A 57,671-nucleotide genomic window follows, 5' to 3' on the forward strand; every position below is an offset into this window, starting at 1 on the left:
GGGATCAAGCTCGGCTGTCATTATTGGCGCGATTAGCGCGGCTTACATGCTTGCAGGAATACCACTTGATAAAAACAAGATTTTAGAAAATGCACTTGTGTATGAGCATCACCCTGATAATATCACGCCTGCGATTTTTGGTGGCTTTAATATCGCGGTTTTGGATACATATCAAAACCAAAAAAAAGTCTATCATTCTACTCACAAAATGCCTTCATTTTTGCGCGCGGTTATGGTTATACCCGGGCGATCTATTTCTACCAAATACTCTCGTCAAACCCTTCCAAAAAAATACACAACAACAGAAGCTGTATTTAATCTCTCTCGCGCTAGCCTTCTTTCAGCAGCATTTATCAAGGGCGAATGGGAGCTTTTGCGTGTGGCGAGCAAGGATAGATTCCATCAAGAGCGACGAATGAGGAATTTTCCTATTTTGTTTTCTGTGCAAAAATGCGCGCTTGAAAATGGTGCATTGATGAGCACGCTTTCAGGAAGTGGGTCGAGTTTTTTTAATTTGTGCTATGAAGATGATGTCAATCGCCTCAAAGACGCGCTCCAAAAGCGGTTTTATAATTTTCGCATTGTGGATATGAAGCTTGATAACGAGGGATTGCAGATTCTGCCAAATCAGGAGTGAGAATCTAATTTTAAAGTATTCTTGGAAGTGTAATGTTTGTCTGTCCTTGATATTTGCCATTTTTGTCTTTATAGCTTATTTCGCAGGGCTCATCTCCTTGCAAAAACAGCACTTGCGCGATTCCTTCATTAGCATAAATTTTTGCTGGAATTGGCGTTGTGTTTGAGATTTCAATCGTGATATGCCCTTCAAATTCTGGCTCAAATGGGGTTACATTGACAATGATTCCACATCGCGCATAAGTGCTTTTGCCTACGCAAATTGCAAGCACATCACGAGGCATTTTGAAATACTCAACCGTGCGAGCAAGCGCAAAAGAATTTGGCGGAATAATGCAGAATCCATTTTGAGCGATTTTGGTTACTACATTTTTTTGATCGAAATCTTTAGGATCGACAACCACAGAATCTACATTGCTAAAAATCATAAACTCATCACTCACCCGAATATCATAACCATAGCTTGACAGACCAAAAGAGATCACATCTTTGTCGATTTGTTTTTCGCAAAATGGCTCGATCATTTTGTGCTTAAGGCTCATGTGTTTGATCCATTTGTCTGATTTGAGTCCCATAGTTATTCCTTTTTGATTTTTTAAGCTATCTTTACTTTTAAAATATGCTATTATACTCAATTCAAATTTGTTTTAAAGGATTTTTGATGAATTTGGTTGAAATTAAAAAACTCATTGAAATTTTTAACAACAATAGTGAGATTGCGAAATTAAGCCTTAAGCAAGATAATTTTGAGCTTAAGCTTGATAAAAATGCAACAATTACTCCTATTCAGACACTTTCTTCTGCGCCTATGCAGCCTGCACCACAAGCTATGCCTCTGCAAGCAACTACACAAACTGCCCCTTTACCATCGCCTTCTTTGGAATCTAAAGTAGATTCTGAGAGTAGTGAGTATATCACTTCACCAATGGTTGGGACTTTTTATCATAAGCCAAGCCCTGATGCTTCGCCGTATGTAGCCATTGGCGATACGATCAAAAAAGGTCAGACAATAGGGATCATTGAAGCGATGAAGATTATGAATGAAATTGAGGCCGAGTTTGATTGTAAGGTGATAGCCATAGAGACTGCAGATGGGCAGCCTGTCGAATATGGAAGCAAGCTTATTAGGGTGGAAAAAATATAGATGAAAAAACAAGTGACACAAACTAAAATCAATCGTATTTTGATCGCTAATCGTGGTGAAATAGCATTAAGAGCCATTCGGACGATCCAAGAAATGGGTAAGCAAGCGATTGCTATATATTCAAGCGCAGATAAAGATACACATTATCTTGATGTGGCTGATGCAAAAGTATGTATCGGCGGGGCAAAAAGTAGTGAAAGCTATCTAAATATTCCTGCGATTATGAGCGCGGCGACTTTGTTTGATGCTGATGCGGTTTTTCCGGGTTATGGATTTTTGAGTGAAAATCAGCATTTTGTCGAGATTTGCGATCATCATGGGATTGAATTTATAGGACCAAATAGCAATGTCATGGTGGTGATGAGCGATAAATCAAAAGCAAAAGATATGATGAAAAGTGCTGGAGTGCCTGTGATTATGGGAAGTGATGGCGCATTAAAAAACTACAAAGAAGCCGAGGAAGTAGCAAAGCAAATTGGGTATCCCATTATCCTCAAAGCAGCAGCTGGCGGTGGCGGAAGAGGAATGAGAATCGTAGAAGATGAATCAATGCTAAAAAATCTTTATCTCGCCGCAGAATCTGAGGCATTGAGCGCATTTGGCGATGGCACAATTTATATGGAAAAATTCATCAACAAACCAAAACACATCGAAGTTCAGATTCTAGCTGACAAGCATGGAAATGTTTTGCATATCGGTGAGCGCGATTGCTCTGCACAGCGCAGACAGCAAAAGCTCATCGAGGAGACGCCAGCAGTTGTTTTGAGCCAAGAAGTTAGAAAAAAGCTATTAGACACAGCCATAAAAGCTGCGAAGCACATAGGATATGTGGGTGCAGGGACATTTGAATTTTTGCTAGATTCTAATAATAAAGATTTTTACTTTTTGGAGATGAATACTCGCCTGCAAGTTGAGCATACCGTAAGCGAAATGGTGAGCGGGCTAGACTTGGTAGAATGGATGATCCGCATAGCTGAGGGAGAGGAATTGCCAAAGCAAGAAGAGATTACATTCAAAGGGCATAGCATTGAGTGCAGAATCACAGCTGAAGATCCGATAAAGTTTTATCCAAGCGTTGGGAAAATCACACAATGGATAGTTCCAGGTGGCGCAAATGTGAGGCTTGATAGCCATGTGTATGCGGGCTATAATGTTCCTATGTTTTATGATTCTATGATTGGAAAGTTGATTGTTTGGGGTGAGAATCGACAAAGAGCTATCGCAAAAATGAAGCGTGCGTTGAGAGAATTTAAAGTAGAAGGGATTAAAACAACCATTCCATTTCATCTCAAAATGATGGATAATGTGGATTTTTTGCATTCCAAAATCCACACCAAATACCTCGAGCAAAATATGGAATAACATTTGCTCGATTTTACTTGATTGTAGAATCTAACTTATCAAAGGCATTGGCGGAGGTTATATGAAAATTTCAAATATAGAATCTAGAGATTCTAGTGCCAAAAACGCACTTCAAGCCAAAACACAAAACTCCACAACGTCCGCAAAAACATCGCCACAGATAAAAACATCTCAAAAAGAAATCTCCAAAGTAGAATCTCTATCAAAAAAAAATGACACATTTGAACCGCTAGCAATTTCTGTAAAAAACGCAAATTTGACTATCGGCTCTCTTGATGTGATGATTGATACAATCAAAACATTGCAAATCCAAAATAAAGATTTTTCAAAGCTTGCTACAAAGTTTCAAAAAGTAGCCACTCAAGATAAAGCCCAGCATATCATCAAGCAAGCAGATGTGATTAAAGGCGAGATGAAGCAGACTTTTGATTCTGCGATGTTTGAGAATGAAAATGTATTTAGCAAAAATTATGAATCCTTAATCCCAGAATCAAAACTCAATACCAATAAAATTACGTCACCCAAAACGCTTGATGTCAAACAAATCGAGAATCTCAAACAATATGCAAATGACTTAGATACGCAAAAAAAGTATGCCAAAGAAGCAAAAAAGATATTGCAGCATAAAGTCGAGGAGACTTTAGCCAAAACAACGCAAAGCACGGATTCTTCGTTTGAAAAAGTCGATCTATCAAAGCTTAATACGCAAGAATTCAAAGCTGCTCAATCCGGAAGGGGCATTACTCTTGATAGGGTGATGAGTTTATTGCATTAATGGATATTATTCCTTACAGCTCACAATGCATTGATAATGACGATATACAAAGTGTGCTTAAAGCGTTGCAATCGCCACTCCTTACGCAAGGAAACATAAATGAGTGTTTTGAAGAAGAGCTTGCTCGTTTTTTGAATGTCAAATATGTGCTGACTTTTAATTCCGCTACTTCCGCGCTTTATGCAGCATATAAGTCTTGCTTCAAGCCAAAGGATAAAATCATCACAACGCCAATTAGCTTTGTAGCGACAGCAAATATGCTACTTGAGTGTGGGTGTGAGCCATTTTTTGTTGATGTTTTGTATGATGGCAATATCAATCCCAAAAAAATAGAAAATGCGATTTGTGTGAATTGTCCTGATGTAGCTGGCATTGTGAGTGTGGATTTTGGGGGTAATAGTGTCGCGATAGATTCTATCCAAAAAATTGCCTCAAAGCACAATCTGAAATTTATCTCTGATAGCTCGCATGCTTTTGGTGGTAGTGTCAATGGCATAAAAATCGGTAGCTTTGCTGATGTGAGTATTTTTAGCTTTCATGCCATTAAGCCAATCACCACAGCAGAAGGAGGGGCATTAGCGACAAATGATGAAGAGATCTATACGCATGCCAAACTCATTCGTTCGCATGGGCTGATAAAAAAGTCATTATGGGATAGCGAAGTCAAAGAGAGTGGGTTTAATTTTCGAATGAATGAAATACAAGCAGCACTTGGGCTTTCTCAGCTCCAAAAAATCGATACTTTTTTATCAAAAAGAGAAGAGATAGCAAGCTATTATGATACATTTTTTGATAAAAATCCTTATTTTGTTACTTTGCACTCTCAAAAGCCTGCCTCGCATTTTTCTACAAATCATCTCTATCCTATTCTTATAGATAAACATTTGTATTGCCAAAAACAAGATATTTTTCAAGCATTGCTTGATTGTCATTTGGGCGTGCAGGTGCATTATAAGCCAATCTGCGAATACGAGCTGTATAAGCACTACAACAATGATGGCATATATAATGCCAAAGATTTTTACGCAGCTGAAATCTCAATTCCTTGTCATCAAGCTATGACAAAAGAGCAGGTTGTGTATTGTGCAGAATCTATTTTGAGGGTTTTTGAAAAATTTGACTTACGTTATTGCTGATTTGTCGTTCAATCAATGCTTATAATGCTTATGAATGCTTAAGCTTAAAGGCTATAATGCTTGCTAGGCAGATAAAAACACCAACAATATAGCCAATAACCCTAAAAAGATCGCTATTGATAAGTATGATGATACCAAGTGCCAAAATCGTGTAAGATAGGATTCTGTATAGTCCAAATGATAATTGCACACCTAGAGCAAATTTGTGGGATTTTTTGGCTTCTTGATAGTGCAGAAGCTCATCTTTAGTGTGTGATTCTTGCTTGTATTTGAGGTTGTTTTTGAGCGCGATATATGAAGCTATGATAACCAAAAAAGTCGAAAAATACGCCACTTCAAAATTTAGCACATCAAACAAGCCTAATACATACCACAAAATGCAAGCAACAAGTATATTAAATGCGCCCAATACAATAAAACATTTATAGCAATTTTTCATCATTATTCCTTATCATTCCTTGTTTTGCTTTAATGTAAATTTTTAAAAAGAAATTGTAGAATTATTGCAAAAAAGGGGAAAGATTATGTTTAAAAAAGCTATTTGTGGCTTGTTTTTTGTGGGGTTGTTGTATGCGACAGATTCTAATATCGTTGAGATTATGCAAGATCTTCAATACGATTCAAATATGATTGATAATGGCTTTGCGTCAAATAAGTTTGATTTGGTCAAAAAAGGTATCCAAAAGCACAAAAATGACTTCGATCAATTCAGGAAATTTAATATTAATATTTTTCTCACTCAGCAAAAGCTAAATTACGCGCCTATCGTGGATTCGTTTATAAGCAATATCGTTGAGCAAAGAATTTTGCTTGAAGAATTTTTGGCAAAAGATGACAAAATCCGCGCTTTTGAAGCGTATCAGCAAATGAGGCTTAATTGTATGAAATGTCATAGTTTGATTCGTGGTTGGTGATTGGGTATTGGTGGAGTCGTGGGGAATTGAACCCCAGTCCAAAATCTATCTCTACATATAAGAATCTACATGCTTTGTAAGGATTTTAGATTCTTGCTTGATATAAATCCTCAAACTTTCAAACAAAAAGCCATGGATCTTTCTTTGGATATTTGGCGCAATCCAAAGGCAGCTAAGAAAATGACGATTTTGCAATCTATTAGCATCAATTTGCAAAATCGGCTCCTAAAAGCGAATTAAACTCACGCTACTTTTGCGTAAGCTGGAGCGTAATTTGTATTGTTTGCGTTTATTTTTTTGGTAGTTTAACGGCGTGCCAGCCGACATGCACTTATACGAAATAAATCCTGTCGAAGCCAAATCGACCCCAAAGGCTGTGATTCTAACAAACAGAATCTAATAGAAAACTTAAACATAAATTGATTACAGAATCTAAATGTAGATTTTAGTTTGAGTTCCAACTATTATTGACAAAATATCCTGTCATTATTTAAGCGCAAGCGAAGAATCCAGTAAATCGAGAATCTAACCCAGAATCTAACTCAGAATCCACCTCGTCATTACTTAAGCGACAGCCAAAAGCAAATCGTCATTCTGACCCTGAGTCAAACCCACTCCGTCATTCTGAGGCTTTGCAAAAGCCGAAGAATCCAGTAAAAATCTAATACAAAATCTAAAATAGATTCTAGTTTGGATTTGGATTCTTCGTTCGTTTCACTCACTCAAGTAATGACGACAAAAACAACATAGATTCTACTAGAATTTATGCAAACACAAGCAAGCATTAAGAAATTCTAGACTTTTTTAATTTTTAGATTTTAGAATTTATGCAAACACAAAAAGAGCGTAAAAGAGATTTTAAGATGAGTTTGCAAGAGCTTGATAGATTGTGCGGTTTTGAGCAAGGAGATAAGGCTAGTCGCCTATCGACGAAGCGAAAAACAAACTCGCAGCTCAAATCGCTTAAAAGCTAGGATTTAGATCCTATGGAAATATGTAAATTAGAATCTAGATTCTATGCAAAAATATTAGGATCTAAATCCTAAAACTTTTTCTTTTTTGCATCATCTAAGATAGCCTTAGCAATCAATGAGACTTCATTGCTAATCTCTGCGCTAGTATTAGCAATAGTTACATTATTTTGTGTAACAGATTCTAGATTTGAAATGGCTTCATTGATTTGGGTAATACCTGCTGTTTGTTCTTTGATAGATTCTGCCATATCATTGATTGATTGCACAAGTAGATTTGTATTTGCCTCTATTTCTCCTAGACTTTTTCCTGTGCGCTCTGCTAGCTTTCTGACTTCATCAGCAACAACTGCAAATCCTCTTCCATGCTCTCCTGCTCTTGCTGCTTCAATCGCAGCATTAAGTGCTAAGAGATTTGTTTGATCAGCTATATCTCGTATGATACCAATGACATTGCGTATATCTTCTGTTTGTTGGATTACTTCATTAGTCCTGCCTGAGACATTTTGCATAGAAGAAGTGATCTCTTCTACTGCTGTGGCTGTTTGCTCTAATGAGCTTGCTTGAGAGTGAGAGGATTGGGTAAGATTATTGACTGCTTCTTCAAGTTTATTGCTTTGGGTATTGAGTGTATTTGCAAAGTCAGATGAAGCAGAGAGCATTTTTCGTATTTCTTCACCTAAAGTATTTGTAATCACTTCTACTCTTCCTTGTGCATTTTTAACTTGCGTTGAAAAATCAAGTTTTGCAAATGAATCAAATACACGATTAAGCTCTGGTAAATCATTTCCAATAGCACTTGAGAGAAGATCTAGAAGTTTATTGACAGAATCTTTGAGTGTATTTAGCTCTGAATTACTTCCTGTGAGTGTTATTCTTTGATCTACATGTCCTTCTCTTGTGTGTTCTATAACAGCTAGAGATTGTTGGACAAGTTCTTGATCTTTTTGGAGGGATTGTTTGGTGTGTTGTATATTTGCATTAATAGCTTGAGCAATTTGTTCAAATTCATCGCCACTTTTGATTTGAAGTGTTGTTGCATCTTTGGCTTCGTGATTGATATATTTAAAGAATTCTGATAAGCCTGTTGCTATGGTTTTGAGGGGGGAGATAAGAAACTTGATAAAGAAATAAAACAAAATAGTTCCAATCACAAGAAGCACAAGTGCGACAATGCAGCCTTTTAATAATACTTGATTGGTAGCATTGCTAAAGTTTTCCATATTTGCAGAAACTAGCATCGTCCAGCCAAAATCAAATCGCTTAAACAACGCAATACGCATACCACCATTGTATTCGTAGGTAATCACCCCTTCTTTAGCGTTGGCATGCTCTAGTAATGCGTTTTTGATTCTTATTTCTAGTGGGTTAAGTTCCGTAGTTATTTGTATGACTTGAGGGTCTTCATGTGAAAAAATACTATCATGAGAATCAAGTAAAAAAACCGATAGTGTCGGAAGCTCTGGAGTTTTGAAAGTAGCAAATCGCGCTTGAAAATCCTCAAATAAAATATTCATGCCGATAACTCCGATTATCTTGCCATTTTTGATAAGTGGCATCGCCGCGGTGCCAAGCATTAAGCCATTTGTTGAGGCATTTTTGGAGATATATGGATCGGTCAAGATAAAGCCCTTTTCTTGCACAGCTTTGGCATACCAATCCCTTGTGCGCACATCATCTTGAGTGTTATCAAAGGTATTTTTTGTGAAACTATTTGGATTAGATTCTGAGACAACTAAGAAACTTCCATCTGCATAAGCGACAAATACATTTGGATAGCCAATTGTTTTTGCCATATCTTTGAGTGTTTGTCGCTGCTCTAAGATACTCAAATCGCTTTCTGCTAATGTTTTGGATAAATAGTTCAAATGTTTTTTTGCTTCGATACCAATTGTGGTATTAATCATATTAAATGAGCCATTCATCACTTCTTGTTGGATTGAAGTATATAATGTTGTGATTGTGTTTGAGCTTTGGCGATAATTAATCAAACTCACGACAAACAAAATCACTATAAAAACAAATAAAATACTTATCAAAAGCTTTGTATTTAGAGACATTTTGATTCTCATTTTTGCTCCTTTGGCTTATAGATTTCATTCTATAAAAATAAAATAGTTTGCATTGTATTTTTTTTTTTTAGTTTTAACTTAAAAAATAGTAATTGAGTTGTGAAGCTCATAAAGATACTAGAATCTAGAATCTAATTTACATATTTACATAGAATCCAAATCCTCTCTTTTTTGCTTCTTTTTGCAGATTGCTTCGTTTAGGGCTTATCTTGTATTATTTTGGCGACGCACGAAAAGTGCGACTCACTGCTAAACTTGCAAAGCTACAAAAATAAGCTAAAAATAGAGGATTTCTTTACGCGCCATTGTGTTTGCATAAATTCTAAAATCTAAAAATTAAAAAAGTCTAGAATTTCTTAATGTGCTATTGTGTTTGCATAAATTCTAGTAGAATCTATGTTGTTTTTGTTGTCATTACTTGAGTGAGTGAGACGAACGAAGCATCCAAATCCAAACTAGAATCTATTTTAGATTTTGTATTAGATTTTTACTGGATTCTTCGCTAACGCTTAAGATATGACGGGTAAGAGTGCGTCAAAACAATATAGATTCTAGAATCTAAATCGTCATTGCGAGACTTCCACTAGGAAGTCGTGCAATCCAGAAAAACTAAAATCCAAACCAGAATCTAAAACCTTAAGGCTTGCAAGCCCCACCCCAAAGGCGTTTTTAAAGCTTTTTTGATATGATGTGCCATTATAAACTCCTTTAGCAAATCTCTAAAAATTACACATTACTGCTTAATCCATTGCATACGCAATGCTTGAAGCAAACATTATGCCTTATGTCAAGTCTAAATCCCCATTTATGATTTGACATTTTAATTATAGAGATTTTGTTAATTTTTTTTAAATTTAGAATTTTAAAAAATCGCATTATATACTCAATCTCAATAAATATTGCTTCAGTTAAAATTCGTTTTTTGTTTTATGGTTTGTAGCATTTTTGGAGTTGCTTTGTTTCTAGATTCTTTGCTTGCGCTTAAGTAATGACAGATTGGTTTTTAGATTTTGTGGTTATTTATTGTTATTTCTTGTTTATTTGTTTGGATTCTGTGGATTGCCACGCAGTTTGACAACTGCTCGCAATGACGATTACATATAGATTTTGGATTTTCTTAATTTTAAAGGCTCGCAATAATGAGGTAGATTCTGTGTTTTTTATTTCTTTAATTTTTTTAATTATTTTCTGGATTCTTTGCTTGCGCTTAAGTAATGACGACAAAACTAGACTTCGTATTTTTTTATTTTATTGATTTTTGCTAGATCACCACGATTTCTTGCGAAGTTTTGTAATGACGAAATACTTAGAGTTTATGTCCGGGTTTTTTCCATATACCTTTGGAATAAGCGAAGTAAAAAATCCCTGCTCGAATGTAAGTCTCTACAAAAATCATCACAAAAATCCACATAATCCCGCCGCCAAGACTTATAGCAATCCACATCGGCAGAATCCTAAAGCACCAAATGCTTGTCGCATTTATAATAAGGCTTACCTTTGTAACGCCCGCTCCGCGCAAAACCCCGTCCAAAACAAAAACCCAAATCAGCGGCACTTGCGAGAATCCAACAGCGATGAGATACATCGCAGAGATACGCACCACTTCATCATCATCAAGAAAAATCCGCGAGAGTGGAACACAAAAAATAGCCATAATCACGCCCAAAATCCCCATAATCACGCTTGAGATTTGCAAAATGGTTTTGTTAAAATCTTGCGCGAGGGTGATTTTGTTTGCGCCTAGATTCTGCCCTGTGAGAGCCATAGCAGCGACCATAAAGCCAAAACCGGGCATAAAAGAAAACGCCTCTATCCTTGAGCCTATCTGGCTTCCGGCAATCGCGATGTCCCCGAAATTTGCGAGAAATTTTGTCGTCAAAACCAAAGACCCCAAAGTAAGTGCGCGCTCGATCCCTGATGGAATGCCAATTTGCATGGCTTTTTTGAGGTATTGCCAAGCGATTGTGAAAGTCTGTGTAAAAAACCGCCCTCTTTTATACACAAGCCATAGCAAAATAATAAGCTCCAAAAATGTTGTCAGCACATTTGCAAGCCCCGCACCGATGATGTCAAGCCCCATACCAAAATACACATTCCACCCAAAGATTTCAAATGGAATCTGAAAAATCAAAAAAAAGTTGATAAAAATACAAAAGCAAGTCGTAAAAATCCGCACCAAAAATATGCTTAAAGTATCGCCTATGGCGGCAAATGCAGAAGTGATGATGTTTTTTAAAATCATAATAGGCAATGTCAAAACACTAAAATACAAAAAATCACGGCATAAAGCAGCCGCACGGGCGGTTATGTCCATCCATTGTATGAAATTATCGATAAATATATAACCGACAACAATAAGAGGCAGGGCGCATATACAGCAAAACACAAACAAAGTGATAAATACTTTTGAAGCATTGACAGAATCTTTGACCCCAAAAAATCGCGAGATCTGGACATTTGTGCCGACATAAAATATTGTATTGATTGTAAAAAACATCATAATGTATTGCATTCCGATTGAAACGCCGATGATATGCTCTTTTGAAAGCATACCCATAAACAAAAGTGAGAGTGTGAGGACAATAATATCAAGCAGAGAATTTGCGCCAGAAGGCAGGGCGATACGCAGTATTTTTTTTACTTTTTGCCGATATGAATACTCCATAAAAAACCTTTTGTTTAAACTCTATGCGACTGATTGTTTGAGATTGTTTTGGTAGAATCATACTCTAAACTCAAATAAAGCGTGGTAAAATTTTGCAAAAACATTGATTTATGAAGTGTTATTTAAGATAAATCCTAATGCGAGAATGAAAATGCAAGGCTTAGAATCTCTTTTGGCTCACAAAAATATTTTGTTATGTGTCAGTGCTTCGATAGCGTCTTTTAGAGCCATAGAGCTTGCTAATACGCTTAAAAAAATGGGCGCAAATGTCTGTGTGGTGATGAGTGAGGAGAGCAAAAAATTTATAGCTCCGCTAAGTTTTGAGGGGATTTTGCATACAAAAGTGCTTCACAATGGCTCAGAGAGCTGGGAAAATCAAAACACAAAATATCATACTAATGACGCCAATGACGCTAACAACACGCATCACACTAGCGACATTGATAATAAAATTTGCGCTCATGCTACGAATGCCTCTAAGATTCCGCACTCTTGCAATCATATCGCTTATGCCAAATGGGCTGATATTTGCGTGGTTGTGCCAGCTACGGCAAACATCATCGCAAAAATCGCCTATGGAATCGCAGATAATCTCATAGTCCAAACACTTCTTGCAAGCCCTGCGCCAAAAATCATCGCGCCAGCTATGAATACACAAATGTTTGAATCACCCCAAATTCAAAGTGCTTTGGCGATCCTTAAAAGTTATGGCTTTGAGATTGTATCACCTCGAGAATCCACTCTTGCGTGCGATACGATCGGCAATGGCGCATTAGCACAAATCTATGAGATTGTGTTTGGGATCGCAAAAATTGCGTGCTGTGATGTGTTTTGGCAGAATCAAAAAGTCATCATCACAGGTGGCGGAAGTAGCGAGCAGATAGATTCTGTGCGCTGTATCACAAATCTTTCGAGCGGATTGCAGGCAAGCTATTTGGCGATTTGCTTGTATGTGCTTGGTGCAGAAGTAGTGCTGATAAGCTCAAAGCTACCACTCACACTGCCAGAATCTATACATATAATCCAAGTCAAATCGCACGCGGATTATCAAAACGCCTTGCATACGCAAATCAAGCAAGCGACAAAAGCGATAAAAAACGCGCAGAACACGCAAAAAACCGCGCAAAAAAAGAATCCAGATTCTTATATTTTTTTGCTTATGGCAGCGGCTATTGCGGATTTTAAGCCCAAAGCTACGCATAGCTCAAAAATCAAAAAAAGCGCGATGCCAGAATCTATGCGCCTTGAGCTGATACAAACGCAAGATCTTTTGACGCATATCAATGCGGACAATCTCATAAAGGTCGGGTTTAAGGCTGAAGATATGAGTATATCAGAATCTATCAGCAACGCAAAAACAATGCTTTTGCCACAAGAGCAAGGCGGAAAGGGCTGTGATGTCGTGTGCTTAAATATCATCTCCTCGCACAATCCATTTGGTAGCCAGCACAACGCATTTGAGATTCTGGATTCTGAAGGCTCTTTGACATTAGAGCATAATTCTAAATTGCAACTATCATTTGAAATCGCGCAATTTCTCAAGCAAAAATATCAGCACAAGCGCGCACCACACAAACATGCGCCATAAGAGCCACAATGCTAGAAAAACTTAGCGCAATCAATAAAATCGCCAAACTTCAATCCCAAAGCAATAATACAAAAACATTTAACGCGAATTTGCCTATTTTGCTCAAAGTACTTGCTAAAAATAAAGGCGATGAATACCTCTTAAAGCTCGGTAATGCCACGATCCAAACCAAATCGCCAATCGCGCTTGAGGTAGGCAAAACATATTGGGCAAATATGCATAAAAATAGCGCGGGGCAGATTGTTTTGCATAATCTCACTTTGCAGCCACTTTTTGTCTCTCATCTCAAAGATATGCCATTGAAGCTAAGCTTTGAGGATTTGGCATTATTGCAGCATGATCCAAAGGCGTTTGTCGCGGAATTGAAAGATTTTTTATTGACACAACTCTCGTGCGCGCAGAGCAGAGATGAATTTAGTCAGCTCTCTTCGCTGATTTTTTCATTGCAGCAGGGAGTGATTTCGCTTGTGATAAGCGATGAGGGCAAGGAGCATTTGATACAGATCGCGCCAAAATCTCAATATATAGATTTTTATGCGGTTTTTCCGCATTTAGGACCTATTGATGGCAGAATCTACACACAAGATAATGCCAAAAATAAGGGCATTGTCGCGCAATTTGGTGTGATGAATGAAAAAATCCAAAAGATATTGCAAGATCATGCCGAGTTATTGGGGTTTGAAAATGTAACGATACAATGCCAAAAGCCCCCAAAAGTGCTGTTTGACTTTGGGCGTTCATTGCTTGATATTAAAGGATAAATCGCGACTAAAGGTGAGTTTTTGGTGGGATAGAAGCGAATTGTCTGTGTATTTTGCCCAAAAAATCGCAAGCGCATATACTTCGCCCTCACCAAGCTTAGCAAATGGGAATCTTTGGTAATAGATTCTCTCTTGAGCGGGCGAGGCTTTTGAAAAATACGCTTTGGCTTGCACGCCTTGAATGTGTCGTATGATTTTTGTATCTGAAGCGATTGCGACTGCTATTATTGGGGCTTTTGCTGCTAGGGTGATGTGTTTGCTATTTGCTTGGCTTTTGAAAATGCAGGCAAGATTTTTTTTATCAAATGCATAAAAACAACTCGCGCAATAGATTTCTGCTGGTTGTGTTATGGGCTGATTTGCAGAGTGAATTGTGGGCTGAAGTTGGGGCTGAATTGCGGGGTGATTTGTAGATAAAGGCTCGGATTGAATGGTAGGCTTCGTGGGTTGGAGTGTGGTTTTGTTTGTGGGTGGTTTTGATTGAGAATCTAGATTCTGCGTTGGTGTTTGGGGTGTTGCGATTTTGTTTGGGCTAGAATCTATGGTGCTAGATTCTGTGATGTGAGATTCTGTGATGTGAGATTCTGCAATGTGGTATTCTGCGGTGCTAGATTCTAAAGTATGGAGCGTATGAGATTCTAGGACGCTTAAAGTCAATATATGCGAGGCGTGGAGGAATTTTTTGATATGTGAATCCATAGGTTTTAAGCTTCCTTTTTGTGATTTATATTAATTTCTCATTTTTGTTAAATTTTAGTAAAAAATTAAGGTTAATATTATCTTTATTTTCTTATAATTCCTTGCATTTTAAGAAAAAACAAGGAGTAATCAATGTTATCAAAAGAAGTTATTCAAAAACTAAATGATCAAGTTGCAAAAGAAATGTATGCTGCAAATTTATATTTGAGTATGAGTTCTTGGTGCTATACACATAGATTTGATGGGGCTGGAGAGTTTTTGTTTGAGCATGCAAGTCAAGAAAGCGATCATGCAAAAAAACTCATCACCTATCTAAATGAGACAGATTCTAAGGTCGAGCTTAGCGTGATTGACAAGCCACAAGCAGATTTTAAATCATTGCTTGATGTGTTTGAAAAAACCTATAATCACGAATTAAGTATCACAAAATCTATTAATGAATTAGTGGAATTTATGTTGCAGTCTAAGGATTATTCGACTTTCAATTTTTTGCAATGGTATGTCGCCGAACAGCACGAAGAAGAAGCACTTTTTAGAGGCATCGTCGATAAAATCAAACTCGTAGGCGATAGCGGAAATAGCTTGTATCTTGTCGATCAATACATCAAAGGCTTGAGTGGCAAATAATACAAGTCATACATTAAACAGCCTTAGTCAAAAAGGCTATAAGCTTAAATGGCTTAAGAAGGCTTGAGGGTACAAGAGCTAGAATCTAGATTCTAAAATAGATTCTGGTTTGATTCTTTGGATTCTTCGCTAATGCTTAAGACATGACAGGTAAGAGTGCGTCAAAACAATATAGAATCTAGAATCTAAAAAGTAGATTCTATGGATTGCCACGCAAGGATAAACCTTGCTCGCAATGACAAGCCTGCTCTGTCATTGCGAGGACGATAGGACGAAGCAATCCAGTCAAAATAGATTGCCACAGCCCTAAAGAGCTCCGCAATGACGACAAAAACAACTATGGATTTTAGATTCTATGGAAAATAGATTCTAGATTCTGCTTTTGTTATGGCTTCTCTTTTGCTAGTTTTGATTTTTTGGTTTTAGCTCTTGGCTTTTGCTACTGCATTCTGGGCACAGACCGATAAAAACCGCTGAAACATCAAAAAGTTTATAACCTGTTTTATGCATACATTCAGTAGAGATATTTTGCACATTCACATACACATCTTGCAATTTACCGCATTTCTCGCAGCTTACATGGATATGTCTATCGCACGAGAGTTCGTATTTTTGTTTTTGTGATGGAGCTTTGACTTCTCTTAAAATATTTGCATCATTAAGCGCGGTGATATTTTTATACACAGTGGCAAGGGAGATTGATGGGCAATCCTTTTTGATGATATTTTCATAAATTTCCTCAATTCCAATGTGTCCATTTGCTTTGATTTCTCTCAAAATAGCAAGTCTTTGAGGAGTGATTTTAAGATTTTTTTCACGCAAAGATGTTTCAAATTCCATAAAGCACCTCCGAAATTGATTTAGATTTTGGTTTATAATGATTAAATTTAGATTCTGTAAATGAAACAGCATAAAATAGCTTATATAAATTAATACAAATTTAACTCAATGGATAATTTATATGATTTTAGATTTTTTATTATATGTAATGATTTCTATAATGCAAAGGATTTCTGCTGTGGTTTGGGATATGGCAGTTGTGAGTTTTAAGTTCAAAATAAGCAAAAATTTAAAAAAGCTTTGCGTGATATATTATAAAAGTTATTTGATATAATGGCTTTTTATATTTTTTAAGGAGATTTAGAGTGTTTGATACATTAAGTAGTTCGTTTCGTTCTATCGCTTCAAAAATTCGCTTTAATGATGACCAAAAATCGCTTGATAGGGCTTTGGAAGAGCTTAAGAAAACATTGCTGAAAAATGATGTGTATCACAAAGTCGTCAAAGAAATCATCAATCAAATCGCTATCAAAACAAAGCAAGCAGGCATTGGACGGCAGAATTTTTTAAAAGCTATGCAAGAGAGTTTTGAAGAGATTTTGACAACGCAGGGGAATTATGGATTTGTCTATGCGAGCAAACCGCCAACAATCGTGCTGATGACGGGATTACAAGGGAGTGGAAAAACAACAACAAGTGCAAAGCTTGCAAATTATCTCAAAACCAAAAACAAAAAAGTTTTGCTTGTGGCTTGCGATATGCAAAGACTTGCGGCAGTAAGCCAGCTTGAGACATTGGGGAGACAAATTGAAGTTGAAGTTTTTGCCCTGCCTGATAAAAGTGCTTTGGAAGTTGCTAGGGCTGCAAAAGAGCGGGCTATTCAAGGGCAATTTGATGTGATGATTATCGATAGTGCGGGGAGATTGGCGATAGATTCTGCGTTGATGAATGAGCTAAAGTCAATCAAGCAAGAGATTAAGCCCGATGAGACATTGTATGTGGTGGATTCTCTAAGCGGGCAAGATGGCATTAGGAGTGCAGAGAGCTTTCATAAAGAAATTGGGCTTAGCGGCGTGATTTTGAGTAAGTTTGATAGTGATTCAAAAGGCGGAATCGCACTAAATATTGCTTATCAGATTCAAGTGCCATTGCGGTTTTTGGGAAATGGAGAGAAGATTCCGGATTTGGATATTTTCATTCCTGATAGAATCGTATCAAGGCTTATGGGCGCGGGAGATATTATCAGTCTTGCGGAAAAAACAGCAGGGGTGATTGATGAAAAAGAGGCAAAAAACATTACCAAAAAGCTTAAAAAAGGGCAGTTTGGGTTTGAGGATTTTTTGGCACAGATTGAAAACATAAAAAAACTTGGCTCTATGGGTTCGATTATGTCGATGATTCCGGGATTATCACAAATGGCAGGACAGCTTAAAAATATCGATTTGGATAATTCCAAAGAGATAAAAGATATAAAAGCAATGGTAAATTCTATGACGCCCAAAGAGCGTCAGAATCCAGAGATTCTCAATGGCTCAAGACGCAAAAGAATCGCGCTTGGTGCGGGGTTGGAAGTTGCTGATATTAATCGCATTATCAAGCAATTTGATAATGCTGCAAAAATAGCAAAAAAAATGAGTCAAAAAGGTGGTATGCAAGATATTTTAGGATTGATGGGTCAAATGCGACAAAAATCTTAAATAATAAAAAAATTAGTGTATAATACGCATTTATTTTAATCTAACAAGGAGCTAATGATATGGCAACAGTAATCCGATTGACGCGAATGGGAAGAAAGAAAAAACCTTTTTATCGTGTGGTAGTTACAGATTCTCGCAAAAGAAGAGATGGTGGCTGGATAGAATCTATTGGGTATTATAATCCATTGACACAGCCTGCAACAATCAAAATTGACGCAGAGCGATTGGCGTATTGGAAAGGTGTGGGAGCAAAAATGAGTGAGCGAGTAGCCGCACTCTCTAGCGCAAAATAACTTCAAATCATACATCAATACATAATAAATAAAGGCGCACGGAGTGGTTGAAAAATTCTTAGAATCTTATATAAAAAAGATTGTCGCTATACCTGAAAAAACATACATACAAAGGCATAGCATTGAAGATGGAATGTGCTGTTTGGATATTTTTGTCAGCGCAGAAGATATGGGCAAGGTGATTGGCAAAGATGGCAGAATGATTTCAGCACTTAAAACTTTTGTCTCTGGGTGCAAAGCAAAAGATGGTGTAACATATCGGATTACTGTACATTCAAATGATAAGTAATCGCACCACAAACCATCATACCGAACTCATCGAAATAGGAAAACTAGGAAAAACAAGAGGATTTAATGGGGAATTTACATTTTTTCCATTGAGTGATTTTTTGTCTTTCTTTCAGCCACAGCTAAAGGTATTTACCGCAAACAAAGAGCAAACACTCACTATTGCTTACTTTAAATCCATATCGACAAAATATTATATCAAGTTTGATGAGATTAGCTCAAAAGAGCAGGCTCAATGCTATGTAAATGCCATTATTCATAGCACCAAAGAAGAGACAAAAGCATTATGCAATCTCCAACAAGATGAGTTTTTTTATTTTGACATTGTAGGCTGTGAGATCATCGAAGATTCTGCGATTTTAGGTGTGGTGGTGGATATTGAGCGGATAGGAAATATTGATTATTTTATTATCCAAGCCCAAAAAAGATCACAAAAAAGTCCCCAAAAAAACCCCCATATGAATCACGCAAAACAAAAAACTTTTTTGATTCCATACATTAATCAATACATTCAAAAAGTAGATATTGAGAATAAACAAATTCTTAGTCAAAATGCAAAATATATCTTGGAGCAGAGCTGATGACTTTTAGTTTTTTGACTTTATTTCCAAGTCTGATTGAGGGCTACTTTCAAGAATCCATACTCAAAAACGCACGCAATAACAATCTCATCTCAATCCAAACAATACATATAAGGGATTTTGCTTTAAATCAATACAAAAGCGTAGATTCGCCACAGATTGGCGGTGGTGCGGGGCAGGTTTTGTGCGCGCAGATTCTAGGAGAAGCCATTGAGAGTGTTAAATCAAATCAAATCAAAAATAAACATATAAATACCATAGCAGATGAAAAACAAAAAAACACATCAAAAGATTCAAAAAAGCAGGATTTTTTATCGCCACCGCATATTATTTTTGCGACTCCAAATGGCAAACCTTTTAGTCATAGCGATTCTATCCGCCTGTCTCAAAAACGGCATATTATGTTTGTGTGTGGTCGTTATGAAGGCTTTGATGAAAGGGCGATTGAAATTTGGGCTGATGAGGTTTTTTGCGTGGGCGATTTTATTATGACTGGAGGAGAATTGCCCGCACTTTGTATGTGTGATAGTATCGCAAGGCAGATTCCGGGCGTATTGGGAAATAGTGATTCATTACATGGCGAGAGTTTTGATAAATTTTTGCTAGAAGCACCGGTGTTTGCGCGAGATACAGCCAAAAATTCAAAAATTCAAAAAATAAAAAATTTTCCTCCTCCTTCAGAGTATTCAAAGGGAAATCATACTATAATCGCAGATTTAAAAAACAATTTGGCGTTGTGTAAGACACAATATTTCAGACCAGATTTGTTCCAAAAATGGAAATTCACACAAAGGTTAGAGAAATGAAAAATAGATATATTGAAAATTTTGAAAAAGCACAAATTCAAAATAAACAAGTTCCAAGCTTTAAGGCAGGCGATACGATCAAACTTGGTATCAGAATCGTTGAGGGAGACAAAAGTCGTATTCAAAATTTTGAAGGCATTTGTATTTCTATCCGCGGTAATGGTGTAGATAGAACCTTTACAATCCGCAAAATCGGTGCAAACAATATCGGTGTAGAAAAAACTTTTCCGCTTTATAGTGAGAGTTTAGAAAGTATTGAAGTTTTGCGTATAGGACGCGTCCGCAGAGCCAAACTTTTCTATCTACGCGACAGAAAAGGTAAGGCAGCTAGAATCAAAGAGGATCGCTCTTAATTTTTGGTTTTCTTAAAGAAAAGTATGTGATATAGCCTGAATTTTGGTATTATAGATTCTGCAAATCTATGAGACAAAGAGTTTTTTATGGACATTAAGGATATTAAAAAGATTCAGAAATCTGTCGAACAAACTGAATTTCGAAACGAACGCATAAAAATTGGAATAGTTGTTGTGTTTATGGTAGCAACTGCCTTGATTGCTTTGCAATCAGGAGTTGTCGAGCAGTCGTTACTTTTGGCTTTTGCGGCACTTGTTGGTGGCTATATGGCGATGAATATCGGTGCAAATGATGTCGCTAACAATGTCGGACCAGCAGTTGGATCGCATGCGATTACTTTGACAGGTGCGATTATTATTGCTGGTATTTGTGAGGCAAGCGGGGCTATTTTGGCTGGCGGTGATGTTGTCAATACCATAAAGTCAAATATTATTGATGCAAATAAAATCGGAGATAGTCAGACATTTTTATTTGTGATGTTAGCTGCACTTATTTCAGGAGCTATATGGGTTCATTTAGCTACGATAATCCGCGCACCAGTTTCTACTACGCATTCTATTGTTGGTGGAGTTTTGGGTTCAGGGATCGCAGCGGGTGGATTTTGGGTAGCAAATTGGTGGGTTTTAGGAGAGATTGCTTTTAGTTGGGTGTTATCACCCGTTCTTGGTGGTATTATTGCTATTATTTTTTTATTATTCATTAAGCGCACCATTACATACAAACAAGACAAGAAAGAAGCAGCAAAAAAAGTCGTGCCATTGCTTGTTTTTATTATGATTTTGGCTTTTAGTTTGTATCTGCTTCTCAAAGGCTTCTCAAAGCTTTATTCTTTTAGTTTTATGCAGGCTTTTCTTATTTCTGTGGTTATTGCTATTGTGAGTTATTTTGTCATCACGCCTTTTATAAGAAAAAAAGCAAGCCAGCTTGAAAACACAAAAGAATCAATTAATACCTTATTTACGCTTCCGCTTATTTTTTCGGCAGCACTTTTGAGCTTTGCTCATGGTGCAAATGATGTTGCTAATGCGATTGGTCCATTAGCCGCGATTAATCAAGTTTTAACACAGCACACAGGGAGCACCACACAAGCAAATGTTCCATTTTGGATATTGTTTATTGGTGGAATCGGCATTGCCATAGGATTGGCTCTTTATGGTCCTCGATTGATAAAAACCGTTGGAAGTGAAATTACAGAGCTTGATAGAATGCGCGCGTTTTGTATTGCGATGTCAGCAGCGATCACTGTGCTTTTTGCAAGTGCGCTTGGGCTACCTGTGAGCTCTACGCATATTGCCATAGGGGCTGTGATTGGTGTTGGATTTTTGAGAGAATACATCAAAGGCAGGTATTTTGAGATGTGCGAGCAAATCGTCAAAGCACACAAAGGCAGAGATCAAAAAACAATCGAGAGTTTTTTGCGCACCTTTGCTAAGGCAAATGTCAAACGCAAAAGTGAGATTCTAGCAAACCTCAAAAAACAAACCAAAGAAGTGGATTTTGTATTGAGTAAAAAAGAAAAAAAAGAGCTTAAAAGGTTTTATAAATATGAGCTTGTGAAACGAAGTGAAATCAATAGAATCATTGCCTCTTGGCTTATCACGGTTCCAGCTTCAGGCGTGCTTGGAGCGGTTTCTTTCTTTATATTGAGAAGTATTTTTAATTAATGAAAACATATTATAATGCCTAAAACTTTAAGGAATTAAATTGGATCCATATCACTCGGTTTTAATGTTAGCATTAGCTTTATTTTTTGTGTTATTAAATGCTTTTTTTGTGGTCGCAGAATTTGCGATTGTCAAAGTTCGTAAAACGCGCTTAGAAGAGCTTTCAAAAAACAATCAAGTTGCAAAATTGACGCTAGAGATAACCAAAAAGCTTGATTCATATTTGAGTGCGACACAGCTTGGTATCACGCTTTCTTCTTTGGCACTTGGTTGGCTTGGTGAGCCGGCTTTAGCACGTATAATCGCCATTCCTTTTTATGGTATTTTAGAAGAAGATTCTCTTATTGTGCATACGATTAGCTTTGTGCTAGCTTTTACAATTATTACGCTTTTTCATGTCGTGCTTGGTGAAATCGTCCCAAAATCCATAGCCATTGCCAAAACAGAAAAATCAGCTTTGGTTATCTCATATCCTTTGTATTATTTTTCTATCATTTTTTATCCGATTATCAAGCTTTTTGATTTGCTCGCTCAATTTGTTTTGCGTAGGATTGGTATCCAGCCGACCAAAGAAGAAGAAAATGCACACTCTGAAGAGGAGATAAAAATCATTGTCGGTGAGAGTTTGAGGGGTGGATTTATAGATTCATTTGAGAGTGAGATTATCAAAAATGCTGTGGATTTTTCTGAAACTATGGCAAAAGAGATTATGACACCCAGAAAAGATATGGTCTGCTTAAATGCAGAATCTAGCTATCAAGAAAATCTCTCAATCGTAACACAAACAAATTATACGCGCTATCCGTATTGTCGAGGCAATAAAGATAATATCATCGGAATGATTCATATCAGAGATTTACTGATAAGCAGAATCAACCAAAGCGAAGAAGTTAATCTCGAAAAAATTATTCGCAAGATGATTATCGTTCCAGAAACAGCACTTATTTCAGACATTCTCAAAAGAATGAATAAAGAGCAAATCCATACCGCGCTAATTATCGATGAATACGGCGGGACAGCGGGATTGCTGACAATGGAGGATATTATCGAGGAAATTATGGGCGATATTAATGATGAGCATGATCCAAACAATCAAAATGTGTTTCAAATCGATGAGGATACCTATGAGCTTGATGGTATTTTGGATTTAGAGAGTGTAGAAAAGCTTATGAATGTTACATTTGATGAGGAATGCGAGCAAGTAACTATTGGTGGCTATGCGTTTAATATGCTTGGAAGATTGCCTGTGGTTGGTGATGTCGTGCAAGACAAGCAGCTTGAATTTACCATACTTGAGATGGATGGAGCGAGAATCAAACGACTCAAAGTCAAAAAACTTCAGCCCAAAGTAGAATCTATGGAGAGCTGATTTTGGAGATTCAGGCTGTATCCGCCCAAAGCAAACAAGATTTTCGCCATTTTGTCAGAAATGATCTAGCCAAAAAACAAAAATCGTGCGTATCATATCGCCATATTGTTTTTGTGCGATACCTCAAATATGTAATCCAATCTAAGCAATTTAAAAATATCCTTTTGTTCTATCCTATGGCGTTTGAGCCAAATATTTTGCCACTTCTTTCTTGTTTTAAAAAATCAAAAAACAAAAGAATTTTTCTTCCAAGCATAGAGGGGCTTAACTTTAAAATGTTACCATATCGTTTGCCGTTACAACAAAATCAATATAAAATTTGGGAACCAAAGCCCTCTCATTTTTATTTTCAGAAAATTGACCTAGCAATTATTCCTTGTTTGGGGATTGATCTTGCATTTAGACGTATAGGAATGGGAAAGGGCATGTATGATCGAACATTTGGTATGATGACACATAAGATAAGGCATAAAATGTATAAAATTTTTGTCAATCAAGACATATATCTTGCCTCTTGCGTGATGACGCAAGATTTTGACATCAATGCCAATGAATATATAAGTTATAAATTTCGGGTAAAAAAGGGTTTTAAAAATGATTCCACTTATAATAGCTTGTCTTCTTTCTGGGTTGGTAGCAGGCTTAAGCGTTTATCTTGTCTGCAAAAAAATAGTAAATCTTGATGCACGTCATTTATTAAATCAAGCCAAAGCCAAAGCAAAAGCCATTGAATTTGAAGCGCAGACCCTTTTAAACACCGAGCAGCTCAAAGCCAAAGAATTAAAAATCGAGCTTGAACATAATTTTAAAGAAAAAACCCATGCCCTCAATGAAGAATATAGACAAAAAGCCTATGAGCTAGAATCTAAACAAAAACAGCTTAAAGAAAAAACCGAGCACGAACTCAATCTTATCAAAGAGCAAAAAAATAAGCTCACACAAGAGCTCAATGATATGTTGCTCCAAAAAGATCAGCAATTCAAAATGCAAAAGCAATACCGCTCACTCATCGAAGAATTAAATAATACACTAAGCCATTACACAGGCTTGACAAAGCAAGAAGCAAAAGAGATTCTATTGAAAAATTTAGAAAATGAACTACTTGATGAAAAGGCGCATTTAATTCGTCGCTATGAAAAAGAAGCCAAAGATGAAGCCACAAAAATGGCGTATTTTATCCTTGCACAAGCCACGACACGATATGCTGGAGAATTTGCAGCCGAGCGGTTAATCAATGTCATAACCTTGCCAAATGATGAAATGAAAGGAAAAATCATCGGTAAAGAAGGTCGCAATATCAAGGCTTTGGAGATGATTAGCGGGGTAGATGTGATTATTGATGATACACCTTCAACAATCATTTTGAGTAGCTTTAATCTCTATCGTCGCGCGATTGCTGCTAGAACATTAGAGATTCTGATAGAAGATGGCAGAATCCACCCCGCAAGGATTGAGGAAGTGTATGAGCGCGTGAAAGACAATATCGATAAAGAAATCGAGCAAGAAGGAAAAGATGTTATTTTGGATTTGGGGCTTGATTATATGCACCCAGAGCTTATCAAGCTTATTGGTAAATTGCGCTATCGTGCTAGCTTTGGGCAAAACGCACTTCAGCATTCTATGCAGACAGCACAGCTTGCAGGGATTATTACCGCACAATTAGGAGGCGATGAGAAATTAGCCAAACGTGCGGGGTTATTGCATGATATTGGTAAGGCATTAACTGCTGAGAGTGGCAATGGTAATCATGTGGTTTTGGGAGCTGAAGTGTGCAGACGTTACAGAGAGCACCCAGTGGTGATTAATGCGATTATGTCTCATCATGGTGATGAGGAGTTTGAAAGTGTCGAAGCAGCGGCTGTTTGCGCGGCTGATACGCTTTCAGCAGCAAGACCCGGAGCGAGACGAGAAGTGCTAGAAAATTTCTTAACTCGTATGCAGGATTTGGAGCAAATCGCTACGCAAAAACTTGGTGTCAAGCAAGCGTATGCTATAAACGCAGGACGAGAGCTTCGAGTGATTGTCAATGCGGATTTGATAAGTGATTCTCATAGTATTGTGCTAGCAAAAGAGATCGCAAATGAAATCCAGTCAAAATTGAGCTATCCTGGGGAAATTAAAGTTAGCATTATTAGAGAGACGCGAGCGGTTGATTTTGCGCATTGATGATAAATAATAAATAATATGAGATAAGGAGTAAAAATGCGTTTTTTGTTTATGATTTTTGTCGGATTATTTGTGGTGGCGTGTAAGGATTCTCAAGTGCCAAGCCAAAAATATTCATACAATGCTCCATCAAAGCAGTATGTGTTTGAGGTTGGCAAAAGTTTTTTGCATATCAAGTTAGATTCTAAGCCAATCCAAAAGGGCGTTTTGCTTATGTTTGTAGGTGAAGAGTGCGCAAATTGTCAAATGTATTATGAGCATTTTAATAATCTCGCAAAGTCATATCAAGAAGTGCAGATTCTAGGTGTATTACAAAGCCCAACAAGCAACGAAGATATAGAACATTTTATCACAAAGCATCATATTGAATTTGAAGTCATCGCCCCGCAGAATCCAATAAATATGCCTCAAATCATCGTGCAATCAAAACAAAATCTCAATAACCAGAATCTAAATGATGAAAATGCCTCACTATCTCAAGAGTCTCAAGATTATCAGAAGCTAGAGCTTCCTTATTTTGTGCTGTATGATACCAAAGGGGATTTTTATCAGGATTATTGGGGCATTATTCCAGAGGAAATTTTTGCAAGCGATATAACACAAATGCTTGATTAATGCTTCATAAAGGATATGTAAATGTTTGATTTTTGGACCAAAACAACCTCTCATCTCTCTAAGATTCTAGGCGCGCCTCAGCAAAAAATCACGCAAGAAGAGCTAGAAAATACATTGATAGAATCTGATATGGATTATGATTTAGTGCAAAAAGTATTATCGCGCACTTCAAAGTCGCCCTCTCGCGCAGAAGTTGATGTCGCATTGCATAATCTCTTTCGCGGTGAGACGCAAAATGAAAAACTCCAACTCCAGCATATCACTACTAAACCGCTTGTAGAGCTTATCATCGGGGTAAATGGCGCGGGCAAAACAACCACCATTGCTAAGCTTACCAAAATATATCTCACACAACATCAAAGCGTGCTGCTTGGAGCAGGCGATACATTTCGTGCAGCCGCAAGCGAGCAGCTTATGTTATGGGCGCAAAAGCTTGGCGTAAATCTCATCGCTACCACGCAAGGCTCTGATCCTTCGGCAGTGGCTTATGATACGATAAAAGCTGCCATTGCGCGCAAAATTGATCGAGTAATCATCGATACAGCAGGTAGATTGCATAATCAAGTCAATCTCAAAAAAGAGCTTGAAAAAATTGACAGAATCTGTGCTAAAGCACTTGATAATCAGCCATTTCGAAAGATTCTCGTGCTTGATGGGACGCAAGGCTCAGCAGCTATCAATCAAGCCAAAATCTTTAGCCAAACAATCCACATTGATGGCGTTATCGTAACAAAGCTTGATGGCACGAGCAAAGGTGGCGCGATTTTTAGCATTATCAATGAGCTTAAGATTCCGATACTTTTTCTTGGTATCGGTGAGGGGGAGAATGATTTAGTGCCTTTTGATGAGCAGATGTATATCAATGGGCTTTTAGATTGCATTTTTGGTCAAAACAATGGCAAAGAAAAATAGTCTTTTTGAGTGTCAGTTTTGCGGTTGGCAAACTACAAAGTGGCTTGGGAAATGCCCAGAATGTGGAAGTTGGGAAAGTCTTATTGAGCTTAATGACTCTCAAAAGCAGATTCTCAAAGCCCTTACACCAAATGCAAAAACAAATACCCCAACTGCAATCACAGAAGTCAAAAGCGAGAAAAATATTTTTTTTACTTCATATCAAGAAGAATTTGATGTGGTGCTTGGCGGTGGCATTGTTCCGGGCGGGTTGTATTTGATTGGTGGAAGTCCGGGAGTTGGCAAATCAACGCTTTTGCTTAAAGTTGCTGGATTGCTTGCTAAGCACAATCACAATGTCTTATATGTCAGTGGTGAAGAGAGTGCAGGGCAGATTTGCCTCCGCGCCCAAAGGCTTGATTGCATACACCCAAAGCTTTTTTTGCTCAATGAAATCAATCTTGATAGCATTAAAAATGCCCTCTTAAATGAGCCATATGAGCTGTGCGTGATTGATTCTATCCAGACACTTTATGCACCCTCGATCACTTCAGCCCCGGGATCTATCTCGCAAGTTAGAGAGATCACTTTTGAGCTTATGCGTTTGGCAAAAGAGCACAATATCGCGATTTTTATCATCGGGCATATCACAAAAGAAGGCTCGATTGCAGGACCAAAGATTTTGGAGCATATGGTTGATTGTGTGTTGTATTTTGAGGGTGATTCAAGCAGGGAGTTTCGGATTCTTAGGGGGTTTAAAAATCGCTTTGGCACGACAAGTGAGATTGGGATTTTTGAGATGAATGCAAATGGACTCAATAGCGTAAAAGACATTCAAAAAGTCTTTTTTCAAAAGCGAAAGCCTGTAGCAGGAAGTGCGATCACTGTGCTTTTAGAGGGCTCTCGGGCATTGGTGATTGAGATTCAGGCATTAGTGAGTGAAAGCTATGGCAATGCGCGTCGTCAAAGCACAGGCTTTGATGTAAATCGCTTAAATATGCTGCTTGCATTGCTAGAGCGCAAGCTTGAGATTCCGCTTAATCGCTATGATGTGTTTATCAATGTCGCGGGCGGGATTAAAATCACTGAACCAAGTGCTGATTTATGCGTTGTCGCGGCGATTATTTCAAGCTTTCGGAATCGCCCATTATCAGTTGAGAGTGTATTTATCGGTGAGGTGAGCCTCACAGGCGATGTGCGCGATGTGAGTAATCTTGACATCAGAATCAAAGAAATCCAAAACTATGGACTCAATAAAGCCATAGTGCCTAAAAAGCCAAGCTTTAAGACTGATGTGAAGTGTTTTGAGGTTGGGGAGGTGAGTAAGGTTTTGGAATGGATGTAGATTCTAGATTCTATGCAAACGCAAAAATAAAACTACCACAAAGGAGCACCAATGGCTTTTATCTCGCAGTTAGATTCTGCACATATCATCTTTACAACGCTTAAAAAAAGTGCAGCACATACGCTTTATGCCTATCTCAAAGAAGCCCTAACGCCACAAAGTGAGATTTATACGCGCATTCTTGGAACTTATGGCGAGTGTAAATTTGAGATTGGAGAGGGAATGATAGCAATCGAGCAATCCTACACACTCAAAGCAGAATCTAGCGCGTTTTTTGAATCACATCAGCGATATATTGATTTTCAGCTTCTTGTGCAGGGTGAGGAATTGTTTTATATTGCGCATTCTCAATGCGCTACTATACACACCTCGTATAATCCACAAAAAGATTTGAGTGTTTGGGATTATCCGAGTGCGTATTCTATTTTGCATTTTATGCCACGCACATTGGGCGTATTTATGCCTTATGATATACATGCTGGCGGGCTTGGGGCAGAGACTTTGCAGATAGAGCGCGTCTATAAAAGCGTTGTGAAAGTTCCGATTGAAATATTAATAAGGCATTAATAAGTTATTAAAATGTGATTTGAGAGGATAATGATGAAAAAAGTTTTATTTTTGATGATCGCCACTTTGAGTCTGCGGGCAGTTGATGTTGATGGATTCTACAAAGTGCCAAACTTTTTGATGTATAAGGGAGCGTATGTGTATGCTTTTAATTATCATGGACAAATGCTTGCTTATGGGGTCGCAAATCTCAATAACACACCTGCCAAAAAAGATACATGCAATCCAAATAAAAAATTACGCACTAGAAGTGATAAGGGCGTGATATTTCTTAAAGACTTGAGGATTAGCAACACAAAACTAGAAGGTGGCATATCATATAATTTTCAAGATTGCTTTCAGTATTACACCAAAGGTGAAATCTTGCAAAATGGAGATTTGAAGCTAACTTTTTCTTTGGATTCTACATTTGTGTTTGCAAAAAGTGTGATTTGGCATAGATTAAGCGAATCAGAAATAAAAGAGCTTCATTTGGAGCCATTTTCTTTTGATGAGGTTATAAAAACATTGCAAGATAAGTAGCATAAAGATAAAAATTTCAAATCAAGTAAGATAAAAATCAAATATCACACCATCAATGCCATCAAGTGCGGCAGTAGCGATACTTTCTTCTTTGGCTATAATGAGTAAAATCTTAGAATCTAATAAATAATTATCTGCTAGATTCTGGTAGGTTTTGGCATTGTCTTTGATGAGGATATATTTGGGCTGAAAGCTTGCATAAAGCATACAATCAGTGATATTTTCTACCAATACCCCAAATTGACATTGCATACTAGCAAGCATTTTTGCCAAGCCAAAATTATAATCATTGCAAGCCTTAAACCACAGCACACAATCTGATTGTTGCGTATATTGAGTTGTTTTGGTTGTTTGAATCTCTTGGATTGTCTGCACTTCCAAAAACTTTTCACACACAATGTGCTGATGTCCGATAATAAGCATTTTTTCTCCTTTGCTCTTTGCTTATATTTTTTTGGCTTATCTCTTATTTATTATCTTTTCTCTTTTTTGTAAGCCTATAAGCATTCTTTGGAGCAAAAATATTTGCCGCTATATTTGATTGCTTCATTTTTCAGCACATAAGTGCCACATTTTTCGCATTGGATCATCTCTTCTTCTTTTTTTGGGGGTTGAGATGGAAGTCTCAATGCCCTACTAATACAATACACCAGCACAATAAGCAAAACCGCAATAATAAGAATTTTCATATCTCTCCTTTGATATACAGATAGATTCTCTCATCTCTTTTGAATATTTGAGATTTGAGATTGTTTGGCAGGGTCGCTGATAGCTCACCTTTATATAGCAGATAATACCCATTATGTGTTAAGTTTTTGCTACAAAGATGCAGGAGTTTTGATGTAGGCATTACTGCTCTTGAAGTGATGAGATCAGCTTTTGTGTGTATTTCTTGGATGGATTTTTTTTCGATGTGGATATTGTGGAGTTTGAGTTTTTGCTTGACAAATAGCAAAAACGCTGCTCTTTTGGCGCGTGGCTCGCTAAGGATAAATTCTTGCTTTGGTTTAGCGATAGCAAGCGCAATCGCAGGAAATCCAGCCCCACTTCCGACATCAAGGCATAGCTCAAAATCTCGCAAAAAACAAAGCGGATAGAGTGAATCGATGATGTTTTTTTGTATGTCTTGTGCGCTTTGTGCGCCTGTGAGATTGTGCGTTTGATTCCATTCAAGCAAAATAGTAGTGTAGAGATTAAGATTTTGCTTTATGGTTTGCAAATCAAGATTTTTGTCTATGTATGGTGCAAGCGTGGAGAGATTCATAAAATAAGCATTCCATCGCCATAGCTAAAAAATCGATATGAGTTTTTGAGGGCTTCTTGATAGACTCTTTGGCATTCTTTGATTCCGATCATAGATGCGACAAGCATAATGAGTGTTGATTTGGGAAGATGAAAATTTGTCAGCAAATAATCAGTTTTTATTGGTTTATTGCCCGGGTGCAAAAATAAATTACATTGCGCGCTAAAATCCTGCGATGGATTGTGATTTGCACGCGCTAGGCATTCCACGCTACGCATAGCAGTTGTGCCTATGCATAAAATTTTTTTGGCATTGTAGATGAGATTTGCATTTTGCTTAGAGATAAAAAGGGATTCTGAATGGATATGGTGATTGCGAATGTCGCTAGATTCTACCCCAAAAAATGTCCCTGCACCGATATGAAGCGTAACATAAGAAAGCGTAAAATGGGCTTTGAGGGACGCAAGCATCGATTTAGAAAAGTGCAAGGAGGCTGTCGGAGCGGCGATTGAGCCATTATGCTTGGCAAACACACTTTGGTATTGCGCGCTATCTTGCGCTTCTACATGACGTTTGATGTATGGTGGAAGCGGAATCTGCCCTATGGATTCTAGCATTTCAAACACTTGAGCTTGATGCATGGGCACATCATGATGATAGAAAATAATTTGCTTATAACTTTGCCTAAAAGTATCGATAACTTTTGCGACATAGCCATTTGAGAGAGAAATGATTGTGCCATTTGGTGCGGAATTGCGCACTTGGCAAATCGCTATGGTATGCGTGGCAGACATCGCAGTATCAGCAAGATCAAGAAAATAATGAAACAAAATCTCGCTTTTTCCACCGCTTTGCTTTGTGCCATAGATTCTGGCTTTGATGACACGCGTATCATTGAGGATAATTGTAGAATCCTTTGGGATAAAATCAAACAAATGATAAAAATCACTATGAATAATACTTTTGTCAAGGCGATTGTAAATTAGCAGTTTTGCGGATTCTTTGGGGTTGGCAGGATAGGAGGCGATACAATGGCTAGGCAGAGTGTAGTCATAATTTGCAAGCGCAAAATCACTCACATCATTAGTATTCAAATCATAGCTATTCAAATGTTTTGGAGCGTTATGTGAGGATTTTGCATACATAGATTCTACTTTTTGGGGCTTAGCGGAGCTGTGGTATCTGTGGTATCAGAATCTTTAGATGCGGGATTGACAAAATGCGCAATCACAATCGCAAAGCCATAAAGCCCAACAAGCGGGATAGCCATTAGAAGTTGTGAGAATGGATCAGGGGGCGTGATGATAGCTGCGATGATAAAGATAATCACCACTGCGTATTTAAAAAATCCTTTTAGTGTCTTATCAGTAATCAGCCCAACCTTTGCCAAAAAATATGCCAAAACGGGCAATTCAAATGAGATTCCAAATCCTAAAATCACGCGTATAAAAAAGCTCACATAACTTTCTATGGAGATATTTGCCTCAAACATATCATTTCCAAACATCAAAATGTATTTAATCATAAAAGGAAAAATAATGTAATACGCAAAGAGCGCACCTAATGCAAACATCGTGCTTCCAAAAAACACAAATGGCAGAATGATTTTTTTCTCGTTTTTGTAAAGTCCGGGCGCGACAAAAAGCCAAATCTGCCAAAACAAAATCGGCGTGGTTATTGTAATAGCTGCAAGAAGAGCGACACTCATCGCAGAAAAAATACCCTCAAGTGGCGTAAGCTGCATAAGTGTGCCTTGCACTTGACTATTAAATGCCATTTTTATGGGTGCTTCGATGAATACAAAAATAGGCTTCCAAAAAGCAAAACAAACAATAAAAGATGCAATCACAGCACTACAAGAAATCATCAGTCGTTTTCTTAAATCTTGTAAATGAGGCTTGAGATCTTCAAACATCTTTGCTCCTAATTATTGATGACTTTTTGGCGGTTGTTTTTTTGGAGTGGGCGTTTTGGGCTTTTTTGGGCAAGACTTTTTTGGTGGCTGGCTTCTTGCTAGATTCTGCTGTGGATTTTTCTACGGATTTTGGTGTGGTGGATTTGGGCTTGAGTGATTTTGGTTTTTTGGCTTGTGTTTGTGCTATTTGTGCTGATTGGGGTTTAGTTTGTGGCTTTACTTGCGCGCTTGGTGCAGAATCTACATTATCTATGCTGTTTGTGCTTTCTTGTGGTAATTGCTTGTAGTCATCAAACATTTCACTGATAGGTTTGGGCTGAATGCTTTGAGGGTGGATTTCTTGGAGCTGAATATCTTTGGTGATATCATCGATATGGGTTTGAAAATTTTGCTTATAATCGAGTGCTTCTTGCTTGAGGCTATCGATATGGATTTCTTTTTCAAATGTATCTTTTGCTTCTGTGATTGTTTTTTTGAAAGATTTATATAGCTTGACAATATCAACGATAGCTTGTGGAAGTTTGTCTGGTCCCAAAAATATAATCATCACAATAAGAATAATGAGAATCTCAAAAAGCCCCATTCCAAACATAAACGCATTGCTCCTTAGTCTGAATTCATACAATCATAATGGGCTATGGTAATTTTTTAAGCAATAGAGCGAGTGATTTTGAAACAAGCCCAAAAAACATAAATATGCAAAAAAAACTTATAGAAATAAGAATGGCAAACAAGTCAGAATACAACAAGCGAATCATAAAAAAACAAAACACCGCCCCTATAATAGAGACGCTAAAAAAAACTCCACTAAAAAAATCTAAGATTTTTGAGAATCTTTTTTCAAAGGCATGTTCTTGATTCTCCAATCAATGCCCCTCTTCATCTGCAAGGACTGCACCTGCTAAATACACATAAGTGAGGATCATAAATACAAACGCCTGCAACAATGCCATAAAAGTCAAAATCGCAAAAGGCGCGATTGGCACGAGCCATGGCACGAGCATAAGCATAACAAGCAAAAACATATCATCACCTTTGATGTTTCCAAAAAGACGAAACGAAAGAGAGATGATTCTTGAGAGGTGAGAGATGATTTCGATTGGAAACATTAGTGGTGCAAGCCATTTGACAGGACCCATAAAGTGTGCAAAATAGCGGATCACACCTTGTGTGCGGATACCTTCAAAGTGATAATAAAAAAACACAATCAATGCAAGTACCAAAGTAAAATCCCAGCTTGATGTCGGAGCTTCAAAACCCGGAATAATGCCTATGATATTGCAATAAAACACATAAAAACCAATCGTGCCTGCCAATGGAAAATATTTGCGCGCTTTATCTTCACCGATCACATCTTTAGCCATATAAAGCATACCACTCATCGTGGCTTCGTAGAGATTTTGCAAGCCATTTGGTATCACGCGCATATTTCGCGTAGCCATTTTTGCGACAACAACCGTAACAATCGCACACAATATGGTATAGAATGCAACAATAAAGTGATGATCAGAGCTAAAAAGCCCTGCGATTGTAAAAAGTCTCTCTTCCATTACATTACCCTTTTAGTGATTTTTACCCTCAATTTTGCCTTAAATTTTGTTAATCCAAAATTAAATCTTTGTAGAAAGTTTGTTTTATCGTGATGTTGATTCATAGAATCTCACATTTTTATTATTTTTTACTTTTATCACTTTCGTAGCTTGAGTGCCCTTAGAATCTTGCCTACAAATCTTCTAAATCGAATACAAAGCATTTTGCTATATGCTGTTTTCATTTGAGTATAAGATTTAAGATACATTTCCCAAATTTCTGGAATGATAATATATAGCGGATTTGTCGTTGGGCTAAAGTCTTTAAACATATCTATCTTGCTTTTATGCACATAAATCATCATGTTTTGCCGATAACATGGAGCTATTTTAGTATTCTCCCAGAATCTATCTCGCAAAATATCAAAACACACAAAATCTTTTTTGGCAAAAAGTTTCGCCCAATATATTGGCGGTTGTTCATTGACATGGTGTGTGCCACCTTGATAAGGAATAGCTGCTGAAAAAAGCACAATATCTGAAAGTGAAGTCAGCAAATCAATGAGATTTTGCGCATATTGTGCGTAAAGATGCTCGGCTACTTCGATACTTTGAGCTAAGGCAAATGGTTTTTGTGGTTTTGAGTCTTTAGATTGTGTAGAGTATTTAGAGTTGGCAGAATCTAATGCGCTAGAATCTATCTTATTTTCTATTGTATTATTCTCTGCCCCCCCCCCAAGCGCGTTTTTAGAGCTAGAATCTATTACATTTGAAAATGTTTTGCAAACTTCTTGTAAGGTGATTTGATAATTTTGAGTTAGATCGACTTGTTTGTAAGATTCACTTGAAATGTATGGAAATTGTGAAACCACTTCATTGCCATCGATTCCAGCGATTGCTATATTTGGGTTTATATCCTGCCATGCTTTGAGCCAAGAGCCTACGCCACAGCCTACATCAATCACACTTTTTGGGTGCAAAAGTGTATCAACATAGCTTAAGATCTCTTCTGCGGAAGGATTAGAACCAGCTGGTTTTCCATAGAAATTTTTATTGTAAATTTGAGTGAGTTCCATATTTTGTCCTTTGGTTTGAGTTATAAAGAGGGTATTATAGCAGATGAAACCTCAAACAAGAATCTAGAACGCAGAATCTATTTTGGATTCTGTGTGTTGCATAGGGTGTTTGTTTTTGGATTGAGCCAAAGCCTAGAATCAATAAATTTAAATAAAATTTTGATTCCTTGCTTTAGTAAATCAACCATCTAGAATCCACCACAATTCGAATCTATAAATAGATCATTTGCTTATTTTGGTCGCTTGAAATGATGAGTAGATTCTAGATTCTAGCTTTATAAAATCTTTTGCGTAATGCCAGAATCTATGAAAAGCAAATATACTTGGAGCGCTAATTTTGAAGAAGCATTAGATTAAGATTCTAAGAGCTTTTGTATATGTCCATAACTTGGGCTAATGATACTAAAAAACGCGCTTTCATTTGAGAGTTTGCTTGCCTTTGCACCTTGAAAATATCCGCTAGCACCACTTTGTATGACATTTGCATTTACTAGCTCTTGCAAAAGTGCGATGAGTTTTAGTTTAAGCTTTAGCACACTCTTTAGGGCATTTTTAGAATAAATCACCTCCGTGAGTGCATAAATTTGCTCTTTGAGAGAATCTAATCGTGCCTGTAGGGTTTCTTTAGGAAAAAAGCATTTTTTCTCTAAACCTTCAAGCGCACTCTCACTCATTCCTAGCCCCATACCGCACTGCAACGCGACAAAGCCAGCACTGATTTTGGGCAAAATTGCGCTTGCGGGGTCGCTTAAAATCCATTCACTGCTCACAAAATAGTCCTTAAATACGCAGGCATAGGTCCCTGAGCCCTCATAGGCGCAAAATGGCGCAATGTTTTTTAGCTTGAGATCCTCATCGCAGCGCACGATTGCCATGATGCATGAATCAGGCGTGAGCGCGCTTTTAGAATCCGCGCCCGCAGAATCTTTGCTTGCAGAGTCTTTATTTACAGAATCTTTACCTGCGCAATCCTCGCTAGAATCTAAGCGCGCAATCACAGCAAAATAATGCCCGAATGCTAGGTTTGAGACAAAGGCAAGCGTGCCATTAAGCAAAATCCCGCCCTTTGTGCGCTTTGCGATCAGGCGGATAGATTCTAAGCCAGCTAGGGCTTTGAAAGGGTTTGAAAGCCCCGTGCCACCCAGAATCTCCCCGCTGCTTAAAGCCTTAAAAAGCTCTTGTTGCGCGCTTGTGGCGTTGCAAGAGTTAAGGATATACCAAAGCAGGCTCTGTTGCGCCCAGACGCAAAAGCCCGTGTTGCCACAGACTTTTGAGATTTCTTGCACGCTCTTAAGCGCGTCTTTTAAGCCTAAAGCACCTTTTTGCTTAAATGCGCCATAAAGCCCGCTTGCACCAAAAGTGTGGAGTATCTCGCTAGGATACTCGCCTGCGTGGATTTGCACGCGCCTTTTGCTAAGGTTTTTAAGCGCATCTTGTGTCAGCTTTGTAGTTTTTTGGGTGCTCATATTAGCTCTTTATGTCTAAATCCACTGCGCGCAAAATCGTGTTTGCCACGGGCGAATATTTCGTGGCGTGTGCTATGAGCTTCTCTTGCACCTCTTTTGAGGCGTTTGATTCAAGATTGACTTTCACGCGCACCTGAGTGAATCCTAGCGGTTTGTCCTTTGAGAGATCCCCTGTGCCCCAGACTGCGGTGATATTAAGGTCGCCCTCAAGTTCAAGTTCAAGCTTTGTTATCACAATATCTTGGGCTATCGCATTGGCGTGGATGCCCACTGCTAGGCAGCTGCCAAGTGCGGCTAGCACTGCTTCGCTTGGGTTTGGCGCGGTGTCATCGCCAAGCAGGGTTGGCGGCTCATCGACTATGTAAGCGGGCAGATTGCGGATATAGTTTGCGTGGCGGAATTTGCCCTCAGCCACGGTTTTACACTTGAGCGTTTTTATCACCTCTGGGTTTGCCTTGCCATCTTTAATGAGCGCATCTAGCCCTGCCTTATCGATTGGGTCTAGCCTCGTGCAGCTTGTTGGGATTACTTTTTCCATGTTTGTCCTTTGTGTAAGAGTTTTACTAGAGAAATCTCTAGAATCTAGGCAATGTAAATTGCCCAGATTCTAAAAATCGCGGGATTCTAAACGCGCGCTTTAAAATCCCAAACCCTGCCACTAAATCACATACTCCAAGCGGAATCTGTGCGCTTTTAGTAGCCATGCGATTTCATATTTTAAATTCAAAAACTCAAGGCTGTTGCGCTCGCTCTTGTCGATATTTATGGGCAAGTCCGCGATGATGTTTTTACGCACGGGTGATAGGATAATCACGCGCGAGCCTAGGAAAATCGCCTCTTCGATGTCATGGGTGACAAAGACAAAAGTCGCCCCAAGGCTTTGAGAGATTTTTAAAAGCTCTTCTTGCAGGCTGTTTCGCGTGAAATTATCCAGCGCAGAAAAGGGCTCATCAAGCAACAAAATCTTTGGCTGCACGCTAAGGGCGCGCGCCAAGCTCACGCGCTGCTTTTGCCCGCCGCTAAGCTCTCTTGGGTAGCGATTTTCAAAGCCTAGCAAATGTGTGAGCTCCAAATACTCGCGCGCCTTAAGCCTTGCTGCTTTAGAATCTAGCCCCTTTGCCGCTTTCAGCGCAAAAGCGACATTATCAAGCGCGCTTTTCCACTCCAAAAGTGCGTAATCTTGAAAGACCTTGACACAGAGGTTATTATCGCATTGGCGCGTAAAGCTCTTGCCCTGCACGCGCACTTCCCCACCATCAAAGCCCTCAAACCCGCCAATGATGTTTAAAAGCGTGCTTTTCCCGCAGCCGCTCGCCCCAAGCAACGTGATAAACTCGCCCTCTTTGATGTCAAGATTGACCCCATCAAGCACCTTTTGCGTGCCATAGATTTTTGAGCAGTTGTTGATTTCAATGATATTCATGATTGCACCCCTAACGCCCTTAAGAGCAGCTTCTCCACCGCGCCAAAAAGCAGCGCTATGCCATAGCCCAAAAGCCCAATCCAGAGCATCGCCACGATGACCATGTCAAGCTCAAGCAGGTTGCGCCCATCTGCGACAAGATAGCCTAGCCCGCTTTGAATGCCTAGCATTTCTGCTGCCACGAGCTGTATCCACGCCACTGATGCGGCGAGCTTTAGCCCGCTTGCGATATGCACAAAAGCACCGGGCAGGATAATGTCGCGGAATTTTTGCCATTCGCTAGCACCAAAGTTTTTTGCCATCGCAAGCAACGTGGGATTAATCGAGCGCACACCAGCGATGGAGAGCGCAAGAGTAGGGAAAAACACGGCATAGGCGATGATAAAAATAGCACCAAGATTCCCGATACCAAGCCACAGCACGATGATGGGCAGCCACGCGATGGGCGAGATGGGCGCAAAAATCTTTGTGAAGGGCTCTAGCAGAATCTCAATGGCACGAAAACGCCCTAAGAGTAGCCCCACGCCACTGCCAAGCGCTCCGCCAATGAGTAGCCCCGCAAAAAAGCGCCCAAGAGAATCCACAACCGCAGCGCCTAAGATTCCATCTTCGCAAAGCTCGATAAACTTCGCAAAAACCATACTAAGCGGTGGGATAGCCTTTTGCGGGTTTAGTATGTATGCGCTTTGGGCTAGAATCTCCCAGAATGTAAGAAATACTAGCACCAGCACAAAGGAGAGAATCCGCCACTTGCTAAAAAATTTCATAAAATATTCCTTTGAATTGTCTTGCTAGGTGGAGCAAAGCCCCACCTAGCGCCTAAAGCCCTCTTATTCCTTAAGATTGTTTTGCTCTTGGGAAATGAATTCCCAAGAGCGCCTGAAGCCTGCGGGCTCGCAAAACTAAAGTTTGCTCTTTGCGTTTGTAACTCTGGTTATTTCCACTTTGTCTAAATTTATAGAATCTCGCAAGATTCTCATGCTGTATTTTGCAAGCGTGCGATTATAACTAAAATGGTTTAATCAATGCACTTGCATTTGTTGGCGCGCTAAACTACACAAGCGCCTTGTATTCGCTCACAAGCGCGAGGGCTTGCAAAAAGCTAGAATCCACAAAGTCTTCATAGCTCACGCTAAAATCCCCCACGCCAAAATGTTTGGAATCTTTAAGCACTTGCGTGATGTCCTCTTTGTTTAACGCAAGATTCTCATAAATGACGCGCTTTTGCTCGCCTAAGAGCTTTGTGATAAGCTCTGGCTTCTGCCCTAAGAATTTACGGCTAAGTTCGGCGGCTTTTTGGTGGTTTTGGGTGATAAAGCGCGCAGTTTGGCTAAAATCACGCACCAAAGACAGCACAGATTCCCTCTTTGCCTGCAAATAGCCCTCGCCAAAGACAAGCGCGCAGCAAATGTGATTGGGCGCAATGTCTTTTGAGAGGATGAAAATATCTGCCAGCGCGCGCGCTTGTGCCGCTATGCAAAAGGGCTCTGCGACAATGTAGCCATCGATACTGCCGGCATTGAGCGCTTGGAGCATTTCAGGCGGTGGCATGTCGATGAGCTTGAGCTCGCTTATATCCACATCCGCTTGCTCTAATAGCTTGCAAAGCAGGAGATAATGCGTCGAAAACCTGCTAGGAATGGCAATCTTGCGCCCTTTTAGCAGGCTTGGGTTATGCGCTTGCCCTTCTTGCAAAAGCCCCTTTTTGACCACAAGCGCGGAGCCATTTCTGTGCGTGGCAAGCAGGGCTTTAATCTTTGCGCCTTGCGATTTTAATTTAAGCGCAAGGGGAGTTAGGATAAACGCCCCATCAATGGCGCCAGCGCGCAGTGCCTCGCTCAAATCCGCCCAAGAGGAAAATTTAATGGGCGTGAAATTAGCGTCCTGCAGCTCTTTTGCGATGATGAGCAAGTGGTCTGTGATTGGCAAATAGCCGATTTTTGGCGCGCTGAATTCCTGCGCACCCAAAAAGCTAAATGCCCCAAGTGTCGCGCTCCCGCCCAAGGCACGCAAGCCTAGGCTAGAGCACAACACGCCTGAATGGTAAAAAAATGTCCGTCTGTTCATATTTGTATTCCTTACATTTAATTTAGAAATTAACTCACTTACACTCATACATTCCACAAGGATTGTATTAAGAGAATCTAGTTTAGATTCTTTTTGTGCTCTTAGAGCTTATTTAGTTGTGATACTATCACTATTTTATAAAACACAATATGTGTTTGATTAAATTATAGAAAAATTTTTACTAGAATGTTACAAAAATATACAAACACAATATGTGTTTATAAAAATAATACAAAGAGATTTTGAGAATCTTTATATGATTAGGGTTGAGTAAGAATATAAAATAAAAAATAAGGGTTTGTAGATTCTATGAGTGCCTAAAATTCAAATATTCTTTGGGTAGCATATAGTCTTTGCAATGTATTTCAGTATCATATATTCCGTTATCATAGCCAAGCTTAAAGAGTGTATCCAAAGCTAAGAATTGCTGATTGCTTAAGGTTATGGAGTCATTATTTGCGTAGAGATTGAGGTAGGTATCAAGCTCAGTGGCATTGACGCGGATAAGATTGCGCTCGCATAGCATTTTTGAGAGTATGGGTTTGTTTTGTGTGGCGATGAGGACAGCTTTTGTTAGTGTTTCTTCAATGTCTAAAGCCTTATTAAGCGGAATCGATCGCCGCAATGTCATTCCACCAAGCGGTAGTGGAATCTCCTGCCCCGCAAGCTCACACCAAATATCCCATATCTCCCTCTCTACTTCAAGTTTGTCGCTAAAGTTTAAAATCGACTCATGGATAAGCACACCCGCATCGACTTCACCATTTAGCACACTTTGCTCAATCTCTAAAAAATTTTTATATACAATTTTTGCGTTTGGATACGCTAAGCGAAATAAAAGTGCGTTTGTTGTGTGTTTGCCACTGAGCGCGACTTTGAAATGAGGTTTTAGAGTTGTGTTTTTGCGCTTGATGAGTTTTGGGCCATATCCATTGCCAAAGCTCACCCCTGTGCGTAAAAGCGCATAAGATTCTCGCACAAATGGATACAGTGCGAATGAAATAGCACTCACATCAAATTTTTGATTAAGTGTAGCGTCATTGAGGGTTTGAATATCTAAAGCAATATTGCTAAAGCATTGATTAAGCCTAGAATCTACCCACCCAAAAGCGATTGCATAATACATAAAAATATCATCAGCATCTGGACTATGTGCTACCGTAATCATTGGATTCCTTAAGGAGTTTTGTATTTGGATTAGATTTGTTTGGATTGGTTGCGGAGGACGGATTTGAACCGCCGACTTTTGGGTTATGAGCCCAACGAGCTACCGGACTGCTCTACCCCGCGATATTTTGAATATAATTAAGTTTTATGGACTAAATTATTTAAGAAGTGGCTGGGGTAAAAGGATTCGAACCTCTGAATGCCTGGACCAAAACCAGGTGCCTTACCGCTTGGCGATACCCCAATATTTTGATTTTTAATATTTTATTTGATGTTTAAAATGTCTGATTTAAAAAGAGCAATTATATATAATTTTTTGTTTTTTTGTCAATATTTTTTGTATAATTCCGCAAAAACTTTTGAAATATTTTAAGGATTTTATACGATGAATACGCCCGATTATGTCAAACGCGTGGAAAATGCGATCTCTGCTATCAAAAATGGAGAAATGGTTATCATCATGGACGATGAAGAGAGAGAAAATGAGGGAGATTTGGTTTTTGCAGGGATTTTTAGCACACCTGAAAAAATCAATTTTATGGCAAAGGAAGCGCGAGGATTGATTTGTGTTTCAATCACAAAAGACATCGCTCAGAATCTTGAACTCTCGCCAATGGTCGAAAAAAATGATTCTAATCATGAAACCGCTTTCACCGTTTCAATCGATGCAAAATCTGCTAAAACAGGCATTTCAGCATACGAGCGAGATCTTACAATTAATCTTATGTGTAATCCTGCTTCAAAGCCACAAGATTTTGTTCGTCCGGGGCATATTTTTCCATTGATTGCTAAAGAGGGTGGGGTGCTTGTGCGTACAGGACATACTGAAGCAAGTGTAGATTTATGCAAAATGGCAGGGCTAAAGCCTGTTAGTGTGATTTGTGAGATTATGAAAGAAGATGGAACTATGGCAGCTAGGGGTGATCAGTTTTTGAGCTATTTTGCAAAAAAACATAATCTTGAGATTCTGTATGTTTCGGATTTGGTGGCATATCGTTTGCAGACAGAGAGTTTATTAAATCTCATCAGAAAAGAAGAGAGTGTGTTTTTGGGAGAGAAATGCGAAAAAATTATTCTCAAAGATCATATCAATCGCGAACATTATGTGTTTAGATTTGGGCGCAATGCTACGCCACTTGTGCGCTTTCATACGATTCGGACAGATTATGAGTTTTTGAGTGATTTTGAAAATTTTGAATTTGTCCTGCGATGCATTAAGACTTTGCAAAAAGAAGGCGGGTATTTGGTTTTTATCAGCGACAAAAGCACAGAATCTGAATTGATGAAAAATTTTGGCATTGGCGCACAAATTCTTAAAAAACTTGACATTAAAGAATTTAAGCTCATCAGCAATAATCACAGAGAATACGCCGCTCTCAAGGGATTTGATTTGAAATTACTTGAAACGCTCAAAGTGTAGTTGCAAATTTTTGCACCTCATTTTTATGTGGTATTTCTGCGGTGATTTGTGTATATATGAGACAATTTAAAAAGTAATAAAAAATTTAACCTTCATAATCAAAAAACTTTCAGTTAAGAATTTGATATACTTTAAAAGTCTTACAACATAAACGCAAAATAAAAAGCACGATAAAAAGGAAGGAGCAAAAATGCAAAGTTTTATTACTACATACCAACAAGCATTTCAGACAAGGCAGCAAGAGGGCATTCCGCCATTACCATTGAATGCAAATGAAGTCAAGCAAGTTGTGGAGATTCTTTTAGATTCTCAAAGCTCACAAGGCGACAAAGAATTTGCCAAAGATTTGCTTGTCAATCGCGTAAGTCCAGGCGTAGATGATGGTGCGAGGGTGAAAGCGGAGTTCTTGGGAGAGATTGTCAAAGGAGAGAAGCGATGTGAGGTGATTTCTGCAGAATCTGCCATTACATTACTAGGCACAATGTTTGGTGGTTACAATGTGCCATATCTTGTGGAAGCACTCAAAAGTAGCCAAGCAAATATCGCCAAAGAGGCGGCTAATGCGCTTAAGCATACATTATTGGTATATGATGCGTTTGATACAATCGCTACTTTAAGCAAATCAAACGCTCTAGCCAAAGAAGTGATAGAATCTTGGGCGAATGCAGAGTGGTTTAAGCACAGACAAGAATTGCCAAAAGAGATAAAATTAGCAGTGTTAAAAATCGATGGTGAGACAAACACTGATGATCTTAGCCCCGCAAGTGATGCTTTCACGCGCAGTGATATTCCATTACACGCCAAAGCGATGCTAAAAAGTCGTATAGAAAATTACGAATCAAGAATAGAAAATATCAAAAAAATAGCCAAAGACAATCAAGCAAAAGTCGTATATGTGGGCGATGTCGTAGGGACTGGAAGTAGCCGCAAATCAGCATGTAATTCTATTGTGTGGCATTTTGGCGATGAGATTCCATATATTCCTAACAAAAAAAGTGGCGGGTTTGTGATTGGCGGAATCATAGCGCCGATTTTTTTCGCGACTTGCGAGGATAGCGGTTGTTTGCCTATTGTAGCCAAAGTCGATGAGCTTAAAGAGGGTGATATTATCACTCTAAAGCCCTATGATGGCGAGATTCTCAAAAATGGTAAAATTGTGAGTGGATTTAGCTTGACACCAAATACAATCTTTGATGAGATTCGCGCAGGTGGGAGGATTCCACTTATCATCGGCAGAGGGCTTACCAATAAGGCGCGTAAATTTTTAGGGCTTGGTGAGTCAAATGATTTTGCCAAACCCAAACAGCCCACTTCAAGTGCCAAGGGCTTCACGCTTGCGCAAAAAATGGTCGGTATCGCATGCGGTAAAGATGGCGTGCGCGCAGGAGAGTATTGCGAGCCAAAGGCGACAACCGTCGGCTCACAAGACACCACAGGAGCGATGACGCGTGATGAGGTAAAAGAGCTAGCCAGCCTTAGCTTTAGTGCGGATTTTGTTATGCAGAGCTTTTGCCATACAGCAGCATATCCAAAGCCAGCAGATGTGAGCTTGCAGGCGAGTTTGCCAGATTTTATGACTTTTCGCGGTGGGGTTGCATTGCGTCCAAAAGATGGCGTTATCCACTCGTGGCTAAATCGCTTTTGCTTGCCTGATACCGTGGGGACAGGTGGAGATTCTCACACGAGATTTCCTATTGGGATTAGCTTTCCAGCAGGAAGCGGGCTAGTTGCGTTTGCAGCAGTTACGGGCAGTATGCCACTTAATATGCCAGAATCTGTGCTTGTGAGATTTAAAGGCAAAATGAATCCGGGCATTACTTTGCGCGATTTAGTCAATGCCATTCCGTATTATGCGATTAAGCAAGGGCTTTTAACTGTGCCAAAGCAAAACAAAAAAAATATTTTTAGTGGCAAAGTCCTTGAAATCGAGGGCTTAGAAAATATCAAAGTAGAGCAGGCGTTTGAGCTTTCAGACGCAAGCGCAGAGCGTAGTGCCGCAGCTTGCACGATAGCCCTTAACAAAGAGCCAATCATCGAATACCTAGAATCTAATATTTCTTTGATTGAAGCAATGATAAAAGATGGCTACCAAAATGCCAAAACACTCAAAAGACGAGCTGAAAAAATGCGTGAGTGGATTAAAAATCCTGTGCTTTTGAAGGCTGATAAAGACGCAGAATACGCAGCTGTGATTGAGATTGATTTGGCTGAAATAAAAGAGCCGATTTTGGCTTGTCCAAATGATCCTGATGATGTGGCAACTTTGAGTGAGATTCTAGCAGATCCAAATCGTCCGCACAATATTGATGAAGTGTTTATCGGAAGCTGTATGACAAATATAGGGCATTTTAGGGCGTTTGGTGAGATCGTCAAAGACGCGGGTGCTAGCCCTACGCAAGTGTGGATGGCTCCGCCTACAAAAATGGACGAAAAAGAGCTCACAAAAGAGGGCTACTTGTCGCTATTTGGCGCAGCAGGGGCGCGAATGGAAGTGCCGGGCTGCAGTCTTTGTATGGGTAATCAAGCGCGCGTGAGAGATAATGCAGTTGTGTTTTCGACTTCGACAAGAAATTTTGACAATCGTATGGGTAGAGGCGCAAAAGTATATCTAGGAAGTGCTGAACTTGGCGCTGTTTGCGCGAGACTCGGAAGATTGCCAAGCATAGAGGAGTATATGAATCTCGTGCCAAACAAACTCAAAGGCAAAGAAAACAACATCTACACATACCTAAACTTCAACACAATCAAAGATTTCGCGCTTTGATGATTTGCGGTTAGATTCTGGTTTGTAAGGCTAGAATCTAGCGCGCGTTATATTGTGATTAAATATTTTATTTTGTCATTCTTAAATGAGGGTAGCAAGGATTCTAGAATCTAGATTTTAGTTTGCATAGAATCTATCATTTTGTTGTCATTGCGAAGCCCTTTAGGGCTGTGGCAATCCATTTTTTACTAGATTGCTTCGTCCTATCGTCCTCGCAATGACGAGGCACGAGGCAGGTTTGTCATTGCAAGCAATATTTAACCTTGCGTGGTAATCCATAAGATAAGGCGGTTTCAGAATCTAGAATCTAAAATACCTCGTCATGCCTTAGGCTTGCTAAAGAATCCAAATCCTAAAATCTAGGCTTTAATCTTCCATAAATCACCGAGTTTTTTATCCCAAATTGGTGGAATTTCTGTGTCTATTCCTCCATTTGGAGTAAAAGTAAGCTCGCCTACAAAAATTTTATTTTTGATTACATATAAATCTACTCTTACATAATCAAAAGGTTTTGCAAGATGGAGGGCTATATTTTTTAGTGTCTGAAAATTCTGTGGCTTTGGCAAAAGCGTTACTGCTTTATTTTTATAGTTAAATTCTAAATCTTCCCATTGTTCATTCATTGTAGTTGTTGTTGGGCATTTAAGTCTATCGCTAATAATATCAATATGGCTTATATTGTTACAGATAACATGAAGCTTATAATCACTCAAATTCTCCCCAAGCATCTCCTCCACAAATACTCTAGGCTCTATATTATCATAATGCCACTCTCTAGTCTTTGTATAATAATTTGTATTTAAATGTTTTTTTAATTTATCCATAGATTCTTGAAATACTTTTTTATTATTTAAAAACTCATCTTTATCTTGCACTAAGACTACTCCTCCACAATCATGATTTGTTTTTAAAACAAAGCTTTGTGGAAGATGTGTAAAATCAATCTCTTCTACATTCTTATAGATTCCATAAATCTTTGGCAAAAACTCACAAGTATTTGTCTCAAAGAGTTTGTCTTGTATATCATCAATAGGCATAAAGAGTAAAGAAAGAGTTGCAGAATCTATGGAATGCAAATTAATAGAATCTAAGGAATTAGAATCTGAAAGATTTGAAACAGAATCTAAATTTTTAGAATCTAAATGATTAGAATAAGAAACAGAATCAAGAGATTGAGAATGCTTAGAATCTAAACTAACAGAATCCAACTTGTGAGTAGCAGAATCTAAACTAAAATCTAAATTTTTAGATTTTAAATGATTAGAAAGATTTGAATAATTTGAATTTAAAGAATCTAAGGAATTAGAATTAAAAGTTGCAGAATCTACTTTATGTAAAGATTCTAAATGATTTGAATAAGAAACAGAATCTGAAAGATTTGAATGCTTAGAATCTAAAGCATTACTTTTGCTCTGCCCCCCCCCCCATAGTATTAATAGATATAGTAGTATTAGACATAGTAGCAGATATGTTTGATGTATGAGATATATTTGCAGTATTTTGAAGCTCTTGCAAACAAGTAGCAATATAGATTCTAGCTTTGAGTTTATCAGCTAATGCACTATATATTGGATTTCTATCATAAAGCATTCTATGCACTATTTTTTCATTAAATGTTTGTGGATTCTTAAAATTAGGAATATAACCAAATATATGCTTATGTCTCATTGTTAAAAATGTTTCATCATCAAGTTTTGCAACTTTTTTTTGTTGATAATTTAAACGCCATGGCAAAATATACTCTGTATAGAATCTATTATGTCGCACTATATTCTTTAATGTATTTGGAATACATCGCTTTATACATTGTTGTAAGTAAAATAGCATAAATGCTCCTTTTAGAATAGAATTAAAGCTCTCAAACTTTAAATCTAAACTTAGACTTTAAACTTAAACTTAAACTTAAATCTAAACTCAAGATTTTTAAACTTAAAATTTGAGATTCTGGATATAGGTGGGTATTGTAGCGTAAATGTGGTTGATAATGCAAAAGTGAAAATTTATTTTTTATAAGCAGGATTTGTATTATAATGTCTGTTTTGAAGTGAAAATAATAAGGATAAATAATGAAAGTTACACCACTACGACCCCTGAATGCCCAAGAGCTAGAATCTATGGGTTTGCAATGGCATACGGATTTGGATTCTACGCCTTATATCGAGCCTGAAATGGTCGAAGTTTCGCAAGCAGAATGTGAAGCGTTTTATGATGCGGGGAATGAACTTTATGAGATGTTTTGTGAAGCGGGAGAATATGTGATTAAAAATAATTTATTTTTTGAGCTAGATATTCCTGTTTCGCTTATACCGATGATAAAGCAAAGCTGGGAAGATGAAGTGCATTGGCATTTGTATGGGCGATTTGATTTTGCTGGTGGGATTGATGGGAAGCCTATCAAGCTTCTTGAATTTAACGCTGATACGCCAACTATGCTCTATGAAAGCGCAGTGATCCAGTGGGCTATGCTAAAGGCAAATCATCTTGATGAAAATGCGCAGTTTAATAATATCTATCAAGCCCTCGCTGATAATTTCAAGCGAATGATTACATTGGGTGATGATATAAGTCGCTTTGATGAGATGTATGAGGGGTGGAAGATTCTCTTTAGCTCTGTATCTGGCAACGCAGAAGAGGAGCGCACGACTTTGTATCTCAAAGAGATTGCACAGAGTGTTGGGTTTGAAACAGAGTTTGCCTATATTCAAGACATCTCTTTTTCTGAGACGCAAGGTGTGTTTTATAATGATGAAAATTATGAGTTTTTATTTAAACTTTTGCCATGGGAGAGCATTGCAATTGATGAGCCTGAATTAGCAATGCTAATGCGCGGGATTATAGATAATAAAGCTGGAATCTTTCTTAATCCTGCTTATACGATATTGTTTCAAAGCAAGCGAATGCTAAAAATCCTTTGGGATTTGTTTCCAAATCACCCGCTATTATTGCGCGCTTCTTTTGAGCCATTACCAAACACACAGCAAGTCCAAAAAGTAAGCTTTGGGCGAGAGGGCGCAAATGTCAGCATTCTCAATCCTCAAGGGGTCGCGCTAGCACAAAATAATGGCTCTTATGAGAATTTCAAATCTGTATATCAAGAATTTTATGAGCTCAATACTCACAACGGAATGTATTATCAGCCAAATGTATTTTTTGCGTATGAGTCTTGCGGGCTTGGATTCCGCAAGGGCGGGCTTATTTTGGATAATTACTCAAAATTTGTAAGCCATATTATCCGCTAGCTTAAATCTGCTAATTACAACTTGCTAGCTTGCAACTCAGATCAATTTATCTCAAGCGATAGCAAGCTAGATTCTCAAGATAGGCTATTTTGTTATTTCATCTAAAATCTGAGTCAAATCTTGTATTTCTCTCTCTTGAGCGGTGATGATGTCTTGGGCGATTTTTTGGATACGCGTATCTTTGGTGTATTGCAAGATAAGCTTCGCAGAATCTATCGCGCCTTGATGATGAGGAATCATCGCTTGTGCGAAGTCTTTGTCTATGTTTTGGCTTGGCTTTACTTGATTCATATCTTTCATCATTGTATTTGCATTGTGCTTTGTGGCTGTGAGATATTGGCTGTATTGCTGTTTGGAGAGCTTGGTAGCGTTGAGTTCGCCTTTAAGCAGAGTGTGGAATTCTTTGATTTCTGCTTCTTGAGAGCTAATGATATTTTTGGCGATTTCTTGGAGTTTTTGGTTTTGTGGGTTGTTTTGAAGGTAGAGCTTTGCAGAATCTATCGCGCCTTGATGATGAGGGATCATATCGACAAGAAAATCTTTATCCACATTGCCAGATTCTGAGATTTTGGCTTGCATCATTGGCTTATGCATAGCTTCAAGCATATCGTGATTATCGTGATGTGAGTGATTTGTTTGTGCGTGAGTATGTGTATCATGCGCCATATCATGCATAGTGTGAGAATCATCAGCAGTATTGGCAGTGCAAACCCCGATCCCTAAAACAAATACCATACCCACTGCTCTAAAGGCAGATCGTAATAATTGAGTGTATGTTGTCATTTTCTATCCTTTTGTGTGAAATATTACAAAAATGTATCTTGATTTTTACACTATAAAAATTAATATATAAAAAATTTATCAAAACAAGCGATTTGCTTTATATGTTTAGCCCGAGGCAATGTAGAGAATAGGCAAAGAGATAGATGCGATAGATAGATGAGATAAATAAGTCGCACAAATCACGCAAAAATCAAACATCACACATCAAAGCATAGAAAGGATTAAAAATGAAAAGCACACTCAAAATATTCAAGACACTTAAACACATCGCCATTGTGCTATGTCTTGTGGCGTTTGGATACAGCACTCTTGGCGCAAAAAGCCTCAAAGATATATTGAGTAAAAACAAGAAAGCAGAATTCAATATGGAAATATCCACACAGCAATGCAATAATGGCGATGGTATAAGCTGCTTAAAAGTCGCGCAACATCTCATCATCAACGATTATATGAGTGATTATACGCAAGCAAGAATCTATTATCAAAAATCCTGCCAGCTTGGAATCAAAGTCGGTTGCAATGAATTGATGAAGTTAAATGGCACGCCCGCTCAAGTGTATTATGGATTTTGGCACAATCTCAATCAAAACGCACAAAACACAACACATGCAAAAATAGCGCAAAAAGGCGATTATGATGAAGATGATGAGGATTGGAAATACGAAAATGATAATGGAGTTTTGGGTCAATGGCTTCAATAAAAATATCAAACATATAAAATCTAGCAAGATTCTTTGGGTTTTAGGGGTTAGGGCTACACTACATTTCTAACATCTCTAGAGTATCCAATGCAACCACCAAAGCATAATAAGAAGCCAAAATGTTAGCACCATAAGCCCAAAGCCCTTATGGCACACAATAGTGCGCACAAAAATAAGGCAAATTCCGCAAATAAGGCTTACTACAAATGGCACAAAGAAAAAGATACTTAGCCACCCGCCAGCTTCAGAGTTAGTAATACATATCGTGGCTATATACAACCCAAAAATACAAACAAGCAAAGCGATAAAAGCTTTTATTTTGCGCGCATATAAGAGCTTGGAGATAGGTAAGAAAATCCCCACACAGCCAAAAATGATACTTACATAAAAAAATTCAATACAATCAGAATCCATCTTATCAAGTATGCTATAAAAGACAATTCCAAGTAAAATGCCCTGCGAGAGCGCAAGAAAGAGGATTCCGATATTTTTTTGCCACTTCTGCCATTTTTGCATTGTGCTTGTCTTTTGCTCTTCAAATAGTGCGCTAAGGCGTCTTGAAATTCATTGTAGCTTCTCTTTTAATAGCTCATTCACACGCACGGGGTTTGCGCCTTTAGCGTTTTTCATCACCTGCCCTACAAAAAAGCTAAAAAGCTTGTCTTTGCCGGCTTTGTATTCAGAGATCTTATCAGGGTTAGCGCTTAGCACAGAATCGATTGCATTTATTAGCGCGCTATCATCATTTACCTGCGCTAGCCCCAAAGATTCTATAAGCTTATCGACATCGCCACCTTTTTGCGCCACCAGCACATCAAGGATTTCTTTGCCACTTTTGCCGCTTATCTGCCCACCCTCTACGCGCGCCACAAGGACACTCAAGGTTTTAGAATCTATTCCGCAAGATTCTATGGTGTTTTCACCCTTAAGCCTGCCTAAAAGCTCGTTTGTGAGCCAGTTTTGCGCTCCTTTTGCGCTCACGCCAGATTCTAGCATTTGCTCAAAGTAGCGCGCAAGTTCCACGCTTGAGATAAGCACGCGCGCATCGGCTTCTTTTAGCCCTAGCTCAGTGCAGTAGCGCACGCATTTTTCATCGGGCATTTCAGGGATCGCGCGCCCCTCGCTCATTAGCTTTTCATCAATATACACCGGCAGCAAATCCGGCTCTGGGAAATAGCGATAGTCCGCCGCCTCTTCCTTACCGCGCATTGATCGCGTCGCGCCTTTTGTCGTATCAAAAAGCCTAGTCTCTTGCACCACCTCGACTTCATACTTGCCATCTTCCCACGCCTCGCACTGGCGCGCCACCTCGTAGTCGATTGCTTTTTGGATAAATTTAAAGGAGTTGAGATTTTTTATCTCCACGCGCGTGTAGAGTTTAGAATCTCCCTTAGGGCGGATAGAGACATTTGCATCGCAACGGAAGCTCCCTTCTTGCATATTCGCATCGCTTATGCCTAAAAAGCGCACGATTGAGTGCAGTTTTTTAAGATACGCCACCGCCTCGTTAGAATCTCGCATATCAGGCTCGCTGACGATCTCTAATAGCGGCGTGCAGGCGCGGTTTAGATCAACCTTTGAGATTTCCCCCTCATGGATATTCTTGCCCGCGTCCTCCTCTAAGTGTGCGCGCGTGATGCCTATGCGCTTTTTTTCACCCTCACACTCGATTTCAAGACTGCCACGCCCCACGATTGGGATCTCATATTGGCTAATCTGGTAGGCTTTGGGCAAGTCGGGGTAGAAGTAGTTTTTGCGCGCAAAGATTGAGTTTTGATTAATCTGCGCATTCACCGCTGTGCCAAAAGAGATGGCTTTTTTGACCGCTTCGATGTTAAGAGTTGGCAGCGCGCCGGGCAGTCCTAGGCAGGTGGGGCAGACATTGGTATTTGGCGCTTCTCCAAAGCTTGTGGCACAAGAGCAAAAAATCTTTGTCGCGGTGTTTAGCTGCACATGCACTTCAAGCCCGATGATGGTTTCAAACGATGAGTTTTGGGTAGTCATTTTTGCTCCTTTTTTGGTTTTTGTGATGACTTTGTGGGTGTTTTTGCTGTTTTGGCAAGCGATTGGCTAGAATCTTGTTTTGATTTCGCGCTTTTTGCTTCAGCAGTGATGATAGCAAAGGTTAAGTTATTGATTTCTGTGTGTTGCTTGATGTAAGCATTAAGCGTGGCAAGATCAAGATTTTGGATTTGTTGGAGCTGGGTAGCATTAAAATCTAGTGGCAAACCATTGTAATAGAATATAAATTTTGCCCCTAATCGTTGCGATAATGTCTCATTACGCAAAGGTTCGCTACCAAGCAAAAAGCTTTTTGCTGCGTCAAGTTCTTTTTGGGTTACGCCATTTTTGACAAAATCTGCAATCACTTCTTTGACAACTTTGATCGCTTCATCTTGAGATTCTAGCTTTGTTTGGAGATAGCCACTTGCGTAAGAGACAAGAGGGCGCGTGGTAAAGCTGATATATGCAGAATACGCCAAACCTCGCTTCACACGCACTTCTTCCATAAGGCGAGAGCCAAAACCGCTAGAGCCAAGTATAAAACTTGCGACTTTGGCAAGGTAGCTCTCTTTTGCCAAATCATTGACAATCAATGGTGAGCCAAAATAAATATAGGCTTGCTTTGTTGGTGCGTGCTTAATCATCGTGCTTGGGGTAGGATTAATCGTAAAATGGAGACGATCATATTGTGTGCCATTTGGGAGTTGCTCTAGGATTTTGGATAGTTTTTTGAGCGTAGATGAGACATCAATATCTCCGCCAACGACAATAATCAATCGCTTGAGTTGCAGGGCTTGATTGATTGAGTTTTTTATATCATCAAGCGTGTAGCTTTGGATTTGCTCTGGAGTGCCAAGCTTTGGGTATGCAAGAGGTGTGAGCGCAAAAAGCTTAGAATCTAAAAGCTCATCAGCGAGATAATCAAAATCATCTTGATTATTGAGGATTTGTGAGATGATCGCAGTTTTGGATTTTTGGAGGGCTTGAGTGGTGAGGTTTGGATCTGTGAGGAGATCGCCTAGCATTTGGATAGCTCTAGATTCTTCTTCTTTGAGATAATCAAGCTGAAAAGAAAGTGTTTCATTGCCACCTGAAACATACAAAGAGATTGCTTTTTGCTCTAATGCTTTTGCAAATTCTACGCTTCCTAATGTTTTTGTGCCTTCATTGAGGAGTTGATTACGTAATGCGCTAAGTCCTAGATTCTGGCTAGAATTTAGTGTGCCACCACCTTGAAAGACAAGCTGAATATGCCCGATTGGGATAATCCCTGATTGCTCATAAATAACAGGAATGGAAATGGTGTTGATTGTTATTTCTTGTAATCCACTTGTATGCTTTGCCATAAGTGCTCCTATCATCAAAAATAAAGTCCAAATAATTCTCATCTAAGCCTCCGATACTCTCTCTTTAAGTCTTAACCTCTTAAAACCTCTCTAAAATCTCATACGCTGTATTGCGTTTTGCGGGGAGTTCATCTATATCTTTGATAAGCGTAATCATTTCAGCTTGATTCATAGAATTTCTCGCACCTGCGGCTGCTACGACATTTTCTTCCATCATCGTGCTTCCTAAGTCATTCGCACCAAAAAGCAATGCCAACTGCCCGATATGGCTTCCTTGCGTAACCCAGCTACTTTGGATATTTGGGATATTATCAAGATAAAGCCTCGAGCAAGCCAAAAGCCGTAAATAGCGATTAGAGCTTGCTTTGTGGAGATGAGGGAATTCTTTTTGCAAGGGCGTATTATCAGGCTGAAAGCTCCATAAGATAAATGCGCGAAAGCCATGTGTTTCATCTTGTAAATCGCGGATTCTGCGCCAATGCTCAATCACATCTTCATCATTATCCACGCTTCCAAACATCATTGTTGCGGTAGATTTTATATCGAGTTTGTGGGCTTGTCTATGCACTTCTATCCATTCATCAGAATCTAGCTTGCGTGGGGCGATAATATCGCGCACCCTATCGCTTAAAATCTCCGCCCCAGCGCCAGGAATTGAGCTAAGCCCTGCTTTTTTGAGGCGCGCCAATACTTCAGGAATGCTTAAATGCGAAACTTTGGCGATGTAGTTAATCTCGATTGCTGAGAATCCATGGATTGTGATTTGTGGGTATTTTTTGGCGATATGGCTGACTAAGTCTTCGTAATAATCGATTTTGAGCTTTGGATGCACGCCACCTTGAAACAGAATCTGCGTGCCACCGATTGCTAATAATTCATCAATTTTTCTATCGATTTCTTCAAAGCTTAAAATATACTCGCCTTTCTCGCCGATTCTGCGCTTAAAAGCACAGAATTTACAATCCACCCAGCAGATATTTGTATAATTGATATTTCTATCCACGATGAAAGTCGTAATTTTGTCTTTGTGGAGTTCAAGCTTGACTTGAGTTGCCATTTTGCCTAAATCCCTAAGAGAAGCGTTTTTCATCAAATCCGCGATTTCTGTGTCGCTATATCGTTTCATTTTTACCCTTTTTATTTATTTTACTCATTTGTTTTTTGTCTTCATTGTGCCAAATTGTGCCAAGCTAAAACCGCGTTCCCATTGAGAATTCAAAATTTGATGTGTAGTCTGTATTTTTTTCATTAAATCGCTTAATCGGAAAGATAAGCACAATAGGACCCATTGGCGATACCCATTCTATCGCAAGCCCAATAGAAGCACGCCATTCAAGATTGTGTCGTCCTGCGCCTAGAATTCCATAGTTTTTGAAATCAGCTCGCCCGTTGCCATCGGCTTTGAAAGTCAAAAACCCATAATCAGCAAACAACGCTAAGCGCATTTTGGCAGCCTCTAAGACTCCATAGCTTAGCTCAACAGAATTTGTAAACATTCCATCTCCGCCGACCCAAAGCCCATATTCATCAAAAGGCGTAACAGATCCTGCTCTAAATCCGCGAATAGTTGTTATCCCGCCCATATAAAATGCCGCATTCAAAGGCAAAAAGTCTTCTTTATTATAGCGGAAGATGTAGCCACCTTGGACTTTGTAACGCGCGATAAGATCGATACCGATTAGGGATTTGAGATGATAATATAAGCCCATTTTGGCATACGCTTTGACATTGTGCACATCTCCGCCAATTCCTGCAAACTGCGCATAGGCTGAAGCGATGACACCATTTTTGGGGAAGTAATAATCATCTGTATTGTCAAAGTTGATACTTGGTGAAAGTGATGAAGTGATAGGGAGATTATGATTGTCTTTCCAGATTCCAGTAACGGCTATGGTTTGATCGCCAGCTGTTGCTGTGCCTACAATTTCGTTTTGTGAAGCATAGAATCTCGCATAAATTGGGCTTGTAAAATCCGAAGTTTTGACAATATTTATATCATATCCTAATGAAACGCGCAAAGTCGGTGTCAGCAATCGCCCAGCACTAATGCTAAATCCACCGCTTTGCTCGATGTATTGGTAGTTGATATAGTAATTTCCATAAATGCTTCCAGATGTCGAAAATCGAGAATCAAAGATTCTAGGATTTGTAAGTGTGATATTTCCTGAAAATTGTCGCCCATTAAATTTTCTTGTTTGTCCAAAATATGAATAGTTATAGCTTTGTCCTGTTCCTGTGGATATATTGGCATAAATACTTCCGCTTTGTCCTGTTCCAAAGAGATTGCGCTCGCTAATTGAGCCATTAATCATAAGCCCACCATAGCTTCCATATCCTAAGCCTAATTGTAATTGCCCTGTGCGCCCTTCTTTGACCGTGATAAGCAAATCCATAGAATCCTCACTAATCCTGCGCTCATCGATTTTGACACTATCAAAAAACCCAAGTCTTTTAAGTGCGTTTTCGGATTCTGCGATCTTGCTAAGGCTATACTGATCGCCGGGCGCAAGCAGAATCTCGCGGCGGATAATGCGATCACCTGTGCGGGTATTACCAGAAATAAGCACATCACTAATATGCACTTTATCGCCGGTTTGGATATGATATAGCACTTTGACTTTTGCGTTTGTTTCATCTTTGTCTAAATCCGGACGCACTTGCGCAAACGCATAGCCCTTATCAGCGACAAGTCGCTTCAAAGTTTGCGCATCAGCGCGGAGATCCTCGATATTAAACACAGCATTGACTTTGACGCTTGTGGCTTTTTTGAGGGTTTGGAGAGGAATAATATCTTTATCAATATCAATTTCTATATCACTCACGCTATATTGCGTGCCTTCTTTGATTTTATAATACAGCGAAGCGGTGAGATTATTAAAATTTGCGCTCAAAAATGGAGCTGAAACATTCGCATCTAAAAATCCATTACGCATATAAACATCTTGGATTCTAAGGCTATCATACTCAAGCTCTTGCAGGCGCAATTTACCATCATTAAGCCCCCACATCCAGCCCATAAAATCTCGCTCTTTGTTTGCACTCAAAGATTCTAGTGTGGATTGCTTAAGCTTTTTGCGCCCTTCATAGAATGCTTTTGTGATGAGGATATTATCTCCGCGATTAACATTAAAGATAATCGCATATGCGTTGTCATTGACTTTTGTAAGATTCTGCTCGATGATAGAGCCATAATAGCCTTGATATTCAAGAATGGTTTTGAGCGTATTTTTGGCACGATCAAGCTTTTGATCATCGAAAGTTTCGCCCTTTTTGATACCCATTTGTGTGTAGAGGGTTTGTTTTTCTTGATCGCTTCCATAGCCTTTGATTTCTATGCTTGCGACGCGAGGCTTTTCGGTGAAGTGAAAGGTGAGCTTTCCGCCATCAGCTGAAGTAGGATCAAAAGTCGCATAAATATCTCGAAAGTAGCCCTGCCTAAAAAACGCCAAAATCGCAGAATCTATTTTTGCCTCATTAAACTCATCGCCGATTTTTATATTTGATACTTCATCAGCAAGCATAGAAGAGAGCGATTGCAATCCTAAATATTCTATTTGGGTGATTTGTTTGGCATTGATGATACTCAAAGCGCATAAACTGCATATCAAAACAATTTTATTAAACACGAAACCCCTTAATTTTAAAAATTGAATTATACAAATCTAAGGTATTAATTTAGCTTAAAATATCAAAGTTTGATTCCTGTTTGGTCTTGAATTTAGGATATTCTTATAAAGTTTTATAAATGATAGATTCTAGATTCTAGTTTCCAGAGAATCTAAATCCTCTCTTTTTGCTTCTTTTTGCAGATTGCTTCGTTTAGCTCATTGCGACGCACGAAAAGTGCGACTCACTGCTAAACTTGCAAAACTACAAAAATAAGCTAAAAATAGAGAATTTTTTATGTGTTATTGCGTTTGCATAGATTCTAGAATCTAACTTTGCTGAATTGAAATAATCTCAGCCTTTGCTTCCATCACGTCATCGCAAAGCTCTATAATATCGCCATTATGGAGTTTATCAAGCGTTTTTATCGCTTTATTTATGGAGATTTGGACGTATCCATTATGGATCTTGTTTTGAGGATTGAGCGCGCTAAGCTCTTTGTGGAGGGATTGGAGGATAAAGCTTTGGCGCATTAGAGCTGATTCAAAGCTTATATGCAGGAGATTTGGGGCGATTTCTTTTGATTTTTTGATGAAAAATTGCTGCATTATCAAATGCAAAAAACTAAAGCATT

General features: G+C 38.8%; 56 protein-coding genes, 2 tRNA genes, 1 other RNA gene and 1 pseudogene (2 of these 60 running past the window's edge). 28 read left to right on the top strand and 32 right to left on the bottom strand.

The annotated features are described in order from the left end of the window. On the top strand, positions 1–637 hold the 3' portion of the coding sequence (gene thrB / locus DY109_RS05965) for a homoserine kinase (RefSeq protein WP_023949734.1). 266 nt of this gene lie to the left of the window's left edge; the window shows 637 of its 903 coding nt (coding positions 267–903); its start codon lies beyond the left edge, outside the window; its stop codon occupies positions 635–637. A gap of 10 nt (positions 638–647) precedes the next feature. On the opposite strand, the gene dcd is transcribed toward thrB, so the two are convergent. Continuing rightward, positions 648–1,211 (bottom strand): dCTP deaminase, encoded by a 564-nt coding sequence (dcd, locus tag DY109_RS05970; RefSeq protein ID WP_023949736.1) that lies wholly within the window; start codon positions 1,209–1,211, stop codon positions 648–650. An 86-nt stretch (positions 1,212–1,297) separates the two neighbouring features. Between dcd and accB the strand changes: the two genes are divergently transcribed. From accB to pseC, 4 genes are all read left to right on the top strand, one after another. Beyond that, positions 1,298–1,780, top strand: coding sequence for an acetyl-CoA carboxylase biotin carboxyl carrier protein (accB, locus tag DY109_RS05975; protein ID WP_023949738.1), 483 nt, complete (start codon positions 1,298–1,300; stop codon positions 1,778–1,780). Continuing rightward, positions 1,781–3,142 carry an acetyl-CoA carboxylase biotin carboxylase subunit gene (locus tag DY109_RS05980; RefSeq protein WP_023949739.1) on the top strand — a complete coding sequence of 454 codons (1,362 nt, stop codon included), beginning with the start codon at positions 1,781–1,783 and terminating at the stop codon, positions 3,140–3,142. A gap of 61 nt (positions 3,143–3,203) precedes the next feature. Then, positions 3,204–3,917: a hypothetical protein gene (locus DY109_RS05985; RefSeq protein WP_023949740.1), complete on the top strand. Its 714-nt coding sequence runs from the start codon at positions 3,204–3,206 to the stop codon at positions 3,915–3,917. After that, a complete protein-coding gene (gene pseC / locus DY109_RS05990; protein ID WP_023949741.1) occupies positions 3,917–5,053 on the top strand; it encodes a UDP-4-amino-4,6-dideoxy-N-acetyl-beta-L-altrosamine transaminase in 1,137 nt (378 codons plus the stop codon). Before DY109_RS05985 ends, pseC begins: the two co-directional genes overlap by 1 nt. Positions 5,054–5,081: 28 nt before the next feature. On the opposite strand, the gene DY109_RS05995 is transcribed toward pseC, so the two are convergent. Next, positions 5,082–5,492 (bottom strand): hypothetical protein, encoded by a 411-nt coding sequence (locus DY109_RS05995; RefSeq protein WP_023949742.1) that lies wholly within the window; start codon positions 5,490–5,492, stop codon positions 5,082–5,084. A gap of 85 nt (positions 5,493–5,577) precedes the next feature. On the opposite strand from DY109_RS05995, the gene DY109_RS06000 reads away from it, so the two are divergent. Beyond that, positions 5,578–5,967: a hypothetical protein gene (locus DY109_RS06000; protein WP_023949743.1), complete on the top strand. Its 390-nt coding sequence runs from the start codon at positions 5,578–5,580 to the stop codon at positions 5,965–5,967. A gap of 8 nt (positions 5,968–5,975) precedes the next feature. Here DY109_RS06000 and ssrA read toward each other — a convergent pair. From ssrA to DY109_RS06015, 3 genes are all read right to left on the bottom strand, one after another. After that, positions 5,976–6,336: a transfer-messenger RNA gene (gene ssrA / locus DY109_RS06005) on the bottom strand. 673 nt (positions 6,337–7,009) lie between these two features. After that, the gene (locus DY109_RS06010; RefSeq protein ID WP_115737822.1) at positions 7,010–9,010 is read right to left on the bottom strand and encodes a methyl-accepting chemotaxis protein; all 2,001 of its coding nucleotides are present in this window, start codon (positions 9,008–9,010) and stop codon (positions 7,010–7,012) included. 1,306 nt (positions 9,011–10,316) lie between these two features. Next, complete coding sequence (locus DY109_RS06015) at positions 10,317–11,675, bottom strand: MATE family efflux transporter (protein ID WP_023949753.1); 1,359 nt, start codon at positions 11,673–11,675, stop codon at positions 10,317–10,319. Between the two features lie 145 nt (positions 11,676–11,820). Here DY109_RS06015 and coaBC point away from each other — a divergent pair, with 145 nt between their 5' ends. After that, complete coding sequence (gene coaBC, locus DY109_RS06020) at positions 11,821–13,263, top strand: bifunctional phosphopantothenoylcysteine decarboxylase/phosphopantothenate--cysteine ligase CoaBC (protein ID WP_023949754.1); 1,443 nt, start codon at positions 11,821–11,823, stop codon at positions 13,261–13,263. 8 nt (positions 13,264–13,271) lie between these two features. Beyond that, positions 13,272–14,024, top strand: a complete 753-nt coding sequence (locus tag DY109_RS06025; protein ID WP_023949755.1) for a hypothetical protein — start codon at positions 13,272–13,274, stop codon at positions 14,022–14,024. Here DY109_RS06025 and DY109_RS06030 read toward each other — a convergent pair. After that, entirely contained in the window at positions 14,001–14,723 is a 723-nt protein-coding gene (locus tag DY109_RS06030; RefSeq protein WP_023949757.1) for a hypothetical protein, read from the bottom strand. The genes DY109_RS06025 and DY109_RS06030 overlap by 24 nt on opposite strands. Positions 14,724–14,855: 132 nt before the next feature. On the opposite strand from DY109_RS06030, the gene DY109_RS06035 reads away from it, so the two are divergent. Next, the gene (locus DY109_RS06035) at positions 14,856–15,350 is read left to right on the top strand and encodes a ferritin (protein ID WP_023949759.1); all 495 of its coding nucleotides are present in this window, start codon (positions 14,856–14,858) and stop codon (positions 15,348–15,350) included. A 402-nt stretch (positions 15,351–15,752) separates the two neighbouring features. On the opposite strand, the gene DY109_RS06040 is transcribed toward DY109_RS06035, so the two are convergent. Then, positions 15,753–16,190: a Fur family transcriptional regulator gene (locus DY109_RS06040; RefSeq protein WP_023949763.1), complete on the bottom strand. Its 438-nt coding sequence runs from the start codon at positions 16,188–16,190 to the stop codon at positions 15,753–15,755. Positions 16,191–16,495: 305 nt separating this feature from the next. Between DY109_RS06040 and ffh the strand changes: the two genes are divergently transcribed. The 15 genes from ffh to DY109_RS06115 all read left to right on the top strand — a co-directional run bounded on the left by ffh (position 16,496) and on the right by DY109_RS06115 (position 29,288). Further along, positions 16,496–17,827: a signal recognition particle protein gene (gene ffh, locus DY109_RS06045; protein ID WP_023949766.1), complete on the top strand. Its 1,332-nt coding sequence runs from the start codon at positions 16,496–16,498 to the stop codon at positions 17,825–17,827. Positions 17,828–17,886: 59 nt separating this feature from the next. After that, positions 17,887–18,120: a 30S ribosomal protein S16 gene (rpsP, locus tag DY109_RS06050; protein ID WP_023949767.1), complete on the top strand. Its 234-nt coding sequence runs from the start codon at positions 17,887–17,889 to the stop codon at positions 18,118–18,120. 43 nt (positions 18,121–18,163) lie between these two features. Then, positions 18,164–18,409 carry a KH domain-containing protein gene (locus DY109_RS06055; protein WP_023949768.1) on the top strand — a complete coding sequence of 82 codons (246 nt, stop codon included), beginning with the start codon at positions 18,164–18,166 and terminating at the stop codon, positions 18,407–18,409. Then, positions 18,399–18,989: a ribosome maturation factor RimM gene (rimM, locus tag DY109_RS06060; RefSeq protein ID WP_023949769.1), complete on the top strand. Its 591-nt coding sequence runs from the start codon at positions 18,399–18,401 to the stop codon at positions 18,987–18,989. The genes DY109_RS06055 and rimM overlap by 11 nt, the downstream gene beginning before the upstream one ends. Further along, the gene (trmD, locus tag DY109_RS06065) at positions 18,989–19,795 is read left to right on the top strand and encodes a tRNA (guanosine(37)-N1)-methyltransferase TrmD (RefSeq protein ID WP_023949771.1); all 807 of its coding nucleotides are present in this window, start codon (positions 18,989–18,991) and stop codon (positions 19,793–19,795) included. The genes rimM and trmD overlap by 1 nt, the downstream gene beginning before the upstream one ends. Then, entirely contained in the window at positions 19,792–20,148 is a 357-nt protein-coding gene (gene rplS, locus DY109_RS06070; RefSeq protein WP_023949772.1) for a 50S ribosomal protein L19, read from the top strand. The genes trmD and rplS overlap by 4 nt, the downstream gene beginning before the upstream one ends. A gap of 87 nt (positions 20,149–20,235) precedes the next feature. After that, positions 20,236–21,813 carry an inorganic phosphate transporter gene (locus DY109_RS06075; RefSeq protein WP_112058440.1) on the top strand — a complete coding sequence of 526 codons (1,578 nt, stop codon included), beginning with the start codon at positions 20,236–20,238 and terminating at the stop codon, positions 21,811–21,813. A gap of 40 nt (positions 21,814–21,853) precedes the next feature. Continuing rightward, complete coding sequence (locus DY109_RS06080) at positions 21,854–23,182, top strand: hemolysin family protein (protein WP_023949776.1); 1,329 nt, start codon at positions 21,854–21,856, stop codon at positions 23,180–23,182. A 2-nt stretch (positions 23,183–23,184) separates the two neighbouring features. Beyond that, complete coding sequence (locus DY109_RS06085; RefSeq protein ID WP_051404676.1) at positions 23,185–23,865, top strand: 5-formyltetrahydrofolate cyclo-ligase; 681 nt, start codon at positions 23,185–23,187, stop codon at positions 23,863–23,865. Continuing rightward, positions 23,777–25,348, top strand: coding sequence for a ribonuclease Y (rny, locus tag DY109_RS06090; RefSeq protein ID WP_023949778.1), 1,572 nt, complete (start codon positions 23,777–23,779; stop codon positions 25,346–25,348). Before DY109_RS06085 ends, rny begins: the two co-directional genes overlap by 89 nt. Before the next feature lie 36 nt (positions 25,349–25,384). Beyond that, positions 25,385–25,963: a redoxin domain-containing protein gene (locus DY109_RS06095; RefSeq protein ID WP_023949780.1), complete on the top strand. Its 579-nt coding sequence runs from the start codon at positions 25,385–25,387 to the stop codon at positions 25,961–25,963. 21 nt (positions 25,964–25,984) lie between these two features. After that, the gene (gene ftsY, locus DY109_RS06100; RefSeq protein WP_023949782.1) at positions 25,985–26,875 is read left to right on the top strand and encodes a signal recognition particle-docking protein FtsY; all 891 of its coding nucleotides are present in this window, start codon (positions 25,985–25,987) and stop codon (positions 26,873–26,875) included. After that, positions 26,859–28,199 (top strand): DNA repair protein RadA, encoded by a 1,341-nt coding sequence (gene radA / locus DY109_RS06105; RefSeq protein ID WP_034550471.1) that lies wholly within the window; start codon positions 26,859–26,861, stop codon positions 28,197–28,199. Before ftsY ends, radA begins: the two co-directional genes overlap by 17 nt. A 51-nt stretch (positions 28,200–28,250) precedes the next feature. Further along, entirely contained in the window at positions 28,251–28,766 is a 516-nt protein-coding gene (locus tag DY109_RS06110; protein ID WP_023949786.1) for a YhcH/YjgK/YiaL family protein, read from the top strand. Between the two features lie 33 nt (positions 28,767–28,799). After that, complete coding sequence (locus tag DY109_RS06115) at positions 28,800–29,288, top strand: DUF2147 domain-containing protein (protein WP_023949788.1); 489 nt, start codon at positions 28,800–28,802, stop codon at positions 29,286–29,288. 21 nt (positions 29,289–29,309) lie between these two features. On the opposite strand, the gene DY109_RS06120 is transcribed toward DY109_RS06115, so the two are convergent. From DY109_RS06120 to DY109_RS06200, 16 genes and pseudogenes are all read right to left on the bottom strand, one after another. After that, on the bottom strand, positions 29,310–29,711 hold the full coding sequence (locus tag DY109_RS06120) for a hypothetical protein (protein ID WP_023949790.1): 402 nt from the start codon (positions 29,709–29,711) through the stop codon (positions 29,310–29,312). A 74-nt stretch (positions 29,712–29,785) separates the two neighbouring features. Continuing rightward, the gene (locus tag DY109_RS06125; protein WP_023949792.1) at positions 29,786–29,977 is read right to left on the bottom strand and encodes a PP0621 family protein; all 192 of its coding nucleotides are present in this window, start codon (positions 29,975–29,977) and stop codon (positions 29,786–29,788) included. After that, the gene (gene rsmG / locus DY109_RS06130; RefSeq protein ID WP_023949794.1) at positions 29,974–30,552 is read right to left on the bottom strand and encodes a 16S rRNA (guanine(527)-N(7))-methyltransferase RsmG; all 579 of its coding nucleotides are present in this window, start codon (positions 30,550–30,552) and stop codon (positions 29,974–29,976) included. The genes DY109_RS06125 and rsmG overlap by 4 nt, the downstream gene beginning before the upstream one ends. Then, positions 30,549–31,676, bottom strand: a complete 1,128-nt coding sequence (gene queA / locus DY109_RS06135; RefSeq protein WP_023949796.1) for a tRNA preQ1(34) S-adenosylmethionine ribosyltransferase-isomerase QueA — start codon at positions 31,674–31,676, stop codon at positions 30,549–30,551. The genes rsmG and queA overlap by 4 nt, the downstream gene beginning before the upstream one ends. Before the next feature lie 5 nt (positions 31,677–31,681). Further along, positions 31,682–32,446 carry a twin-arginine translocase subunit TatC gene (tatC, locus tag DY109_RS06140; RefSeq protein ID WP_023949798.1) on the bottom strand — a complete coding sequence of 255 codons (765 nt, stop codon included), beginning with the start codon at positions 32,444–32,446 and terminating at the stop codon, positions 31,682–31,684. Positions 32,447–32,866: 420 nt separating this feature from the next. Then, positions 32,867–33,038 (bottom strand): annotated as a pseudogene (gene tatB / locus DY109_RS12610) (Sec-independent protein translocase protein TatB); the annotation flags it as partial. A gap of 274 nt (positions 33,039–33,312) precedes the next feature. Further along, positions 33,313–33,996, bottom strand: coding sequence for a F0F1 ATP synthase subunit A (locus tag DY109_RS06155; protein ID WP_112058447.1), 684 nt, complete (start codon positions 33,994–33,996; stop codon positions 33,313–33,315). A gap of 137 nt (positions 33,997–34,133) precedes the next feature. Continuing rightward, entirely contained in the window at positions 34,134–35,051 is a 918-nt protein-coding gene (locus tag DY109_RS06160; RefSeq protein WP_112058448.1) for a class I SAM-dependent methyltransferase, read from the bottom strand. A gap of 353 nt (positions 35,052–35,404) precedes the next feature. Next, positions 35,405–36,517 carry an acyl-CoA dehydrogenase family protein gene (locus DY109_RS06165; RefSeq protein WP_023947992.1) on the bottom strand — a complete coding sequence of 371 codons (1,113 nt, stop codon included), beginning with the start codon at positions 36,515–36,517 and terminating at the stop codon, positions 35,405–35,407. Between the two features lies 1 nt (position 36,518). Next, positions 36,519–37,055, bottom strand: coding sequence for an OsmC family protein (locus DY109_RS06170; protein WP_023947990.1), 537 nt, complete (start codon positions 37,053–37,055; stop codon positions 36,519–36,521). A gap of 120 nt (positions 37,056–37,175) precedes the next feature. Further along, positions 37,176–37,940: an ABC transporter ATP-binding protein gene (locus tag DY109_RS06175; protein WP_023947988.1), complete on the bottom strand. Its 765-nt coding sequence runs from the start codon at positions 37,938–37,940 to the stop codon at positions 37,176–37,178. Next, positions 37,937–38,707 (bottom strand): ABC transporter permease, encoded by a 771-nt coding sequence (locus DY109_RS06180; RefSeq protein WP_023947986.1) that lies wholly within the window; start codon positions 38,705–38,707, stop codon positions 37,937–37,939. The genes DY109_RS06175 and DY109_RS06180 overlap by 4 nt, the downstream gene beginning before the upstream one ends. Positions 38,708–38,993: 286 nt before the next feature. After that, positions 38,994–40,007 carry an ABC transporter substrate-binding protein gene (locus DY109_RS06185; protein WP_051404631.1) on the bottom strand — a complete coding sequence of 338 codons (1,014 nt, stop codon included), beginning with the start codon at positions 40,005–40,007 and terminating at the stop codon, positions 38,994–38,996. 307 nt (positions 40,008–40,314) lie between these two features. Further along, positions 40,315–41,175 carry a menaquinone biosynthesis family protein gene (locus tag DY109_RS06190; protein WP_023947982.1) on the bottom strand — a complete coding sequence of 287 codons (861 nt, stop codon included), beginning with the start codon at positions 41,173–41,175 and terminating at the stop codon, positions 40,315–40,317. Positions 41,176–41,220: 45 nt separating this feature from the next. Next, positions 41,221–41,297, bottom strand: a tRNA-Met gene (locus tag DY109_RS06195). A gap of 46 nt (positions 41,298–41,343) precedes the next feature. After that, a tRNA-Gln gene (locus tag DY109_RS06200) sits at positions 41,344–41,418 on the bottom strand. 141 nt (positions 41,419–41,559) lie between these two features. Here DY109_RS06200 and DY109_RS06205 point away from each other — a divergent pair. Both DY109_RS06205 and acnB read left to right on the top strand, forming a co-directional pair. Then, positions 41,560–42,594, top strand: a complete 1,035-nt coding sequence (locus DY109_RS06205; protein WP_023947980.1) for a bifunctional 3,4-dihydroxy-2-butanone 4-phosphate synthase/GTP cyclohydrolase II — start codon at positions 41,560–41,562, stop codon at positions 42,592–42,594. Positions 42,595–42,784: 190 nt separating this feature from the next. Beyond that, on the top strand, positions 42,785–45,358 hold the full coding sequence (acnB, locus tag DY109_RS06210; RefSeq protein ID WP_023947978.1) for a bifunctional aconitate hydratase 2/2-methylisocitrate dehydratase: 2,574 nt from the start codon (positions 42,785–42,787) through the stop codon (positions 45,356–45,358). 359 nt (positions 45,359–45,717) lie between these two features. On the opposite strand, the gene DY109_RS06215 is transcribed toward acnB, so the two are convergent. Together DY109_RS06215 and DY109_RS06220 are read right to left on the bottom strand one after the other, a co-directional pair. Continuing rightward, on the bottom strand, positions 45,718–46,395 hold the full coding sequence (locus DY109_RS06215) for an ATP-grasp fold amidoligase family protein (protein WP_115737882.1): 678 nt from the start codon (positions 46,393–46,395) through the stop codon (positions 45,718–45,720). 364 nt (positions 46,396–46,759) lie between these two features. After that, complete coding sequence (locus tag DY109_RS06220; protein WP_235148491.1) at positions 46,760–47,185, bottom strand: hypothetical protein; 426 nt, start codon at positions 47,183–47,185, stop codon at positions 46,760–46,762. Between the two features lie 239 nt (positions 47,186–47,424). On the opposite strand from DY109_RS06220, the gene DY109_RS06225 reads away from it, so the two are divergent. After that, a complete protein-coding gene (locus tag DY109_RS06225) occupies positions 47,425–48,597 on the top strand; it encodes a glutathionylspermidine synthase family protein (RefSeq protein WP_023948804.1) in 1,173 nt (390 codons plus the stop codon). Between the two features lie 84 nt (positions 48,598–48,681). On the opposite strand, the gene DY109_RS06230 is transcribed toward DY109_RS06225, so the two are convergent. Further along, complete coding sequence (locus DY109_RS06230; RefSeq protein ID WP_023948806.1) at positions 48,682–49,380, bottom strand: DUF305 domain-containing protein; 699 nt, start codon at positions 49,378–49,380, stop codon at positions 48,682–48,684. Positions 49,381–49,607: 227 nt separating this feature from the next. Between DY109_RS06230 and DY109_RS06235 the strand changes: the two genes are divergently transcribed. Next, positions 49,608–50,081, top strand: coding sequence for a hypothetical protein (locus tag DY109_RS06235; RefSeq protein WP_023948810.1), 474 nt, complete (start codon positions 49,608–49,610; stop codon positions 50,079–50,081). Between the two features lie 75 nt (positions 50,082–50,156). On the opposite strand, the gene DY109_RS06240 is transcribed toward DY109_RS06235, so the two are convergent. From DY109_RS06240 to xseA, 6 genes are all read right to left on the bottom strand, one after another. After that, positions 50,157–50,597 carry a hypothetical protein gene (locus tag DY109_RS06240; protein ID WP_023948812.1) on the bottom strand — a complete coding sequence of 147 codons (441 nt, stop codon included), beginning with the start codon at positions 50,595–50,597 and terminating at the stop codon, positions 50,157–50,159. Positions 50,598–50,645: 48 nt separating this feature from the next. Continuing rightward, positions 50,646–52,085 carry an Asp-tRNA(Asn)/Glu-tRNA(Gln) amidotransferase subunit GatB gene (gene gatB / locus DY109_RS06245; protein WP_023948814.1) on the bottom strand — a complete coding sequence of 480 codons (1,440 nt, stop codon included), beginning with the start codon at positions 52,083–52,085 and terminating at the stop codon, positions 50,646–50,648. After that, positions 52,082–53,431: a M16 family metallopeptidase gene (locus DY109_RS06250; protein WP_081714910.1), complete on the bottom strand. Its 1,350-nt coding sequence runs from the start codon at positions 53,429–53,431 to the stop codon at positions 52,082–52,084. Before DY109_RS06250 ends, gatB begins: the two co-directional genes overlap by 4 nt. Positions 53,432–53,510: 79 nt before the next feature. Next, positions 53,511–54,557 carry a dehypoxanthine futalosine cyclase gene (locus tag DY109_RS06255; protein WP_023948819.1) on the bottom strand — a complete coding sequence of 349 codons (1,047 nt, stop codon included), beginning with the start codon at positions 54,555–54,557 and terminating at the stop codon, positions 53,511–53,513. A gap of 64 nt (positions 54,558–54,621) precedes the next feature. Next, a complete protein-coding gene (gene bamA / locus DY109_RS06260; protein ID WP_023948821.1) occupies positions 54,622–57,057 on the bottom strand; it encodes an outer membrane protein assembly factor BamA in 2,436 nt (811 codons plus the stop codon). Positions 57,058–57,366: 309 nt separating this feature from the next. Further along, positions 57,367–57,671 carry the 3' portion of an exodeoxyribonuclease VII large subunit gene (xseA, locus tag DY109_RS06265; protein ID WP_023948823.1) on the bottom strand. It continues 949 nt past the right edge of the window, so only the last 305 of its 1,254 coding nucleotides appear in the window; its start codon lies beyond the right edge, outside the window; it ends in the stop codon at positions 57,367–57,369.

Origin of the sequence: Helicobacter fennelliae (assembly GCF_900451005.1) — a bacterium.
In the GTDB taxonomy this organism is placed as follows: Bacteria; Campylobacterota; Campylobacteria; order Campylobacterales; family Helicobacteraceae; genus Helicobacter_B; species Helicobacter_B fennelliae.

Bases quoted from the DNA above. Each gene is read 5' to 3' on its own strand.
- rny (WP_023949778.1), top strand. From the start codon at position 23,777: ATGATTCCACTTATAATAGCTTGTCTTCTTTCTGGGTTGGTAGCAGGC.
- rpsP (WP_023949767.1), top strand. From the start codon at position 17,887: ATGGCAACAGTAATCCGATTGACGCGAATGGGAAGAAAGAAAAAACCT.
- DY109_RS06000 (WP_023949743.1), top strand. From the start codon at position 5,578: ATGTTTAAAAAAGCTATTTGTGGCTTGTTTTTTGTGGGGTTGTTGTAT.
- ftsY (WP_023949782.1), top strand. From the start codon at position 25,985: ATGTTTGATTTTTGGACCAAAACAACCTCTCATCTCTCTAAGATTCTA.
- DY109_RS06250 (WP_081714910.1), bottom strand. From the start codon at position 53,431: ATGGCAAAGCATACAAGTGGATTACAAGAAATAACAATCAACACCATT.
- DY109_RS06095 (WP_023949780.1), top strand. From the start codon at position 25,385: ATGCGTTTTTTGTTTATGATTTTTGTCGGATTATTTGTGGTGGCGTGT.
- DY109_RS06215 (WP_115737882.1), bottom strand. From the start codon at position 46,395: ATGCCTATTGATGATATACAAGACAAACTCTTTGAGACAAATACTTGT.
- DY109_RS06205 (WP_023947980.1), top strand. From the start codon at position 41,560: ATGAATACGCCCGATTATGTCAAACGCGTGGAAAATGCGATCTCTGCT.
- DY109_RS06040 (WP_023949763.1), bottom strand. From the start codon at position 16,190: ATGGAATTTGAAACATCTTTGCGTGAAAAAAATCTTAAAATCACTCCT.
- DY109_RS06180 (WP_023947986.1), bottom strand. From the start codon at position 38,707: ATGAAATTTTTTAGCAAGTGGCGGATTCTCTCCTTTGTGCTGGTGCTA.
- DY109_RS06240 (WP_023948812.1), bottom strand. From the start codon at position 50,597: ATGCAAAAATGGCAGAAGTGGCAAAAAAATATCGGAATCCTCTTTCTT.
- DY109_RS06220 (WP_235148491.1), bottom strand. From the start codon at position 47,185: ATGCTATTTTACTTACAACAATGTATAAAGCGATGTATTCCAAATACA.
- DY109_RS06115 (WP_023949788.1), top strand. From the start codon at position 28,800: ATGAAAAAAGTTTTATTTTTGATGATCGCCACTTTGAGTCTGCGGGCA.
- DY109_RS06025 (WP_023949755.1), top strand. From the start codon at position 13,272: ATGCTAGAAAAACTTAGCGCAATCAATAAAATCGCCAAACTTCAATCC.
- DY109_RS06165 (WP_023947992.1), bottom strand. From the start codon at position 36,517: ATGAGCACCCAAAAAACTACAAAGCTGACACAAGATGCGCTTAAAAAC.
- DY109_RS06110 (WP_023949786.1), top strand. From the start codon at position 28,251: ATGGCTTTTATCTCGCAGTTAGATTCTGCACATATCATCTTTACAACG.
- DY109_RS06015 (WP_023949753.1), bottom strand. From the start codon at position 11,675: ATGGAGTATTCATATCGGCAAAAAGTAAAAAAAATACTGCGTATCGCC.
- DY109_RS06160 (WP_112058448.1), bottom strand. From the start codon at position 35,051: ATGGAACTCACTCAAATTTACAATAAAAATTTCTATGGAAAACCAGCT.
- DY109_RS06225 (WP_023948804.1), top strand. From the start codon at position 47,425: ATGAAAGTTACACCACTACGACCCCTGAATGCCCAAGAGCTAGAATCT.
- DY109_RS05995 (WP_023949742.1), bottom strand. From the start codon at position 5,492: ATGAAAAATTGCTATAAATGTTTTATTGTATTGGGCGCATTTAATATA.
- DY109_RS06075 (WP_112058440.1), top strand. From the start codon at position 20,236: ATGGACATTAAGGATATTAAAAAGATTCAGAAATCTGTCGAACAAACT.
- DY109_RS06010 (WP_115737822.1), bottom strand. From the start codon at position 9,010: ATGAGAATCAAAATGTCTCTAAATACAAAGCTTTTGATAAGTATTTTA.
- DY109_RS06190 (WP_023947982.1), bottom strand. From the start codon at position 41,175: ATGATTACGGTAGCACATAGTCCAGATGCTGATGATATTTTTATGTAT.
- DY109_RS06120 (WP_023949790.1), bottom strand. From the start codon at position 29,711: ATGCTTATTATCGGACATCAGCACATTGTGTGTGAAAAGTTTTTGGAA.
- rimM (WP_023949769.1), top strand. From the start codon at position 18,399: ATGATAAGTAATCGCACCACAAACCATCATACCGAACTCATCGAAATA.
- queA (WP_023949796.1), bottom strand. From the start codon at position 31,676: ATGTATGCAAAATCCTCACATAACGCTCCAAAACATTTGAATAGCTAT.
- gatB (WP_023948814.1), bottom strand. From the start codon at position 52,085: ATGACTACCCAAAACTCATCGTTTGAAACCATCATCGGGCTTGAAGTG.
- trmD (WP_023949771.1), top strand. From the start codon at position 18,989: ATGACTTTTAGTTTTTTGACTTTATTTCCAAGTCTGATTGAGGGCTAC.
- pseC (WP_023949741.1), top strand. From the start codon at position 3,917: ATGGATATTATTCCTTACAGCTCACAATGCATTGATAATGACGATATA.
- dcd (WP_023949736.1), bottom strand. From the start codon at position 1,211: ATGGGACTCAAATCAGACAAATGGATCAAACACATGAGCCTTAAGCAC.
- DY109_RS06185 (WP_051404631.1), bottom strand. From the start codon at position 40,007: ATGAACAGACGGACATTTTTTTACCATTCAGGCGTGTTGTGCTCTAGC.
- rsmG (WP_023949794.1), bottom strand. From the start codon at position 30,552: ATGAATCTCTCCACGCTTGCACCATACATAGACAAAAATCTTGATTTG.
- DY109_RS06230 (WP_023948806.1), bottom strand. From the start codon at position 49,380: ATGACAACATACACTCAATTATTACGATCTGCCTTTAGAGCAGTGGGT.
- DY109_RS06155 (WP_112058447.1), bottom strand. From the start codon at position 33,996: ATGGAAGAGAGACTTTTTACAATCGCAGGGCTTTTTAGCTCTGATCAT.
- DY109_RS06035 (WP_023949759.1), top strand. From the start codon at position 14,856: ATGTTATCAAAAGAAGTTATTCAAAAACTAAATGATCAAGTTGCAAAA.
- accB (WP_023949738.1), top strand. From the start codon at position 1,298: ATGAATTTGGTTGAAATTAAAAAACTCATTGAAATTTTTAACAACAAT.
- radA (WP_034550471.1), top strand. From the start codon at position 26,859: ATGGCAAAGAAAAATAGTCTTTTTGAGTGTCAGTTTTGCGGTTGGCAA.
- DY109_RS06030 (WP_023949757.1), bottom strand. From the start codon at position 14,723: ATGGATTCACATATCAAAAAATTCCTCCACGCCTCGCATATATTGACT.
- tatC (WP_023949798.1), bottom strand. From the start codon at position 32,446: ATGTTTGAAGATCTCAAGCCTCATTTACAAGATTTAAGAAAACGACTG.
- DY109_RS06235 (WP_023948810.1), top strand. From the start codon at position 49,608: ATGAAAAGCACACTCAAAATATTCAAGACACTTAAACACATCGCCATT.
- DY109_RS06170 (WP_023947990.1), bottom strand. From the start codon at position 37,055: ATGGAAAAAGTAATCCCAACAAGCTGCACGAGGCTAGACCCAATCGAT.
- DY109_RS06125 (WP_023949792.1), bottom strand. From the start codon at position 29,977: ATGAAAATTCTTATTATTGCGGTTTTGCTTATTGTGCTGGTGTATTGT.
- coaBC (WP_023949754.1), top strand. From the start codon at position 11,821: ATGAAAATGCAAGGCTTAGAATCTCTTTTGGCTCACAAAAATATTTTG.
- acnB (WP_023947978.1), top strand. From the start codon at position 42,785: ATGCAAAGTTTTATTACTACATACCAACAAGCATTTCAGACAAGGCAG.
- DY109_RS06175 (WP_023947988.1), bottom strand. From the start codon at position 37,940: ATGAATATCATTGAAATCAACAACTGCTCAAAAATCTATGGCACGCAA.
- DY109_RS05980 (WP_023949739.1), top strand. From the start codon at position 1,781: ATGAAAAAACAAGTGACACAAACTAAAATCAATCGTATTTTGATCGCT.
- DY109_RS05985 (WP_023949740.1), top strand. From the start codon at position 3,204: ATGAAAATTTCAAATATAGAATCTAGAGATTCTAGTGCCAAAAACGCA.
- rplS (WP_023949772.1), top strand. From the start codon at position 19,792: ATGAAAAATAGATATATTGAAAATTTTGAAAAAGCACAAATTCAAAAT.
- DY109_RS06255 (WP_023948819.1), bottom strand. From the start codon at position 54,557: ATGAAACGATATAGCGACACAGAAATCGCGGATTTGATGAAAAACGCT.